The sequence below is a fragment of the Agriterribacter humi genome, assembly GCF_009192765.1.
Classification (GTDB): domain Bacteria; phylum Bacteroidota; class Bacteroidia; order Chitinophagales; family Chitinophagaceae; genus Agriterribacter; species Agriterribacter humi.
The window spans coordinates 57,672-115,342 of sequence record NZ_VOHQ01000002.1; the positions used below are offsets into that span (position 1 = coordinate 57,672).

The window sequence follows — 57,671 nt, forward strand, 5'->3', positions numbered from 1 at the left end:
ATAAACCACAAACAATAAACCACAAATATTATATTTATCTTTAAGCTTCAGCATTAACAGGCGCTGAATATTTTTCCAAAATCCTGTAACCTGTCCAATTTTTATGAAGAAAGCCTGGTTGATTGTTTTAACCGCTATAGTAACATCATGGGTGGTATTGTTTGCCCTGTCTACGTCTCCGTTAAAAAACACCAAAACCGCCCAACAGGGTTTGCTTGACCTGCGTAGTCAGGACTTCTCTTCTGCAAATATCAATCTATCGGGGCAATGGGAGTTTTACTGGTCTCAATTATTGCTTCCGGGAGAGGACGTGAGCCATCGCAGTTACGCATCCTTCCCTTCCTTATGGAATAAAATAGAGGTTGGCGGGAAACCACTTCCATCTGTGGGTTATGCTACGTATAAGCTGAAAATAATACTTCCCTCTTCCGATCCCTTGCTGGCATTGCGTATTCCGGATATATACAGCAGCTACCGGTTATATATAAACGATAGTTTGGCTGTGGAAAACGGGAAACCTGCTTCCAAAAAAGAAGAGGCTAAACCTTTCTGGTCGGAACGGATTGTATTGCTTCCCCAACATACAGATACCGTGAACCTGCTGCTGCATGTAGCTAATTTCTGGCACTCAAAAGGAGGCCCGCATAAACCTGTTGTGCTCGGTAATTTTGAGCAAATATCCCGGCAGAACAAAATAGACTGGGGACTGGATACTATTACAACCGGGTTTATACTGATGAGCAGTTTTCTTTTTTTTGGACTATACCTCTTTGCCAAAAATGATAAACCTATTCTTTATTTCGCATTATTCTGCTTTACCTATAGCTACCGTATTATCGGCACAGGCCCTTATTTATTCTATTCCCTGTTTCCCGGGATAAACTGGTTTGTAACGCTTAGAATAGAATATTTATCGCTGGTGCTGAGTTGCGCCTGCCTGTTTCAGTATATCCGCTATCTTTATCCGCAGGAAGCAGGCAAAGCAGTGGTAAGGATCTTACTCTGGGTAAGCGCACTGTATAGTATAATAATTCTAACAGCACCTGTACACTTTTTCAGTGGCATTATGCCCCTGTATCTTATTATTTTGTTTTTTTATTTGGGCTATGCTTTTTACATTTTTATAACAGCGTATATACATAAACGCAATGACTCTGATTTTGCGCTTTTGAGCGCCTGTATTGCTTTCATTCTGTTTTTATTCCTGAACCTGCATTATTTTAAGCTGGCGCCTGATATGAAGGCAATGATCTGCTCCGGCTATATTCTTTTCCTTTTTTTGCAGGCTATTATTCTTTCTTCGCGGTTTGCATATACGCTTAGCCACGCTGCCCTGCAGGCGCAACTGGGCGTAAAGGCTAAATCTGAATTTCTTTCTACCATGTCTCACGAAATACGAACACCGTTGAATGCCATTATTGGACTGGTTCATATTTTGCTTAAAGGAAAGCCTTCCTCATCTCAAAAAGATACACTTGAAGTGGTTTTGTTTTCGGCCAACAACCTGTTGGTGCTGGTTAATGATATTCTTGATTACAGTAAGCTGGAAGAGAATAAAATGAAGCTGGAGAAAATTGATATGGACCTGCGGGAAATTGGAAAAAATATTATCAAAGGTGCGCAGAGTTTTGCCGATTCCAAAAAAATAAAGCTGGAATATGAATTTGATAAGGACATACCCGAACAGGTGCTGGGCGATCCAACACGCATTACACAGGTTATCACTAACCTTGTGCACAATGCCATAAAGTTTACGGATGAAGGATGGGTAAGATTATCGCTTCAGGCAGAAAAGGTGGATACACAACATATAACAATTACCATAGCCGTTAAAGATTCTGGTATCGGGATATTACCCGATGAACAGCAAATAATTTTTAAAAGATTCACACAGGCTGATTCTTCCACCTCACGGAAATATGGCGGAACGGGACTCGGACTTGCCATCAGCAGAAAAATATTGGCGTTGTATAACGTGGAACTGCAGCTTAATAGCGAAGGGGGCAGGGGTTCCACTTTCTGGTTTACATTATCTTTTCCTATAGTGTACCGAAAAAAAATATTATCTACTGGTTCTTTAACAGGAATGGATAAGCCATTGCAGGATTATACTATTCTCCTTGCAGAAGATAATCCGCTGAATGCGATGATAGCAAAAACTATTCTTGAAGATTTTGGCGCAGGAGTTGAACTGGCAGGCAATGGCAGGGAAGCGGTTGAAAAGTTTAACGCTGCCGTTCATCATGTTATTATTATGGATTTAAATATGCCGGAAATGGATGGATTTGAAGCAACAAAGCAGTTAAGAAGTAAGGGAGTTACCGTTCCTGTTATTGCTTTAACCGCCACTTTACCTGCGGAAATTGCTGGAAAGATAAAGGCCGCGGGGTTTACAGATATTATAGTAAAGCCTTTTGATCCTGATGGATTGTGCAGAACCATCCTCAAATACAGGAAGGGGGTGTGAGGGGTGAGGTTTCAGGGTACAGGTTTCAGGTTCCAGGTTTCAGGGTACAGGGTGCAGGGCGTGCTCAACTGTATTCAGCAATTTGTCTGTAACCTATAGTTGAGGCTGCCTTGTAACATGTAACCTGCAACTTGTAACCATCCCATATTTTTCACATTTTCACGCTTCCGCATTTTCCACATTCATCAACGTCTCCAGCAATTGTTCATCTCTGATAAGATAAGCGCATTTGAAATGTCCTTCGGGGCATTGCCTGAACCCATGGAGTCCGCAGGGCCGGCAATACAGCGGATCCTGTATTTCAACGATGTATTTTTTATCAGATAATGGTCCATAACCAAATACGGGTATAGTAGAGCAATATACTGCTGTAACAGGCGCGTTCATGGCAGATGCAAAATGCATAGGCGCGGAATCATTTACATAATTCATGGTAGCATCCTTCATAAGCGCTGCAGACTGTAAAAAGTTCAACTGGCCTGCAAGCGATATAATGTTTTCCCTCTTCACTTTTTGCTGAATCTCTTCACAAAGTTTCGCTTCTCCCGGCGCTCCCAAAAGATAAACTATATAATGAGCAGGTAATTTATCAATAAAGCTTATCCATTTATCTGCAGGGTATTGTTTGGTAAACCAAACAGATGCAGGCGCAATGCAGATATACGGTAAAGATTTTAAAGGCTGTACAGCATCCCAGTCCTGCTGCGAAGGATACAGGCGGGGTTTATAAATAGTGTTATCCGTAAAAGATTGTATGAGACTAAGATTGCGTTCAATTTCATGGGGTGTTGCGGCTCCATTGCCCATACTGTGTTTTACGCTGATATCAAATGCAGGACTGAACGGATTTTTATCAAAACCAATCTTTTGCTTTGCGTTTGAAAAAGCGGTAAGCAATCCTGTTGCACCAAACCGTTGTACATTGATGACCTTATCGTATCTTTTTTTTCTGATCACCCGGAGCAGCCGCCATAAGGTTTTGTATTTTCCGTTTTTCTTATCCCATATCAATACTTCATTCAGGTAGGGATGCGCTTTCAATAAACCTTCATTGCCCTTTCTCAATAAAAAATCAATTTGTGCAGCCGGGAAAAAGGCATGCAGCTTTTCTATAAGGCAGGCAGACAGTACTACATCTCCAATAAAGGCGGTTTGTATGATGAGGATTTTTTTCATTTCCTAAGCACTGTTACTGTTCCATCGTCATTCCAGCGTATTACCGCCGAAGGTTGTGCGATACGGGTGTCGGTTTGCCGGTATTGTACTACATAATCTGCTGCCGTGGTTATTGCAGGATCAATGGTACTAAATAAGGCCGGCGCAGGTTGTCCTGAAATATTGGCTGAAGTAGATACCAGTGGTTTTCTCAATCGCTTAATGAGGTGCCTGCAAAATTCATCCCTCACAATTCTTATAGCGATGCTTCCATCGGGCGCTATTAAATTCGGCGCCATGCCTACAGCGTCCTTATAAATTACAGTAGTGGGTTTACTGGTTTCGTCAAGATAATCAAATATCCTTAAATCGGGTTGCGCCACATACTTTATCACATCCCTTTCTTCTGTTAATAAAACGATCATGGATTTGGTTTCTTCCCTTTGCTTGATCCGGTAAATTTTTTGCACCGCCAGGTGGTTTGTAGCATCGCAACCCAGCCCCCAAACAGTATCTGTTGGATACAGTATAACGCCTCCCGCCTGCAAAACCTGTAAACAATGCTCTACATCCGCTGTAAAATTCATGCTGCAAAAATAGTGAGGCTTTGCAAAAGCAAACTGATTAAGTTTGCAAAAAAAAGAACAGCATGACAGACTTACAAAATCTTATTGCACAAGCCTGGCAAAACAGGGAGTTATTAAAAGATGAAGTATACATTGAAGCAGTAAAATCGGTCATTGAAGATGTTGATAAGGGCAGGCTGCGCACTGCATCTCCTTCCGAAAACGGGTGGATAGTGAACGAATGGGTAAAGCAGGCCATCCTTATGTATTTTGCTATTCAATCCATGCAAACATGGTCTGTTGGCCCTTTAGAATTTCACGATAAAATGTTGCTGAAAAGTGGTTACAGGGAACTGGGCGTACGCGCTGTGCCGCATGCTGTAGCAAGGTATGGCGCATTCATTGCCCGTAATGTAGTGCTTATGCCTTCTTATGTAAATATCGGCGCTTATGTGGATGAAGGCACAATGGTGGATACCTGGGCTACGGTAGGCAGTTGCGCACAAATTGGCAAGGGCGTGCACCTGAGCGGGGGCGTGGGTATTGGTGGTGTGCTGGAACCTTTACAGGCCAGCCCGGTAATTGTGGAAGACGGTTCTTTTATTGGCAGCCGCTGTATTGTGGTAGAAGGGGTAATTGTTGAAAAGGAAGCGGTGCTGGGTGCTAACGTGGTATTAACCAAAAGCACTAAAATTATTGATGTAAGTGGCAGCGAGCCGGTTGAATACAAAGGAAGGATACCGGCACGGAGTGTGGTGATACCCGGAACTTATAATAAAAAATTTCCTGCAGGTGAATATGGAGTGAGCTGCGCCTTAATTATCGGCCAGCGCAAGGCCAGCACCGATCTTAAAACCAGTTTGAACGATGCATTGAGAGATTTTAATGTAAGCGTGTAAACAGTGACAGGAAAGAGGGGAGAGGTGAAAGAAAACTTGCAAACAAGCAGGGTTCCTCGTTTTCGCCTCTCATCTCTCTCTTCTTACCTTCATTTTTCACCTCTCACCTTTTTTCCATCTGTCTGGGCCAATGAGCAATGAACAGAAATACCGGGTAACGCTGGCAGGATTTATTATTACCTTTTCGGGAGCGATATTGTTTTCCACCAAAGCGATTATTGTAAAGCTGGCATTTAAGCATACCGATATGAATGCGTTATCGCTGCTGGCGCTGCGTATGCTTTTTTCACTTCCTTTTTATTTAGGCGCTGCATGGATGGCTGCCAGATCAAAGAATGCTGTATCACTTACAGGCAGGCAATGGACCGCTGTTATTTTCCTGGGTTTGTTTGGATATTATCTCAGCAGTTTATTTGATTTTGTGGGATTGCAATATGTAACTGCAGGACTGGAAAGGCTTATCCTTTTTTTATATCCCACTTTTGCTGTACTGATCAACGCGCTTATTTTTAAACAACCGGTTAGCCGGCTGCAGAAAATAGCTTTGCTGCTTACCTATGCCGGCGTTGCCTTTGCTTACTGGGGAGAGCTGCGTATAGATATGAATAATCCCTATTTTTTATGGGGCAGCTTTCTCATTTTTTTATGTTCCCTCACTTTTGCCGTGTATATAGCAGGCAGCGGGAAGGTTATTCCAAAAGTAGGTGCAGCAAGATTTACCGCCTATGCCATGCTGGCTTCCACCGGTGGTGTTTTTATTCATTTTGCACTGGCGGGCAATATATCCGCGGGAGGATTTTCGGGTATCCATTGGGGATATGGTTTATTGCTGGCCATTGTGGCAACGGTTTTACCCAGTTTTATGATATCCGGCGGCTTGAAAAGGATTGGTTCCAGTAATGTGGCCATCATATCAGCTATAGGGCCGGTTTCCACCATTGTGCAGGCCTATTTTATTTTAGATGAACCCCTGTTTGCTGAACAAATTGCAGGAACAGCACTGGTGATTGCGGGTGTACTGCTGATTGGCTGGCGGCAACCAAAAAATGCAGGTACAAAATAATTATTCCCCTTATATTTGCAGCCCAAAACCAATTTTGGTTTGAGGCTCGATGTTTGAAGCTATTTTCATTTTACAGGTATCAACTTCAAACATCAAACTTTTGAACTTCAAACTTTTCAGCCCGGGTGGCGAAACTGGTAGACGCACTGTCTTCAGGTGGCAGCGTTCGAAAGGATGTGCTGGTTCGAATCCAGTCCCGGGCACACAACCCCATTTTTGATGGGGTTTTTTTTATGCCATAAAGCCACTACCAGCAAAGCATTACAGCCAATTTCCTTTCTTTTCATTTCTTTTATTTTGACGTTATTTTCTCAATTTTTGTTACTATGTTGTTACTTGAGTAACAAAATTTCCATTAAAATTCATACCTTAGCGAAAGAAAAGGAAAAATAAATCATACCAATATGAGTGTAAAACTTCGCAAAAGAAAGAATGCAAACGGTACCACTTCTTTAATGCTGGATATTTATAACGATGGTGAAAGAAAGTATGAATTTTTGAAGCACCTGCAATTATCGAACGGAACCACCATTGCAGACAGGGAAGATAATAAGAAGCGTTTGAGACAAGCCGAAGCCATAGCCGTTGCCCGTGCTGCTGAACTACAGGCGAATGATTACAGCATGGTATCTGATGCAGGGAAGAAAACAATTATTACAGACTGGATGCAAAGCTATGTGGACAGGTATAATAAAAAAGATAAAAGAAATATGCAGGGTGCATTAAACCGGTTTGCTGATTTTTTGAAGGAAGATAAAAAAGCCGGGTTAACGTTCGGGCAGATTACCCCGTTAATCATTGAAGATTTTATTGAAAACCTTGAAAGCAAAAGTAAGGGTGAGGGCGCAAGCTCCTATTATAACCGGTTTAAGAAAATGATAAAGCACGCATACCGTAAACGCCTGATGAAAGAAAATGTATTGGACTTGGTAGAAAAGAAGGTTAATGGCAAGGCTGCAAAGAAAGATATTTTAACCCTGGATGAGTTAAAAGTACTGGCAGCCACACCAACAGAAAGCGGAGAAGTTAGGAGAGCGTTTTTATTTAGTTGTGTTACTGGTTTAAGATGGATTGATATAAAACCTTTGAAATGGGCAGGTATTAATCTGAAGGCAAAGAGTATGGTTGTAGGGCAAAGCAAGACTGGCGAACCCGTTTATGTACCCCTTAACGATACCGCTATAAAGCTATTGGGTAGCCCGGGCAGGCCCGAAGATATTGTATTTGCATTGCCTACAGCAAACGGCGCAAATAAGACGGTGAAGGCATGGGTAAAGCGTGCAAACATTGCAAAAAAAATAACATGGCATAATGCCCGCCATTCGTTCGGAACAAACCTCATATACAATGATGTTGATGTATTAACAGCATCCAAACTATTGGGGCATACGAGTATGAAGCATACACAACGGTATGTTAATGCAGCAAGAGAAATGAAATTAAAGGCTACTGATAAAGTAAATATTGAAATGTAAAAAGAAATGGATAGCTACAAGGAATTTATAAAAGAAGTACATGCCTTAGATGTAAGAACAATTGAACTGCAGGCCCAAAAAATAATAGTAGATGGAGTAACTTATACCGAGATACTCCCTTTATGGGAACTTGATCCCACAGAATATAAACCCGCAGACCGGAAGAGATTAAATGAAGAGGGAATCTTTTTTGTTCAATGTTGGGATCTATCACACTATTACGATGTACCTAATCAGAATATTTGGGAAAGCGGGTACCGTCAAAAGCTGAAGGGAATGCAACAAGCTGCCATTGTGGATGTTCCCAATAAGCAGCATGCGGAAGTGCTTTTGAATCAAGTTAACCAGTGGCTAATAGGGTTTAAAGCCTTTGACAAATTATGGAGTGTTGAAAAGATGCACAACTACTATGGACGAGATTTTTATAAAAGCACTCTTTATTATCAGGACGATTTGAAGATTAAGTTTCTTGCTTATTTCCACACAAAGGGCGTAGCTGAAAAGAAAGAAGGTTACAGCCCTTCATTTTTGTACATGCTTCACGATATTTATAATGTTAAGATGGCGCTGCTTGAAGGGTTAAAAACCCAACTTACTGCTATCACCGGTACCGAATTAAAGCGGGGAAGTACTAAATTTATTTTCGATGATGAAATGGGATGGCTGCAATACAACAATAATAGAGCTACGGAAAATAAAAACATTCTCCCAAAGCCATTTGAATTGGTTGATAAAAGAAATGTAGAGCCAATTAAAAGATTGCATAAAGCCTTAAAACATAAAAATTTCATTAATGCCTCACTTCCGGAATTTAAGGCATTATTTGGATTGAGTGAATTTACAAACCCTATTGTTTGGGTAAGCGCCGAGGCTACAGCTACGGAGTTGTTGTATTTCTATTATAAGCTGAAAGAAAGTAATAAACTAAAAAAACATATTCATCCTTATGTAACGCTAAAGAATTTTTTCATTAAACAAAATGGAGAACAAATTACAGAAAATTTAAAGCAAATAAATCAAACGATAAATACCGCCACACCGAAAAGAGCCAAAGAAATAGATACTTGTTTCAATTCTTGGTTTACCTCTTGAAAATATTTATAAAATAAATTCCTCCTTGCTTCCTGCTACAATGCAGTAAATAAGCGTATTCCAGCAGACTTTACCTTTACCCCATACCTTACCTTATCCCAAAGGTAAACCCGTTATTGTTCCTTTTCTTTCCAATTTCACACTGTCAAACACAGATAGCGCTATTTGTTTTTTCAATCATTTTTCAACATAAAAAAATGGATAAGAAGATATTAACCTTTCAGGAAGGATGCCAATATATTGGTTACAAGCCGTCCTATGTCTACAAGCTCACAATGTCGGGTATAATTCCTTTCAGTAAACCGAATGGTAAGAAAATATTCTTTGAACGGGAAAAGCTGGAAGCATGGATGCTAAGTAATGCCACACCCGGAAGCAATGAGCGGGAAAAGCAGGCAGCCACTTATATTTCTTCACATTAAAAAACCCCGTAATCATGCAGCAACATAACAACGGGGCAAGTGACTTAAACCAACAGCTCAAAGATACTCCAAATCCCGTATTTGAGGCGGAATTATTTTCAGGAATTAAAGCGGAAATAGAAACGATTTCCGGAGTTAATAAAGGATTGTTCACAGTTAAACCCGCCAGTGAATGGATAGAACAGGCGAAAACCCGGCCCATTCCACAAATGCTTTTTGGTGAATTTTGGTTTGAGGGTGAACTATGTATTTTGTTCGCAGATACCAACCTGGGCAAGTCTATTTTAGCCGTGCAAATTGGTAACAGCATAAGCAGGGGTGAACAGATACGGGGCTTTATATTAGAAGCATTAAAGCAACCAATTTTATACTTTGATTTTGAGCTTTCGGATAAACAATTTGAAAACCGATATTCTATAAAGTTTGAACAACATTACAGTTTTGATAACAACTTTATAAGGGTTGAAATAAACCCTGATGCTTCAATACCCGAAAACCAAACCTTTGAGGATTACCTCAACTATTCATTAGAACGAAGTATTACCGAAACCGGCGCAAAGATTTTAATTATAGATAATCTTACCTACCTAAAGAATGAAACGGAAAAAGCTAAAGATGCTTTGCCTCTTATGAAGCATTTGAAAGCGTTAAAAAGCAAATATGGCCTTTCAATCCTTGCATTGGCCCACACTCCGAAAAGGGATTTATCAAAACCCATTACCCGAAACGATTTACAAGGTAGTAAGATGCTCATAAACTTTTGTGATAGTTCCTTTTCAATTGGTGAAAGCCATAGCGACAAAAATTTACGATACCTCAAACAGATTAAGCAACGGAACACAGAGCAAATTTACGATGCAGATAATGTTTGTGTTTGCCAAATTGATAAGCCGTTTAATTTCCTGCAATTTGAGTTTGTCAATTTCGGTAAGGAATGGGAACACCTGAAACAGCATACAGAAAAGGACAAAGAAAGCCTGAACGAAAAGGTAAATGAACTAAAGCAGCAGGGGCGAAGCCTCCGGGAAATAGGTCAGGAATTGGGTATATCGCACATGAAAGTAAGCAGGATTTTAAAAGACTGTAACACCCTGTAACACCTGTAACACCCTGTTACAAGTGTTACACCTGTTACACTAAACTTCAGAGCAATGAGTAATGAACACAAATACATATTAGAACCATACAAGGGAATGAGCACCCGCCACCGTTGCCCCGTTTGCAATAAGGACAGGGTATTTAGTCTTTATATTGACACAGAAAAAGGCGAACACATAGCCGGGAATGTAGGCAGGTGCAACCGTGAAAGCAATTGCGGTTATCATTATACGCCAAAACAATACTTTCAGGATAATAATATTTCTTTTGATACTCCAAAAACTTTCATTAAAAAGAAAGCTGTTGCCTTGAAGCCGCTACCAGTATCCTATACCCCAAAGGGAACCTTATTGGAAACGCTGAAGGGGTACCATAACAATAGTTTCACGGAATTCCTGTATAGCCGGTTTGGGATCAATGCCGCAAATGAGTTAATAGGCAAATATTTCGTGGGCAGCTCAAACCACTGGCGGGGTGCAACGGTATTTTGGCAGATAGATGTATTAGGGAGGATAAGAGCCGGAAAGATCATGCTGTATAACCCTGGAACGGGCAAAAGAGTTAAGGAACCGTACAATCACATTACATGGGCGCACAAAGCGCTCAATACACCTGAATACAATCTTTCACAATGTTTATTTGGGGAACACCTATTGAGGAAGGATCCCGGCAAACCCGTTGCAGTGGTTGAGAGTGAAAAAACCGCAATAATATCATCCCTGTATCTGCCCCAATTCATCTGGCTTGCATGTGGAAGCATTGGTAACCTGAATGCAGAGAGATGCAGGGTATTAGCGGGAAGAAAAGTTATTCTTTACCCTGACCTTAACGGGTTTGAGAAATGGAGCGCAAAAGCAAAAGAATTAGCGCACATAACCACAGTAACAGTATCAACAGTATTGGAAAAGATCGTAACCAATGAAGCCGAAAGAAAAGCGGGTTTAGATATTGCGGATTATTTACTACGGTATAAACCCGAAGCGTTCAAGGAGCCGAAGGAAGAGCCACTACAGCCGGTAAACATTCTTATCAGTAACATTCTTTCATCTACAGAAACCATAACCGGGCAAGAGTTTAACAACATGCGGATTATGTATGTAAAAACCGATGACGGCAAAGCATACGACCTGTTATTTGATAACGGCGGCAACGCCATTGGACAGCATACCCAGGCAGTAGGTAAGCTGGCAGTATTCTTTTGCAAGGATTTTAAGCAAGGGACCATTGACGGTGAGCGGGTACTAATAAATGTTAACTGATGAACTGGAAACAAGAATTAAAAGAATTAAAGTATAGCCACATGGAAAGGACAGCGCCGGCATTCTTTGCGGCCAGTGGTGGAAGATCAATGAAATTGAAGCCGTACAAGGATACTACGGCAAACGGATTGACCAGATGCATAATTGATTTCATCACATTCTCCGGATGGCAGGCGGAGCGGATTAGTAACACAGGACGGATGATAGACCGCAGGCGCACGTATACGGACGTATTGGGACGTAAAAAGCAGATTGGCGGCATGGAGTGGGCAAAGGGAACCGGAACCGCAGGAACGGCAGATTTGAGTGCTACAATAGCCGGACGGTCCGTAAAGATTGAAGTGAAGACAGGTAGGGACCGGCAGAGCGAAGCGCAAAGCAGTTATCAAAAGAAAATTGAAGCATCCGGGGGCATATATTTCATTGCCACCAACATGCGGGACTTTATAAAATGGTATTATTTAAACTTTAAAATTGAAATATATGAACGAGAAACCGTTACCGAATGATTTGTTTAATGCTGGCTTTTTGCACGCTACGCAAAGGACGAGCTATGATTATCCATTATCCCATTCAGCAAAAATAACCGCTGTGGCAAAGTGGATAAGTTGTAATCTAAACAGGGGGGATGCTATCAACCCTGAATGGAATAGCTATTCCCTGAAATGTTTGTATCGAGATGCTACCGGGCAAGAATTATCTAATGGAGAATTTATTGCGGCGATGTTAGTTGCCGGCTTCACATACACCAGATCAGGGATGAATGCCCTTTTTGATGTATCCGGGGAATCGGTGAAACAGATAGAGGAAAAATCTTACATCACTCTAACGGTTAAGATGGCTAAAGGTGGAACTTTCCTGCCATCGGCAAATAAGTTTAACCAATGGTCCCTGGTATCCAGGCAAAGTATTATTGAACCCTTCGCAAAAGGAAAGGTAGCCGGCAAACCCTTCACCTATACATACCTGAAGGCTGATAATTTAACAATCCGGTTTATGATGGATGAAAAAGGAAAGGTTTTAGAAGCTGAAGCATCTACAAACAATATGTAAAGAACATTGTAAAACATATCCTATGGCACAAAAAAAAGGACAGACCGGTAACCCCAATGGCAGACCAAAGGGCAGCCCGAATAAAGCAACAAAAGATTTGAGGCAGTGGGTGAATGGATTCATACAAAGCCAAACCGAACAGATACAAAAGGACTGGAAGCAACTGGAACCCAAGGACAGGATTATTTTGTTTGAAAAGCTACTTAAATATTCCCTGCCTACACTACAGGCCACTTCCCTAACGACAGACTTGGAAAAATTATCTGATGAAGACCTGGATCGTATCGTAAATGAAATCTTAAATAAGCAGCAATGAAAACCCGGATTGAAAAATTAACCTTCCTATCTAAGATGAGAGAGGGAACGATCACAAAAAATGAATTGTTCTTTGCCTCTATGGAATTGGATAAATGCACGGCTGATGAATTAAACTGGCTACTGGAAATGAAAATCAAGTTGAACAGGGGAGAAGCACCGGCACAGGAGGATAAAGAACATTTTGAACAGTTTAAACGCAACTACAATGCACGTAACAAAAAGTAGGCAGCAAAAAATTGAATTTATACGCCGTATAAAACTGGGTGAAATATCAGCCGATCAGCTTTTTATTTCTACTCTTGACATGGACAGGTGTACTGTCGCAGAGTTGAATTTCCTGCATGATATGCTGGTAAAGTGTGAAACCGAAAAAATAGTTATTCCCGATGAGAACAGGAGCCAATTTGATCAATTAAAAAAAGATTATGCAACAAGACAAAATACCCAAAACACGGTGGGGGAAAATAAAGTTTCTCAATGACCTGAAGGCTGGAAAAATCACTATTGCGGATATTGCCGGCGATAGCTTCACCATCTGGGATAACGAGGGCGATAATTACACCAATACCGGAACAGGAGAAACGATAACCCGGAATGAGTTTGAGGCGCTAACGCTAAAAGGAACACATATTATACTGGTTTTTGCAGATGGGTGTGATCCCATAGAAGAAGATTTTGAATAAAAACTAACGATAAAGAAGTAGCTTTATACTATCTACGCTATAAGCGACAACACACACTCCAATCTTTTTTTACACTTCTCATTCAGACACTCCCACGCACTACACATCGTTGTATTCTCAATTGTTTAATTATTAAATAGGAAATATGGAAGAAGGTTTAAAAATCCGTGTTGGTGCGGATTTATCTGAAGTTGATAAAGGGTTCGATACACTCATTAGTAAGGCTAAAGAGTTGGGCAAGTCTGTTGGCTCGTCAATCAGCACATCCGGAATAGATAAGTTAAGCGAATCTCTTGAAACGGCAAGCGAAAATGCACAGGACATTGCAGCTGATCTATCTAAAATTGGCGGCAAGAGTGTTAAGCCTATTATTGTAGACGTAGACACACACGCGGCAGAAAAAGCAGTAGACGATTTAGAAAAAGATATTGACAAACTTGGCAGAAAGGCTCCAAGGAGCACCGGTGTCGGTGGTTTTGATGACTTTACGCAGAAGATAAAGGGTATAAAAAAACCTACCAACGATGCCACCCGTTCCCTTGTTGACCTATCCCGAATAGCACAAGATGCCCCTTTTGGATTTATAGGTATCGCTAACAATATTAACCCTGCATTAGAATCATTTCAACGTTTAAAAACAGAATCCGGAAGTACAGGCAAAGCGTTAAAATCACTTGTACTCGGTCTTGCCGGCCCCGCTGGTATAGGCGTTGCATTTAGTGTTATATCATCTGCATTAGTTGTTGCGGTGCAAAAATACGGATCAGTAAGCAACGCTATCAAAGCATTAACCGGTGATTTATCAGCAGCGCAACGGGTTCTTAATGATTTTAATAAGGCGTTTGCAACTTCTGGCGGTAATGCATTAGCTGAAAAATCAAATCTTGAAAGCCTTGTATCTATTGCCAGGAATGCAGCGCTATCAACTGAAGCAAGAAAAAACGCAATTGAAGAAATTAACAATAAATACCCGCTCTATTTAAAGAATCTCAATCTTGAAACATTAAACACAAATGAAACTTCGATTGCCATAGGTAAGCAAATAAAACTACTTGATCTACGGGCAAAGCAGGAGGCAATATCAACTGTACTTAAAAAGAAATATGTTGAATTAATTGAGAATGAAACAAAAAGCGTAGACGAGCAGCTTGGAGTGTGGGATCAGATTGTTGTAACGGCAAAAAAGCAATTTAATATTTCTGACGGATTAGTGGATGCGGCGGTACGTGGAACTAAAAACTATAAAAAACAGAACGATGAATTAAATAGAGGGGTAGGTATCTTGAAAAAACAGCAAGATGCTGTTAATACTGCAATAGCTGAAATAGGCGGCTTTACTGTTCAGCCAGATAAAACGAAAAGGGCTGCAAGTGAGGCAGCAAAACAGATTGAAAAAGCATTCAAACTTATTGCCCCAGAAATCGAAATCCCCGTTTCATTCGGCGGCAAACAAATCTTTAGCGAATCTGTTAAAGAGATGTACGATGCCTTTAAGAATTTCAAGACATACTTTGAGCAAAAGGATGATTTAAAAATTGAGGTGCCGCTTACTATTGACAAATCAAAACCCATTATCCCGCCCGAACATATACAGCAGGCAATAACACAGATGCAAGCCATGCAGTCAGAACTTGATGCAATGGCGCTCTTTGTAGGCGGTCCGCTTTCAGAGACTTTTGCCGGCTTATTTAGAACGATTGCCACAGACGGTAAATTATCCATGAAACAGGTGGGGCAGGCTGCAAAACAATTGGTGACCGATCTTATTGCCGCCGCCGTTAAAGCCGCTGTGCTGGCTGTGATATTTAAAGCATTTGGCGGGAAAGCGGGCGCAGTTGGATCATTTGGCAGCTTGTTCAAAGGCTTATTAACAGGGGGCAGCAAAATGGCAACAGGCGGCATAGTTCCCCCTGGCTTTGAGAACGACACCTTCCCGGCGAGATTATCATCCAGAGAAGCAGTTATTCCACTTGACAGATTAGAAAGCATGATAGGCGGCAGGCGTGAGGGTAGCGGTGAGATGGTTGCCCGGCTCCGGGGTGCCGGTCCCGATCTTATATTATTCCTTGAACGACAGAAACGCTCACAAAACAGGTCATTTTAACCACTCCGTATATTTCAGATTTAAAACTTACCCCTGGCTATTCTTAGCCGGGGTTTATTGATTCAGTTGTTTGTTATTCTTGATTTGATTTTCAACTGGCCTTATATAAAAAAACAGGGTCAATAATAAAAGCCATATTGATATTGCTAAAACTACATTCACGAGCAAATCAGAGGGATATTGTCCCTTTATGTTATATAGCATCCAACCTCCGTAACTGATTGGCAGAATAATACTTCCTAATAATGGGAGCCATAGAATAAATAAAAATATCGTGGTTAATATTGATCCTTTCATTGTAACAAGCCGGGAAAACTGGGTTATTATTGAAAATGGCAGTATTGCACTAAGAAATGAATTTATGTGGTTTAGATTGTAATATTTTTCTTCCGGTTGCTGGTTATACACTTCAAAAGCTAACGTTTTTGTTATTTGAAGTAATTCAGACTGATTTTTGGAAAGTAGTGCATATTCCATTAGCAGATAAGCAAATGCCAGCGGCATTAACTTCGCAATCAATGAAAAGTCTTTAAGCCCAAATGGACCCATACTTATTGACAGCAATCCATCGCTTGAAGAAATAAAATAAGTTAGTCCAACGATTAGCATGTACAGGGTAAGAGTATTAAGCCTCTTGTTGGTGGTGGTGAGCTTGGTGTACATTCTGCTATAAAAATCAAAAACCCTTTCTTCAGAATTTTCGTTTATGAAATCTTCTATTTCTGCCTTAGTCATTGAATATCGATTTGCAAAAAATTAATTATATCCTATGGAAGTTGAGTTAATCTACGTCAGGTGACCCGCTTGCGGGCGGAACTATAAATTCTTTATTTAAAGAATCTTTGCTTATTGGAGGAACAGACAATATAAATCTCTCGAATTTATTACGATTGTCGTACTCCTTATTGATAATAAAGTCACATGCTTCTTTGAAATCAAAATACATATCTTCTGCCTTCAAATTAAGCCTATTGCCATTCTCTACTAAATGAGGTAATTCATTCTTACTTGATAGCGTTATTTCATACTTAGGAACCGCAGCATGTAGTAACCCGCATCTAAATGAATGATAGAGGTCATACTTTTCTAAGTATTGGCTGTATTTCTGCAAGCTTGGTATGGATTTAATTGCGTGTTCGAAATCTGTTTTGGAAGCACCATTCGTATTCCATTGCTCAGATTTATTTAGGCATTTTCCCAAGAACTCAATCCCTACTGCCATTACCATAAAGGATATGTATGGATTGGTATTTACAATAACTCCCAATTCATCAATGAAAATCTGTTGGATAAACTGCTTAGTATTCAGGGTTGCCATGAAACTAATTTACTTATAATATTTCAAGAAGATATATTTCTGATTCAAACGGGCATAAAAAGCCCGGAATTAATCCCGGGCTATAAAAACATTAGCATCTAATTTAGGCGCTCCTTGCGCTGCGCATCTTTCAATGCAACATCGATTAGTGGCTGCTGGTGCGGGGAGTAAGAAGAAAGAAGCCGCTCTAATGATAAAGTGGGGCAAACGTGCCGCTTCAATGGGTAAGGAAAAGCATCGTAAGGACAATGCGACAGGCGATCACATTTTAAGCAGGTTGGGTTAATTTCACTTTTCATTGTAATTGATTGTAAGGTTAATAATTAAGCAGCTTTCTTTTGTTCCCGTTCCGCTTCTTCTTCCATTTCTTCTATTTCGGCAAATAGAAAAGCAACCTCAAACAATGCCGTGAAGTTTGCCATAAATTCGTTGTGATAGCGTTTGGAGATACCATATTCCGCGTTACCTAATGTATGAACTGAACATGCTCTTAACATTTGATGGTAATATTCTTCTACTCCGCCGTGTCTATGAATTTTTCTCATAGCCTCCCTCATTCCAGATTTGTCACAGCGCATCCACGGCCCGGTTATCTCTTTAAGTATAAGTCCCGTTGAGAAATGTAGTGAGCCGACGTCTACAAACCCATTTACCGGTTGGGGAGGTGCTTCCAATACGCGTATAGAGTATAGCACGTCAACTATAAAATCTACCAGATTGTCGGGTGTTTCAAAGCGGTTTACTAAAACATCTACAGCCTTTTCATACAGGCATGCAATTGAGTCTTTTACCTTTTTCATGATGATAGTTTTAAAAGTAAAGTAATGTGGTAGGGTTAAAATTGGCAGAGCCACGGTTACTACCGGGACCGCTTTTTACTTTTGGGTGTAGGCTTGTACTTAGCCACTTTTACGAACGGGGGGCGGTCCTGCTGCCCTGTCCAGGGCTTATAGCTTTTTTCAATTGGGTTGCTCATGGCAAACACCAGTTCTACGTAGCGGAGTCTTTGTTGAAGGTTTGAATGTGTCATGTCAACTGTTTTAATGTTTCATAAAGATAACCCGGTTAACTGAGATAACCAATGATGTTTGGTAAAAAGTTATCCACATTAACCAAGTTATTTCAGTTAACCACTTTTAATATTATCTTTGTTATAAATATTTAATATGGCTCCGGTAAAAAAATCAGTTACACCAGGACAGACAACCATACCCCAGGTGGGGGTTAAGAGAGTACCTGTTGCAGTATTAGACAAATTGCAGGCTATTGCTACGCTTGAAGGTGTACAATACAATGAAATATATAACTTGGCTTTTGTTAAGCTTATTGAAGCCTATGAAGTAAAGAACGGAAAAGTAAAGGTCCGCCCTAAGGGGAAAGGATTAGAGGGAATTTAATTGTTTAAATTAATGCCTCGTGGACAGAGGAACATCAGATGACTTCAAGCCATTAGGGGTGATGGTTTAAAAAAGCCATGCCGCCTGCCCAGGAAAGATACAATAACGAAAAAAAGCCAAAATGGATAATGCAAAAATATTAAAAGCAGTAAAAACCTCGATTGAGAACGAAAACAGGATAGATGATGAAGCAGCAGCTGAACTACTTGGTATAACTAAAAAGACGCTACAAAACAGAATACATCGTATACCGGCGCACCTGTATACAATAAGCCCGGTAAATGGGAAAAGATTTTGGTATAAAGATAAACTAATGGGTACATAACCGGTGGCCACATGGACAAACTAAAGGTTGTGAAGAAAGCAAGAAAATAGTATATTTAAATATGCTCACACCTGAAAAGGAGAGATTATTAAAAGAGCTTAACAAAAATTTGAGCCTGCAGAAAAAGATACTTACGCTACAAGAGGCGGCAGGCCTTCTAAATATATCAAAAAGCTATCTGTATAAAATGGTGCATTGGGGTATAGTGCCATATTCAAAGCCGAACGGTAAGCTGTTATATTTTGACAGGAAGCAGCTTGAAGAGTGGGCGCTATCAAGCCCCGACATGAAGAAGGGGTGCCGCAATCTACCATAGAAATTACGGGAGATGCAAATAAAGCCGCAGTACCTCTTTTAGATGTTTCGGCAGAACCAATAAAATTAATAAATCCAACAGACAATGGCAAAAGCAGCAAAGAAAGCCCCAAAGAAGAGGGCAGATAAATACGAAGAAAAGGAAGCTATCAAAGGCAGCTTCGAAGATGTTATTGGGGTGTCTGTTAAAAACTCAAATAAAAGCACAAAAAATATGTTAGTAGAATTTACAGATAACATTAGAGGAATCGATTATTCTTTTCAAAGGGTATTTTATGCAGATAAACTTAAGTATCATGTCACATATAACGATGCAGACAATACGCCTGTTACATTTAGAATGTCAAGAGAGGACGAGGGATATTTTAAAATTGAAGCACAATCCCTTCCAATTCAAGTATTAGACTCAGAGGGAGAACTGAGTAATAGAATCTTAGAAAATGAAGAGCAGTTTTAAAATAGTTAATAGGTAGCCTTTGAGCAACAGCCGCTCCGGTAGCAATGCCGGGCATTTTTTACGTTACTTGTCCCAACACGTATATAGTTGTCCGTTAGAATATATTGTACTTTTAGTACTCGGGTCTGTGGCAAATAAAAAGGAGTCATATAAAAAAACGAACCTATGATAGAATTTTATCCCCAATGCTTTAAAACTTCAAAATACAAGGTCGAAGTCCGAAGCCAACACCACGGAAATTATCACTTCATAGTGAAGGCTGATAATTCAGAAATTTACAGCTTCAACTGGTATGATAGCTCGTATACGGGCGAAAGAATTAAGTCAGCATTTATGCATAGTAATGTTGATCAAATAGAAAATGAGGTGCTAACCTATTTCACCGTTTACAAAATTTCAAACTGAAGCACTACCCGTTTTTTATTTTCTGATTACTACATTTGCGAGCTATTGAAGTCATGATACGCAGCGAGTGTTTTTGCTTTGTATATTGAGAAAAAAGCAAGTACAATGAATATTATACCTACTCATGAAGAGCTGCAGGAAGTAAAAAAGTTTAACCGCCATATTGAATGGCTGAAGCGAAAGGAGCTTAAAGAAGGTTACACCGCCTCGGCGGGCGAAATAATGAAAATTACCGGGTGGACAAAAGACCGGCTAAAAGGTGAGAGGGAACGCGGCACAATTAGATCAAAGAAGTACGGGACTCAATTTCGATACGATTTAAGCAGCCTTCCGGAAGTGTATAAGCAGAAGATTATCTATGCCCCAAATGAGAAAGAACAACAAATAAACTCCCCAATTTCTAATCCACACCATATGGAAGAACAATTTTCATCCGGGAATAAAAAGGGAACACTAAACCTTATCAATCCTGAATTCTTTAATATTTATTTTAAAACTGCATCTATCTCGTTTTAATAATAGCAAACCAAGCACCTCAAATATCTAAATATCTACAAGGTTATGACCCCGGAGCAAGAAAAAATATTGAAAGATTTCAACAATAACGCGCATTTGTTACGCGACTTCATCCGAAGTGTTGAGTGGTTGAAAAGAAAAGAGTTGAGCACTTCAACAAAATGGGTACGGGCATCCGTTATATTGGAGAAAACGGGATGGACCCGGGCAGAATTACAAACCGCCCGGCGTAACCGGTATATCATGTACAATGAAAAAACGCACCTGTACGACCCGGGCAGTATTAATCAGGATTATCTGGCAGTGACAAAGAAAGGGTAATGGTTCCATACTGCTAATGCGGTCTCGTGAATTCCTTTAATGGTCTGATATGACTTGCATATAATAAATCCTCGGGTGTATTTCGGTTGGGGCCCTGAATAAGGATTTGTTTTTACTGATATAGTCCATTAGTTTTTTTATTCTTTTAGCGCTCTTCTTGTTCGGTTCTTCTTGATTTGAAAGCCTCATTTGCGCCTCGACTTCAGCAATCTTTGTTTTTGCCAGAATATTATACCGGTCCCCGTATGCCATCGGGACCCTATCTGTTATTATAATGGAATTGCCGGCATGTAGTTCAAATGATTCCATTTTTACCCGCTGCCTGGTACTTAGCATGTCATGTAAGTATTTAAGGTTTGCATAGAATGTATCAACATTATTAACCTGTAGCGGAAAGTACCCTGTTCTTATCTGCTCAACTGTGATACTGTCTGTGTAAACGATAGGCTGTTTAAAACTGCGATGCAGTAGGGCGACCTTTTGCGCCGATGCTGGCAGGAAAAAAGCTATACATATTAAGGGTAAGATGATTTTCATTGAAAACAGGCATTAGGGTATAGTAATAAATATAATAAAATCTCCTACAGCGGCCTACTCCAAGTTTACTGATTATCAACAACGGCCTATAGCTTTTAAAGTGTTTGAATTCCAACCTTATCCCGGAATTTTGAATCCCCGTTCTAACAGTAACTCCCTGGCTGCGGCACAGGTTTCATAATCCTCTTTTTTCAGTGCTTGCAGGTAGAGATTCATTAAAGATAGATCAGTAGGGTTCAGATCTCTCAAGACAGGCACCCGGTCTTTCTCCGGTAGTTCACGTAATTTTTCCGACATGAACCGGGAAAGGTAGTTGTACTTTTCTTCCATCCGTCTTTCCTCCGAGGTATTTGATTGAAAGTTTTCGGTATCCATTTGCTTAATTTTTTATAACTTAGCTTAGTCTAACATTTTTATTTTATCAATAAAAATATTTTTTCATGAGGATACTGATTTTGATATTGGTGCTGGCTTCTGTAGGATGCGAGGGTCAGAATAAAGTCAAATTCGTTCCCGGAGCTATCATATCATACACATGTAATTTCAATTTCATTAACGATACGGCTACACAATTCAATACTAATTTTACTTTTGAAGATTTACAACCTAAGGGTAAACCAGACGATCCCCTAATCCCGTTGCTATCGGCACAGCGTTAATAAGCGCTTCCATTTTCGCTCTTTTGCTTTCACTTTGCGAAAGTATTTCTGATAATCCTTTCGGATTTCCTATTTCACACAGAAAGTATCCTTGAACTGCGAATGCCTCAAACTCCGTGTCCTGGGCTAAGTATTTTTTGTCGTATATACTCCCTCCCCTATAGAGTTTACTCTCTTCTACAAAAGAAGTCTGAAGATAATGCACACATTCGTGAATCAATACAGATTTTACTACAGCTTCGTCATATGCACTAAACACTCTTTTCCTACCCAGTACCGAATCAATTAGCGGCCCCACAGTTATTGTTGGATCTCCACACACCCTGTTGGCATCTATACTTCCGGATTTTTGATTGGAAGTCCCGAAAAAGGTTGCCTTTTTTCTTTCAAAACTACTATCAAGCTTGAAAACAAGCTTTGCGTCTTTCTTGAAATACTTCCTCATTGGAATATCAAGCGCATGCATTATTTGGATAGCTTTTGTAATGTACTCATCAGGGCTGTACGGTAAGGCTCCATCTTGATAGGATAGGTCATATATATATGTAATCGAATCCATTGAAGATACTGCAGCTTTTTGGTCACCCTCTGAACAAGCGACTAAAAACAAAAGTAATACAACTGCAATCTTTCTCATTTTTGTGCAAGATTTTTAAAGGTTTTAGGGGTCTCTGGTAGGATGTTGATTATCTAAAGTATATAATTTTATTTTAAAATATGAAAGTTTATACATAAATCAAATAAAAAAAGCCCGGAGTAAAAACCCCGGGCGGTTGCTAACCTATGAAAAACACCGTTACTAATTTAGTGTCTTATTTTTACAATTACAATGCCTTTATACAAATTCACCATCACGCTGCTATCAGGTAAGGTGCAGCCATAGGTGATTATGGGCAATTACATATGGGTCATGTTACCGAAATGAGCTTTATTAAATAATTTGAAAGTAACAAGGAAAGAAAATGCTAAGCAATGGGCGGGCTAATGAAAAGTGATTGATCCGTAAGGATGTTGAGGCGCTGGGATAATTACTCATATTTTGAACTACTATCTTTTGGGACGACATAGTCTCCCTCCTTCCAGTTTCTTTCCTCATGTAGCCACTCCAAAAGTGCTCCCATAAATGAAAATCTTATAGCCAATCCTGTTGCTTGTTCAAAGCACACTTGTCCAGGGGTTAGTTCCCTAATATATATTGACCTTTTGTAAATTGCTTGATTACCCTGTATTACATAGGTGGTTGTGCTGCCAATTTTTACAATTCCGCCTGGCGCCAAGCGCCCGCTATTTATTAATTGCTTTTCAATAAAATCTAAATCCACTGACGGATGGTAATTCTCTGGCATTTACTACGCTAATTGGGGGTCAAGGTTTACTTCTATATTCGGATTCGCGTAGTTGCTTCCGGTCTGAATAAGTCTTTCAAGGAAAGCATCAGTGTCTGAAATATTGTAACCAAGAATTGGCTCGCCGCTTTTTCCGTCAACGTTGATCCAACCTAATGACTGTAGTTCTTTAACTATCCCTTGCCCAAATTTATCAGCAACAACGCAAAATGCGGCTATTGCCTCCTCAATTGCTTTATCTGTATCCTCTTCGTTCTTTGCAACTGTTTCGATTCCAAGCATAGGTAAAGAAATCCCAATACTACAATGATCGGTTTGCTTAGTCCAGATCGGCATTGACACCGATACGGACATTAGTTTTCCGCCTTTTTGGAATAATCGGATATTTGCTTCCGCATGCATATTCTGTGTTTTTAGAAAATTGTTATAGGACTTTAACGTTTTTAAGCGAATTCTGTTGTATGAGCATTGGTACTCGTCATGGTATCTACATGCAATATATGTACTAATTATATACAAAAAACCACTCAATGTTACCGGCGGTTTTTAACGATATGCAAAACATTGATTATCAGGTAATTATTTTTAACCTTTTTTAAAATCACAAAAACGATCTTGTTAAAAAATGCAAATTTGTCAAAACAAATAAATTCCCAACCGTTATAGGAGGTCCCGAGCGGATTTGAACCGGTGTTATCCGGATTGGATCCGAACCAATGACCTGAACACAATGAACCAGGGTTCGACTCCCTGCAGCTCCACAAACTACCTGCATGCGAGATAAGGGTACGATTTCAAAACCGACCCTTCGCCATGATGGTAAGCAGCGGCTATTGCCTGGGTGTTAAAACTTCACACCCGTTCGTATTAAGTACGAACCCCGGTTTTTATTGACCGGGGGTTTTTATGGGCAAAAGCGAGTGTTATTACAATTTTTGTTACCCTGCTGTTACTTCATACCTAACAATATAATAAGAATATATTGATAATTAATTAGTTACAATCATAGGTATTGAACCAGTCCCGGGCACAAATTCCCCGCACGAAGTGCAGGGAATTTTTGTTTGGACGTGTTGCCAACTTGTTGGCATAAGCGTACAAATAAAAATTCCAATGACGCGAAGCAGCAGAGAATTTGGATAAGACCACCATTTTGATCAACACAGTTAATCCAGTCCCGGGCACAAAGTATTGTAAATCATTTATTTACAGTTCTTTTTTTGTTTCTGGTTGCTAACAACTTAAAATTCCCAAATATTGTACTTATTTTTGTACTTAAATAAGAACAATATGAGAATTGTAAATTATTCTGAGTTCCGTAATAACCTGTCTCAAAATTTGAATTCAGTAAATGACGATCGGGAAATTGTTATAGTGTCCAGAACACAAGGGAAAAATGTAGTTGTAATGGATTTGGATGAATACAACGCTATTCAGGAAACACTTCATTTAACAAGTACAAAGTCTAATCGCAAAAGGCTGGAAGAAGCCATCACAGAGATGAACAACAATAAATTTCTCAGGAATAAACTCATAGAGAAATAGAATGGAATTGGTGTGGCAAACAAATGCCTGGGAGGATTACCTCTATTGGCAGGAGCAGGATAAAAAAATGCTGCGGCGTATTAACGACTTAATTAAAGATACATTACGTTCTCCATTTAAGGGTATTGGCAAACCAGAACCGCTTAAGGGAGACTTGTCAGGTTATTGGAGCCGTCGTATCACAGATGAACACAGACTGGTATATGCAGTAAAGGAAAAAAGGGTGCACATCATCCAATGCCGGTTTCATTATCATTAAGTGATTAATCCATATACAACAGCATAACGATACAGTTCTCGTTTTGTGACAAAAAAGCTAGTTAATTCTACATTTCCTTTTATGTCTCCTATTTCACCATCAACGCATTTTGTGTCGAAATTAATTTGTATTCCCGACATCAAATTTAACTCATGTCGAAATAAGTGCCCTGATTGCAGGTTTGACATTGACATTGCTATACAAATCGCAGCTTCTCCTCTTCCAGGTCAAGGTACTGCAAATGCCGGCGGATGATGTCTTCATCCAGCGTTATTTCTGACTTGTTTTTGAGCAGCAGCCATTGTCTTTGCTGGTTCAGAATATCGAGATAAACAATCTTGCACTCTTCCGCCATCAATGCATGCTCAGTTGTGCTACTGTTTGTTTCCCACTTTTGAGCCATTTGTTGCAATACGGGATGTTTACTCAATTGTTCCTGGTGGTTTATTCTTAAATGTTGAAGGGCGTGTTCAGCCAGCTGTTTTCGTATCAGGCTGTCCACTTCTTCCTCTGCCGGTTCTGCGCTCATGCCCGGAGTAATTAATTTTTTTATTAAATACGGCAGTGTCAGTCCCTGTATCAATAGCGTTAAAAGGATAACAATAAATGTAATAAACAAAATAAGATTGCGTTGAGGGAATGCAGCGCCATCGCTAAGCTGCACGGGTATAGACAAGGCTGCTGCTAATGATACTACACCGCGCATTCCGGTCCAGCCCAGTACAAACGGAACTTTATAACCCGGATTCCGGGAGTCAGCCACGGTAATGAAATTGCGGGCGATCAGCGTAACAACTACCGCGCCATAAGCCGATAAAATTCTCCCCACAATCAATACCGCAGTAATCAGTATACCATAACCTATAGCTGAAGAAAGACTTACTCCACCGAGCCCTGCCGTAATTTCCGGCAGATCAAGTCCAATTAGCAAAAACACTACCCCGTTCAGTACAAAACAAAGACTCTCCCATACGTTATAACCACGCAAACGGGAACCACTCCTTAGAAAAACATACCGTTTATTCGATAACAATAAGCCACCGCTTACCACCGCCAGCACGCCGGAACTGTGCACCTGCTCAGCAGCAAGGTACATGATGTATGGCGCAAGAAAGGTCAAAACAATATCCATATTTGCATCTGTAGGGAGGTATTTATGTATTTTCATAAAAATGAATGCAACAAGCAAACCAATGCCTACCCCTCCTGTCAGCATCCAGCCAAAGCTTAATGCCGCTTCGTACCAGATAAACTGACCTGTGGCAACCGCAATCACAGCAAACCGGAAAATAAGCAATGAAGATGCATCATTTAACAAACTTTCCCCTTCTAATATAGACGACATTCGCTTAGGCACTTTTACAAATTTCAAAATGGCACCTGCACTAACCGCATCCGGTGGCGATACAATGCCGCCCAGCAAAAAGCCCAACGCCAGCGAAAATCCGGGTATGAAATAATTTGATACAAAGGCAACCGTCATGGCAGTAAGAAACACTACCACAAAAGCAAAACTACTGATGATGCGACGCCAGCGCCACAACTCTTTCCAGGAAATAGACCAGGCCGCCTCATACAACAATGGTGGCAGGAAGATAAAAAAAATAAGTTCAGGATCTATACGCATCACAGGAATGCCAGGTATAAAACTGATAACCAGACCTGCCAATACCAACAGCACAGGGTATGCTACTTTAATTTTATTGGCCAGCATTATTAGCAGTACAATGGCCATAACGAGGCCCAGGTAAAACGGAAGATTTTCAAGCATGTATTGTTTGCATTTAACGGTACTCAAAGATAGGAGTTGAAATACCCTGAAGTAACGCTACTGCAATAGTTTTTTGGCGGGGGAAGCTGCCTTTTGTTAGTTCTCCGCATCATGAAAAATTATACCGAGGCTATGCCTGTTGCCACTATGTACCGGGCTTACACCATGCTTCATATTAACCTTGTAATAACCTTTGCTTCCTTTAGCTGAACGGAAATTGGTGGCGAATACCACCATATCCCCCAGGTTGGGTTGCAATACATTGGCTTTTGATTGCGCCCTGGGAACCTGCTCTGTTATTACAAATTCTCCCCCGGTATAATCTTCACCTGCCTGGTCAAGCATAAAAACAACCTGTAAAGGAAAGTAGATTTCTCCATATAAATCCTGGTGGAGGGTATTGAATCCCTCTTCCCCATATTTTAGTATCAGCACAGTGGGTTTGGTTTGCCCATTCTGGTGGCAGATTTTTTTCATTTCCTGGTGAATCAGGGGAAAGCGTTTATCTGATTTCAGCTCTTCCATCCACTGATTGGCAACAGGGGCGATGTTTGGATAAACATTTTCACGCAACTCGGTAATGATACCTGGCAACGGATATTGAAAATATTTGTATTCACCTATGCCAAAACGGTAACGTTGCATGTTGATTATTTTGCGATACCTATTGTGTGCATTGTAATCTGCAATGAGTGTATCACATTCTTTTTTATTAAGCATATTTTTTACAATAACAAAACCTTGGTCATGTAACTGAGTATTGATGGTATTCCAGTTTTTATCTGCTATGCGCTCTTTGATCGTTTTCATTTACTGTATTTTGTAATATCAGATTGCGTGATGTGCTTTTGAAGCCTCCCATCCGATGATGGCGTTTTTACGGATGCTGCCCCAATGGTATTGGCCGATTTCGCCGGTAGATTTAATGACCCGGTGACAGGGGATAAGAAATGCTACCGGGTTATTTGCTACTGCAGTACCTACCGCCCGGGAAGCCCCTTCATAACCGGCTTTCGCAGCCAGATTACTGTAGGTGGTAAGACCGCCGGCCGGTATTTTCAACAATGTTTCCCAAACCTTAATCTGGAAATCAGTTCCCTTTAAATGTAATTTAATTTCATCCAGCTTACTCCAATCCTGGCTAAACACAAACAAGGCATTTTGCTGAATCAAGTCCACAACAGGATGATACTGTGCATTGGGAAAAACAGCTTTCAATTGAGCAAATGCTTTTTCCGGGCCCTCATCGGCAAAAGCCAAATAACATATTCCTTTTGCTGTTGAGGCTATAATCACGGAGCCAAAAGGCGTATCTGCAAATGCATAATTAATATGAAGTAAAGTGCCCCCATTTTTATATTCTCCCGGAGTCATACCTTCTACTTTAACAAACAGGTCATGTAATCTACCTGTGCCTGAAAGCCCTGTCTCAAAAGCGGCATCAAGCAGGGTAGCGCCTGTATTTAATATATTTTTGGCATGGGTGGCACTCAGGTATTGTAAAAACTGCTTGGGGCTTACGCCTGCCCATTCCCGGAACATCCGCTGAAAGTGAAACGGGCTGAGGTGAACATGTGCTGCTGCTTCCTCCAGGTTCGGTTGCGATTTGAAATTTTCTTTCAAGAAGGAAATTGCTTCTGCAATTCTTTTATAATCCAATGCTTGTTGTGTTTCCATGATGTTTCATTTTTAAATTATTGTTCTGAAAGTAATATTGATCCTTCCGCCGGTAATATGCGGTTCCTTCTGAATACTGTGAAACCATTTGTGTTGCGTTTCGCCTTTCATCAGCAAAAAACTACCAGGTGTGAGGAGTATTTTTTCCTTTATATGCTTTTGTTGATAGTGGCGGAAATGGAAGTAACGGGCGGCGCCAAAACTAACTGAGCCAATTACCGGGTTAATACCCAATGATTTTTCATTATCGCGGTGCCAGCCTATGCTATCATTTCCGTTGCGGTAACAATTAAGGAGTGCAGTGTTAAATACCTGCCCAGACAATTCTTCGATACGTTCTTTGATCAATAACAATTCCTTTGTCCACGGGTGCGGATGCATGGTGATGCCGGTATAACGATAAGATTTTCCTTCATCTCCATACCATGCTGTAAGCCTCGGTTGCATCACTTTTTTACTCATTATAACAACCGGTTCCTGTTTCCAGTGAATATTTTTCTGTAAGGCTTCCCACAACTGTTCGCTTTCTTCTTTTGAAAAGAATTCGGGAAAAAGATACGCTTCACCGTCAATGGGTAATATATTTTGACTTATTGCCACAATCAATATATTATAGATCATCATTAAAATTTACACCAGCTTTCCATCTTTTGTACTTATCCGGCAGGCAGGCCCCGCATGGACGATAACCTGCGCCAATAGCCTGTTGTTCATCTTTAAAAAATACCCTGTTCGCTGTTTTCATCCGCTTGCCGGATTTACAGGATAATAAACCATAAATTTTTGCTTTTTTATAGCCTCCCCAGTTAATTGTTTTACTGCGTATGAGGCTTGCCAATTTCTTTTTCCGTTCTTCATTATTTTTACCCAGCGCTATGTGCTCAATCATTGCTTTTGCTTTTTGATATACAAAACTACAGTTCAGTTGATATTGTTACAACCCGGTATTTGCTATGCTTCCCGGATTAATAAAAAATTGTGATGTTGTACTTTTTATTAAGTGAAGGAAAATGATTTTATGGCAGGATTGATGTATTTTTTTGTAAGAAACTTTATATACAACGTATATTAGCTCATCAACACAAGATTAATTTTTTTCTTATGGATCAGACCGTTTCAAAAGAACAAGGCGATATCAATACAGGTAGCTTAAGAGCTCAATATGTTGACAGCCTGAATGAAGAGACACGGCATTGGCTGGAAGAAGATGAAAAATATTTTTTGTATCAGGCATTGTCTACACCGGTGATGAATGTACTGGCAAAAACCGAAGGCGCATGGATTGAAGATATGCAGGGCAGACGTTATCTAGACCTCCACGGCAATGGGGTGCACAATGCCGGCTTCTCCAACCCGGAAGTGATAGCTGCGGTACAAAAGCAGTTAGAGGAAAAGCTGGCGTTTACCCCGCGCCGTTATACCAATATCCCGGCTATTGAGCTTGCAAAAAAACTGGTTGCCATAACCCCGCTGGAACTTACCCGTGTATTGTTTTGCCCCGGTGGTTCTGAAGCTATTGAAATGGCTGTTGCTTTAGCCAAACATGTAACCGGAAGGTGGAAAACAATTTCTTACTGGGATTCCTATCATGGCAATGGATTTCAGTCGTCCAGCATTGGTGGTGAAGAGCATTTCTCTACTGGTATGGGACCCATGATGCCCGGGGCATTTCATATTGAATTTCCAAACTATTACCGTAACCCGTGGGAACTGAAGGATGAGGAGGCTATTGACGAACAATACCTGCGTCAACTGAAGATCATCCTGCAAAGAAATCCTGACATAGCCGCTATTGTTGCCGAACCCATCTCTTCCACGCCGGTAATACCATCGCAAAGGTACTGGCAGCAGATCAGGGAAATTTGCGATGCGAATGGTATCTTCCTCATTTTCGATGAAATTATTGAAGGGCTGGGAAGAACGGGCAAATGGTTTGCCTGTGAGCATTATGTAACACCCGATGTGCTGGTGCTGGGCAAATCGCTTGGCGGAGGATTGCTGCCCCTTGCAGGTATTGTAACCGAAGAAAAGTATAATGTTTTGCAACACCGTTCCATCGGTCATTTTACGCACGAAAAGAATCCTTTGTCGGCCACGGCAGGGCTTGCAGCTATTCACTATATCGAATCGCATGAGCTGGTAAAAAATGCAGCAACGCTTGGCGATTATTTACTGGAACAGCTTCTTGAACTCAAAAAGCGCTTCCCTGTTATGGGCAATGTGGCCGGTAAAGGGATGCATCTCGGTATTGATCTTGTTAAAGACCCGGTTACCAAAGAGCGTGCAACTTTGTATGCAGAACAGATCATGTACGATTGTTTGGAACAGGGTGTTGCATTTAAAGTAATTGAGGGTAATATCTTAACCCTGCGCCCTTCGCTGATTATTACAAAAGATGATTGCGACTTCATCGTTCGCTCACTTGAAATTGCATTTGGGCGGAATAAAGTGTACTAACGTTAAATTAACCTAATATGCTGTATGTTCTTTGTGAGAGGGGAAAGGACAAAGGTGAGCATTTCTTTTATCCAAACTCAGGTCCGCATATAGCATACAGCTTACTGCTCGTTCCGCGAAAAGGATTTTCCGCTTTGTACATTCTTGTAAAATAACGTTGCGTGCTGAATCCAATAGCAGTTAATGAATGCATCAGTTCTTCTTTATCACACAACACATCCACAACAACCGGTTTGCCCGTAAGTTGGTTCAGCGCATGCAACATAAGTACATTCGCATCCGATTGCGTTTGTGCTATTACGGGTCCTATGTGATGGTATTTGCTTCCGTCTCTTCCCAGTGCAAACCCTGTAACATGATTATTTTGTAACAGTACCCATGCTTTATGAGGGTGGGTTCTTACCAGCATTTCAATTAGCGGCGTTCTGTTAACGCCAAAAACAATTTCATCCAGGACAATGATTTCCGGAATATGTTCTAACGGGATTGGTTCCGGCAATGCACCACTACCGGGAATGGCTATTTTTTGGGAGGCTGTATTCATCATTCTTGCAATGCGGTATTCGTCTTTAAATCCAAATTTTTTATACACCTGCTGCCCCTGGGCTGTGGCATCGAGCTTAACCGAAGGGAAGTGTTTCAATTTTCCAAAAACATGGTCAAGCAGTAATTTGCTTATTCCTCTTCCCCTGTACGCTTTATTTACCAGCACCATTCCAATCCAGGCAAGCCGGCCGGAATAATTAATGGCCATGGTTGTTGCAATGATTTCTTTTTCACATACAGCCGCAATACAAATATTCCGGGGATCTGCTATAAAAAAATTCCAGTCGTTTGCCGTTTGGTTCCAGCCTTCAGCAGCAGATAGTTTCATTGCAGCCGGGGTATCACCTGCCTGCATAGGTCTTACTATGATGGAGTTGGCTTCCATTGAGTGATGCTTTTAGCTTATCCTTCTTCTGTATAATTCATATCTTTTTTAAACGTTTCTTCAAGATAAAAAAGTGCAACTATCGCCAAAGCATAAGCGATCAATCCTACGATTAATGCACCGTAAATGATTCCTGCATAACTTTTCATCAATATAAAAAGAGCCGTTAGCGGTATAACGGTAGCCCTTACAAAATTGGGTATGGTGGTGGCAACTGTTGCCCTGAGATTGGATCCGAAAAGCTCCGCTGCAACGGTTATAAAAAGTGTCCAGTAACCACTTGAAAAACCCAGGCAGGCGCAGATCACATAGAACCATGTAGCAGTATGGAAAGGAGCCAGCAGGTAAATGATCACCAATGAAACGGAGATCAGTATAAACAGCAGGATGGCTTTTTTCCTGCTCTGCAAATACTGGCTTAAAAATCCGCTGACGAGGTTTCCTGCTACCTGTCCCGAAAAAGCAAGCATTACCGCTTTGCCGGCGTTGATGGGCTGATCGAGCCCGAGCGCCTGTCCGAATTCGGGAGAAAAGGTAATTAATATGCCCACCACAAACCATATAGGCATTCCAATAACAATTCCATTGATATATTTTAATAGCCTCTTTTTGTTGTTCAGCAGCATGAACACATTGCCCCGCTTGATTTTTTGCGCTTTCAGTTTTATAAAGATGCCCGACTCAAACACCCTGATGCGTAAAACCATCAGCAGCAGCCCTAATCCGCCTCCAATAAAATAGGATATCCGCCAATCGAAAAAATACGATACAAGATAGGCGAGCAATGCACCCATTACCCCCATAGTGGCTACTAACGTAGCGCCATAACCGCGGATTTTATTCGGTAAAATTTCCGACACTAATGTAATGCCTGCACCCAGTTCACCTGCAAGTCCGAAGCCGGCAATAAACCGCAATACTGCATAAGCACCCACAGAAGTCACAAATCCGTTGCCGATATTGGCTAAAGAATAAATTAAAATGGAACCGAACAATACAGACAACCTGCCTTTTCTGTCGCCCATAATGCCCCATACAATTCCGCCAATCAGCATGCCCGCCATTTGCAGGTTCAGTAACATGAGCCCGTCTTTCATGATACTTTCGCCGGAAAGGTTTAATGATTTTAAACTGGGCACACGAACAATGCTGAACAGAAATAAATCGTACATGTCTACCATATACCCAAGTGCCGCCACCAGCACAGGAAGCCGTAACAGGTGCTGAACAGTGGTTCTGGAATCTGCAGGTATGGCCGCAGTTGCCAAAGAATCCTTTATCATCATATTTAATGGTTGCTTTTAGAGAGGCTTCAGGTTTCAGGTTACAGGTCTCGGGTTACAGGTTTCAGCTCCTGAAACTTGCAACTTGTAACCTGCACTTCTCTAACTTATAAACCCAAAACTTCCAAACTATAAACTTCTCATCCCTTTGTTTGTTTTGCACTTGTCAGCTTATACAATTTTCCGTCTGCTTTGGTTAATATATACAATTCACCTTGCGCATCCCTGCCAAAATGCAGGTCAACCCGCTTGCTTCCGCAAGCTTCAACAAGTGTTGTGGAAGCTCCGTCAATCGCAATGCTCCATTCTTTAATGGAAGCTTGTTCTCCCTGTTTTATATCGGCGGCGTTGATGTAGAATAATCTTCCCGACGGGATATCACCAAAGAAATATTTTCCTTTCAACTGTGGAATCTCATGACCCCAATATTCCAGCCCTCCTGAAATAGCAGCACCCTCGTCATGATCAAATTCAGCAACGGGATAAGTGATCTTATACACACTATCGTTTGCAGGCAGCGGGTATACATCATTGATATCTCCGTTGAGGTCTATAACAAAACGGCCTTCCCTGGCAGGCCAGCCATAATTCTTACCGGGAACAATAAGATTTACGGATTCAATATGATGCTGACCGATATTACAGGCCAGCATTTTACCATCCGCGCTCCAGCTAATCCGGTGCGGGTTCCTGAAGCCATAAGCATAAATTTCTCCGGACGTTTTATTTTTAGAATTTTGAAACAATGGATTGCTTTTGGGAATACCGTAGTGACCGTTAGCGCTGTTCCTGCCCAGCGGATCTATGCGAAGAATGGTGCCCCATATTTTGTCTTTGTCTGCTGCTAAAAAAGGATAGCCATTTTCAACACTGCCGCCATCTCCTACACCAATATACAGGAGTCCATAATCTTCATTGCCGGGTTTCGCAAGCGGGTTAAAAGTAATTTCCTGTATGCCGTGAATGCCACCCACCATATCCGCTCTGAACAACTCGCGGCTGGTTCCTGCAAAGATATCAGCAGCAGGATCTTTTGCTTTCCATTCTGTTACTACCCATTGTACTGTTGATTTAATAGAATCGTTGTAGCTAAATTCGGCTTTTATTGTACGGGGCGGTTCGGTATGCGTGGTATAAAAGAGACCATTTTTTGCAAAGTTGGGATGAAAGGCGAAACTGCCCAGTCCTGTAGCCAATCCCGGCTGATGAATAAACGCAGGCTTCAGTTTGATGATATCCATATACAGCACAGGCTTTCCATCCTTTATTTTATATAGTTTTCCGTTAAGGTCATTTACAAATAAATTGCCGGTAGCGGGCTCAAAGTCGAGCTTGGTAATTCGCGCCAGCGGTTTTTTGCCCTCAGCCGAGGTGGCAGGGAATGTTGTAACCTCTTCAAGATTCACTACCAGTCCGCTAAATTTTATTCTTTCAGGAATAGGATCAGCCAGTCCTTTATCGCTTCCTTTCTTTTTCTTTCCCGATGAGTGCTCTACATTCATAAAAGCGATGAGTGCATTTACATCATTATCCTTGAGGCTGGCAAATGAGGGCATCATGGTTTTGTATTCCTTAAATAATTGGGTTGCCCGTTCATCGCCCGATGCAATGGTTTGTTCGGGATTAAGGATGAAGTGACGTAACCATTCTACAGAGACTTCAGTGGTTATACCTGCCAGCTTTGGTCCAATACCATTTTGCTGCATATTGTGGCAACTGGCGCAATATTGATTAAACAGGGTTTTGCCGGATGCAATGACCGTAGAATCTGCCGGGATCGTATCCTGGTGCGATGATGAACCCGAATGGCAGGAACAGAAAAAAAACAGCAAAGGAAGGAGCGCAATTTGAATGATCGGTATTCTTTTTTGCATTGTAGATAAATGTAGTAGTATATGATAGTTTGTATGTTTTCATAGGAGGATCATAAGGCACATAGGTTCACATAGGGTTTGGTATTCTAATGTTCTTTAAGTAAATCGTTTTTTCTCTTCTATTGTGTTCCTATGTTCCTACTGTGTCTATGTGTTAGTGTATTTTTTCAACACGTAGAAGGATCATAGACACATAGGCTTGGATTTCTGATATTTTTTAAATAAATGGTTTTTCTTTCTATTGTGTTTCTATGTTTCTACTGTGCCTATATGTTTGATGTTCTTTTTCCCACATAAGATCATAATTGGTTTTTCTATTCTCAATTATAATCTCGGGATGGTTAGTCCTCCGTCTACCATAATTACCTGCCCGGTTGAATACATGAAATCGCCTTTTGCAAGTACTGCCACCACCTTGCCCACATCTTCCGGCTGGCCCCAGCGCTGTTGTACGCATAATCCTTCCTCAATCATTTTGTCGTATTTTTCTTTCACACCTGCTGTCATATCGGTACGGATGATACCAGGTCTTACTTCAAAAACAGGGATATTAAATACTCCCAGTCTTACGGCAAACAACTGTGTTGCCATGCTAAGCCCGGCTTTTGACAGACAATATTCTCCCCGGTTTACAGATGCCACTGTGGCCGACATGGAAGAAATGTTGACGATGCATCCATTGAAAGTGCCATCTTTTTTCTTTTGCTCAATCATCCAGTTGGCGGCTTTCTGCATAAGAAAATAGCTGCCTTTTAAATTGGTGTTCATCACTTCATCATAACTTTCTTCCGTTGCTTCCAGTATATCGTTGCGCTGCCTTGGCGCCATCCCGGCATTGTTTACGAGTACGTCAAGTCTTTGATAGTATTTTTTTACTTCATTGATCATATTTTCCCTGTCTGCAGATGAAGCTATACTCCCGCGGCAATAGATTACATCGTTGCCATAGCTTTTTAATTGCTTTATCGCGTCTTCCACATCCTCCGCCGGGCGCATGCCATTAATAGCCAAATCAAAACCATTTTCCGCCAACTGTGTGGCAATGCCAAAACCAATGCCCCTGCTGCCACCTGTTACTAATGCTACCTTTTTCATTATAGTGGATAATTTAAAGTTCCGGGATAGTTACCCAGCATCTTTTGCTCCAGCTTTCCAATCCTTTTTCTGCGAGCTGCACGCCTTTCACACCTTCACGCAAATCCCAGGGAAAAGGTTCATCCTTTACAACATGTTTTAAAAACAGTTCCCACTGCACTTTAAAGGCATTATCGTAAACCTCCTGTTCGGGTACTTTCGACCAACCTTCAAAAAAATTAATCGGTTGTGCTATGTCCGGGTTCCATACCGGTTTGGGTGTATTGCCATAATGCTGGATATAACATTCGCGTAAACCCGCCACAGCAGAACCTTTTGTGCCATCTACCTGCAGCGTCAGCAGGTCATCACGTCTAACCCTAACCGCCCAGGAAGAATTGAATTGCGCAATAATGCCGTTTTCCAGTTCAAATGTAGCATAGGCGGCATCGTCTGCTGTGCATTTGTAGGTGTTACCCTGCTCATCAACTCTTTCGGGAATATGCGTGGCGCCCAGGCAGGATACCGCTTTCACTTTTCCAAACACATTGTCGAGCACATAACGCCAGTGACAAAGCATGTCAACAATAATACCACCGTCATCTTCTTTTCTGTAATTCCATGATGGTCTTTGTGCAGGAATAGAGTCGCCTTCAAATACCCAGTAACCAAATTCGCCGCGTACTGAAAGTATTTTACCAAAGAAGCCCTGCTGGATGAGACGCTTAAGCTTTACAATACCGGGCAGCCACAGTTTATCCTGCACTACACCATTTTTTACACCGGCATGTTTACACAACTCATATAATTCCATCGCTTCTTTTGTGTTCACCGCTATGGGCTTTTCGCAATAAATATGTTTCCCTTTTTTTACTGCTTTACGAACCGCGTCTGCACGACGTCCGGTAGTTTGAGCATCAAAGTAGATGATATTATGCGGATCTTCCAGCACCTCATCAAGATTGGTACTGCTTTTACTGATGCCGGTTAAAGCACAAAGTTTTTGTAATTTATTTTCATCACGGCCAACCAGCACAGGGTCGGGCGTAATGACCTCGCCGGCGCCAATTTTTACGCCGCCTTGTTTTATGATTTCGGCAATGGAGCGCAGCAAATGCTGGTTGGTGCCCATGCGCCCGGTAACGCCGTTCATGATGATGCCTATATTATGCGCTTTCATATTGTAATTTGTTATCGTTTTGTTTTCATCTTTCAGCTCACGTTTGCAGGTCACAAGTTTCAGGTTGCAGGGCAGAGCTTGCAGGTTTAAGGAGTTGGTTCAACTTTTTACCTTTCATCTTCTGAGCTATAAGCTTTCAGCCGTCAGCTATGAGGTAAATATTACCTAATGATCGGCTTGATACTCCTTTTCTTCACTTTTCACCTCTCACGTCTCTCTTCTCACTATTCACTACTCACTACTCACTTTAAGAGCGTTCCCTGTACGCTTTAATGATCTTCTTTAAAAATTCCGCCTGGTCTTCTTTCCAGAAAGTATTGGAAAAAATTTCCACTTCATTAAATCCGTTAAAACCCGCGGCTTCCACCCACGACCTGATTTGTTTAACAGGAATGCAGCCTTCGCCCATCAGGCCCCTGTCGAACAATAAATCCCTTGTTGGTGTTTTCCAGTCGCAAATATGAAAAGCCAGCAGGTGTTCATTGTTTCCGCAGCGTTTTATTTCCTGCTCAAGTTGCGGATCCCACCACAGGTGATACACATCAACCGCTACACCCACCCAGGCAGAATGCAACGCTTCCGCCATATCATTCGCCTGCGCCAATGTATTAATGGCCGAACGGGTATCTGCATACATGGGATGCAGCGGTTCTATGGCCAGCTTTACGCCGGCGGCTGATGCATCAGGAATTATTGCAGCAATGCCATCGTGGATCTGTTTTCTTGATTCTTCCAACGGCTGAGAAGGATCAGCGCCACAAACCAGCACGATCATGGGTGTTCCCAAGTCGGCGGCTTCTTCAATCGCTTTCCTGTTATCATCCATTGCCAGCTTTCTTTTGCCTGCATCTTTATCAGCAAAAAATCCTCCGCGGCAAAGAGATACGATGGTTAAATCATGCTCACGCAGCAGGTTGCCGGTTTGTTTTATATTTCTTCCTTCCAGTGCATCGCGCCAAACGGTAATACCTTTAACCCCGGCAGCAGCATAGTTTTTCGCAGCTTCTTCTATATTCCATGGTTTGGTAGTAATGGTGTGTATACACAACCGGGAAAGATCGGTATGTTCTTTTATCTTCATTGAATATTAAAAAAGGTATAGTACGGTTCATTATTGATTACCCTTTGTAAATAAAGAGCTGCCTCACGGGCATGATAATCGCCCCACATACTCGATTCTCCATAAGGAATTTTACTTCCGGGTGGTATATGATCCCAGCCGTTGGGACGGTGATAAATGGAATGCAGGATCAATCCCTGGTGATTTGGATTTGTGCTCAGGTAGGGCTCATCAAGCAGGGTATCCAGCACCGTTAGCCCTGCCTGCCAGTAGCGAATACCGTTTGCTGCATCTCCCTTGTCCTGCAGGTATTTGCCGAGCCTTAGCAATCCCTGTGCTGCAATGGCAGCGGCCGAGCTATCCACGGGTTCAAAATCATTAAAGGGATCGGCGGGTTTGTTTAAATAATCTCCTATTTTATTCAAACCAGGAGCCCCTGTATCCCAATACGGAATTCCATCAGAGGGAGTATGATCAATATAAAAATCGCAGGTTGCTTTCGCACCTTTAAGCAGGAGCGAAATAATATTTCCTTTTTTGGCATATAGGGCAATGTCATTTTCACTTATCGTGTCGAACCATTCGAGTTCTTCCGCAAATCCGCACATTGCCCATGCCAGCCCTCTTGTCCAGGTACTGAAACCGGTATAACCCTGCTGTGAATTGGGGCAGCGGAAATTGCCGTCTTTTACATTAAAGATGCTTTCATGCGCAGTGCGCCCCCAAACATCGTATATATCACGCCCTTCATTATAGAATATGGAATATTTGCCCGTGGCTGCCAGATGTTGAATGGCACGATCCAGCAGGCTGATCTTTTGATCGCCTTCAGCCTGCAAAAAATGACCGAGAGAATGACTTACTATTAGCGCCCGAACAGAACGGATGGTATCTACAAAAAGAGAGTGCGGACCATTGAACGAATAAATGTAGCCACCCTCTTTTATGCTTGTCCAGCGGCTTGCCTGCACGGCGCCGGAAATTTTCAGGGCCAGCGTATAAAAACTCTTTTCCCATTCACTATAAGGAATTTTGCCTTCGTGCATCAGGCGCAGTAAGTTGCCATAAGTGCTTACATTATTAAATCCATGATCGTGCACGCCTGTATGACTGATATGGGGCGCCATGGCAGCAACCGTTTTATTGCGGGCAAGTTCCAGTAACGGTTTTTCCCCGGTAGCATCATATTGTAAAATAGCGGAGCCATATTGAAAGCCCTGCGTCCATTCCGTCCATCCCCTTGTGGTATAATGGCCATTTATGGTAAAAACCGGAGAGCCTTTAGATGAATCATAATCTTTTTCAATAAGGGCAATTTTCTTTTCCGAGATATCCCAGAATTTTTTCAGTTTATTGTTGCAGCCGGATGCCTGTAAGTTTGTTTTTATTTTTATCATTAATGCCTGCTTAAAAAAATTATTTAATCCTTGTCATATTGGCGGGAGCATTTCACCTGCATACGTATTTTGGATGCAAAAGATATAATTTTTATGCCGTATAGAATAGAACTAATTCATTTTTTTAGAGCAATAATGAAAGTTGGGAAGGGAGCGATAACGGAATATTAACGCTCTGTTGCAGTATGGGTTGTTGTTTTTTGGGAATAGAATACAACGAAGATGCCTGACAATGATAAGATTGCGGAAATAAAGTAAAAGCAAAGGCTTACTGAAACAGCCATATCATTATTTAGCTGAAGTATGGAAGCCGCCCAAACGATGGCAATTTCACGGGCGCCTAACCCGCCTATACTGAAAGGAAAAAGCGTGGATAGTGATGATAAAAGAAATATGGTAAAATAAGCGAAATAAAATTCGTGGCAGCCCAAGGCTTTTAATATAAATGCAACGGAAACAAGCTGGCAGCTTTGTACCAGTAAAGCTAAAAAATGTGTTTTGAAGAACCGGGCACTATGTGTGTGGAAAAAGAAACGGATAACAAAGTAATATATAATGCTGCCTGCCACAAAACCGCCTGCTATCAGCCAGGTATAATTATTGAACAGCGGAACAAATAAAGATAATGATACAATAAGAAAGCACAGGGCCCATAATCCGCTCAGGCGGTCAAAAAAAACAGCACTGAAAATTTGTTTGGACGCTGTGTTGTATTGTTTGCGAAGGGTTAGTATTTTATACCCATCGCCTCCAATGCCCCCCGGTAAAAAAATATTATAAAACATTCCCTGTATGTACAATATAATATTGTGCTTAACAGATATGGGGAGCCGGATGTTTTTAAAAAAATTCAGCAGGCGAAAGGAAGAGATGAATTGCGAAAGCGCAAAGAAAAGCAATGCCGGTGCAAAAAGCCATACTATTGCATTGTTCCATATGCGGGATAAGGCATTAAGATCAACTTTAGTATAAACAATCCATAAAGTAAGGCCTGTAACAGCCAGCTTTAAAAATACTTTAATGATATTCCAGGCTCTTTTCCTGTCCATGTACAATACGTCTGATCTGGTATGTTTTTTTATTCCCGGCTTCAAAGTAAATGCGGATGCTGATCTCTGCCAAAAATCCCAGGGTAATTAATTGTATACCACCCAGCAAAAGCAACAATCCCAGAATCAGTAAAGGCTTTCCCCATATATCATGTCCCATCATTTTTAAAACAAGGAGGTATATATTCGTGATCAACCCTATACTGAACATAATAAAGCCAAGCGTGCCAAACAGGTGCATGGGCTTTTGTATATATTTTCTGAAGAATATCATGGTAATGAGATCCGACATTACCCTGAACGTTCGGCCGAGCCCGTATTTTGATTGTCCGTATTTGCGTGGATGATGTTTTACATCTACCTGCACAATACTGGCGCCCTGTAGTTTGGCCAGCACCGGGATAAAGCGGTGCATTTCGCCATATAATCCAAGGTCATCCGCAATTTCTTTTTTGAAGATCTTCAAAGTACAGCCATAGTCTTTAATATGCACACCTGTAAATTTCCTTATAAAGTAGTTCGCCACCCTGCTGGGTATTTTGCGTAAAATAAACCCATCCTGCCTGTCTTTACGGTTGCCTGCCACTACATCCCAGTCTTCCGACTTTAATTTATCAAGCATAAACGGGATATCGCTGCTGTCGTTCTGAAGGTCGCCATCCAGTAATGCCACATACCTGCCTGTTGCATGATGAATACCGGCTGTCATGGCCGTGCTTTGCCCGTAATTTTTTCTCAGCTCAATCAGGGTGATCCTTTCATCAGCTATTTTCCGGATTGCTCTTGGCGTGCCATCTGTTGATCCGTCGTCTACAAAAATTACTTCGTAGTCAATGCCCGACAGATCATATTTTAATTTTCTTACGAGGGGGCTGATGTTTTCCCGTTCATTTAAAACAGTTATTATAATAGATAGTTCCGGAGTCATAAAAAATGTTTTTAAGGTGAAATTTTCAGAAGGTACAATCTGTCGAGCGTTTTCGGCCGGGTAGCCGGATTTAAGAAGGCAAGTTTCAACCGGGTAATATGAAAATGTTCGCTTTCGATCGTTTCCGCAACCGGTACCTGGCTCTGTTTTAAGGAGTCCAGTCCTGGTGCATCGGTAAGAAGCCAGTATGCCCTACCGGACTTGTTTATAATTTCCTCAAGAGAGAACGTTGGTGCAAGATGTTCGGTATCGAAATCAAATGCAAAATTATAGGTATTATAATAATAAACATCGGCCGGGTCAATTTGTTTTTCCCGCGAAAGCTTAGCCAGGTTCAAACCACCCTCATAACGCAGTAATTGAGGGTAAAAAAAGCCATTCAGTATAATATTTACCAATGCAATACCGGTAACGCTTACAGCAGTGATCTTAGAGAGTGGCTTTTGCCTGCTAAAGGTGCACCAGCATATAAACAAAAGTGCTGCTAATGCGAGTGTGCAGACCAAAGCAATATGAACAGGGAAAAACCATATATACAATACCGCAATAAGTATTACCATTAGCAGGGAAATACTTATCTGGAGCCTTGAAATTACATTTAGTATTTTCCTGTAACCATGTTGATCATCCAGCTCTACCAATTTTGCAGCGGTTAAAACAGCAAGAAAAGGGAAAATAATATTGAGGTAATGCGGAAGCTGAAACCGGGAAGCTGAAATTAAAATGAAAACAAATACAATGGTACCGATAGTAAACGCTTCTGCGTTTTTTGCAAAAGCAAATTTCGTTACCCACAAATTTTTTATGCGGCTCGCCGCTGCATAATAAGCCAGCAGTGCCCAGGGCAGAAATGCCCATAGCAGCGTATGGAAATAAAAAAAATAATCCTTTTTACCTCCGCCCCAGTTTTCCCCTTCCAGCCTTTCTATGTTCTGTCCCCATAAAATGAATTGTATACCCGAAATATGGTTCATTCCCCTGATCTCTTTTTCAGGATGAAGATCAAACTGGAGGTAATAACAGTATAATACCGGAAGCATAAAAACAATGGTGCACAATGCAACGATTACCCATTTGATATGGAAAAGCTGCGAAAAATCGCGTTTATACAGCAGGTAGAAGAACAAGGCTCCACAGGGAATAGCGATGCCTGCCATGCCTTTGGTAGAAAAGCCTAACGCCATAAACAAGGCTGCTGCTATTGCGTTATACCATTTTTTTGCGATGGTGGCTTCAAGCAATTGCCAGGAGGCTAAAATAATGCAGGCTGTAAGAATGGCGTCCATACGTACATCCATGCAGGCGAGTATGAAGGCCTGGGAAGAGACCAATATTAATGCGGCCAGCTTGCCTGTTTCTGCATTATACAGCCGTTTCCCTGTTTTATACGTTGCCCATGCGCCGGCGATGCTAAAAAGCAATGAAGGCAATTTATACGCAAAGGGAGTAACTCCAAATATGTGGTAGCTTGCTGCGGCCAGCCAAAATAATAAATGAGGCTTGTCTAAATAATCTTTTCCACGATCAATTAAATCTACATAATTATGGTGTTGATACATGTGAAGGGCGATGTTGGCATGATGAGAAGCATCGCCATTCATCAGGGGCAGAAATAATCCCAGCAGGTAACATATGCTAACAATAAAAAGTAAAAGGATGTACTGCCTTTTACCTGAGAAAGGAAACATAACAGTAATGTATAAGGTTTAATGCCCAATCTTTGCTGATGCGGCCGAACAGTTGCTTTTTGACTGGCAAAATTACCTTATTTATAGAACAGCAATACAAATGCAAAACGTAATCCGACCGTTTATCACAAACTATACCGGAAGTAGTTGAATAGGTGCGCCAGGGAGCCCTTTAATTTACTACGAGTTCACTTAAAAACACCCAGCCTGGTTTTCCTTTATTATTATGCCATGCGGGAAGCGCAGAAATGGGTTTTATTATAATCTTCAGGCACAACACTTCTGCCGTTGTTAAGCTAACGCTTTCCTGTAAAGATGCGGCAGGCTTGTTTTTTTCGGGTATGACAGGGGTTAGTTTACCCAGTAGTTTTAATTGTGCTTTATCTATTCCTCCCCATACTTCTATTTTCGCGGGCGGGAAAATGTGTCCGCCTGTATTTTGCAGCATTTGGAACAGAACATTTTTCGGACTTACCGCTTTATTGAAAAATAAATAATATGCGGCTTCATTTTTTTGGTAGCCCAGCCATTCTCCATTAGAAAAATTGGCAAAATCGCCCAATGTTCCATCGGTAAGCAGGGCAGGGGTTTCCGCACTGTATTTTGGATCGGGCCTGGTAATGAAGGATATAGAATCGGGCACAAATCCCTGCTTAATAAAAGCAGCCTGCACCGGTGTGCTTCCATACCATCCTTTTTTGTAAGCCTTCGCTATTAGCGTAACGCTTTGGTCAACAGCAATAGGTTCGGTATACAGCTTTCCACTCAGACTGTCGGGTTGTGTTCCATCTAAAGTATACCGTATATCCACACCTTTAAAGGGATGCTTGATTTCCAGCGTGGTAGTCTTATTAAAAATGCCCTGTGGTGTTTTTATAATAGGAGGGCTCAGCGCTATGATCACATCTCCCTTATCAATATAACCTGTTTCGATATAAACATTTGAAAATTTTTTCTTAAGCGGTTGTAATTGCAGACTGTCTATTTTGGTATCCCATACAAATACAGATTCCAGTTCGGGCAGGGGTAGAATTTTTGCTAATGCAGCAGCGGTAACTGCAGTACCGGAAAGCGTTATTTCGCGCAGCTTTTGCAATGTATTTAACTGTTCTACTCCTTTAGCTGTAACGTCGGTATAATTGAGGTTCAGCTTTTGCAGGTTAACCAATTGCTGAATCACTTTCATATCTTCATCCTTAACAGGCAGGCGCGACAGGTTCAATTCTACGATCTGTTGTTTTACGGGCAGAAGCTCTTCCAGCGCTTTGGTGGAAAATATATTGCGGCCATATAAATTAACCGAAAGCGCCGGTGAATTTTTCCCCAGCGGTACTACCATGCGGTAATTATTATTTAAAGCGAGCACTTTCTTTTCATCGGCCGCTTCAAAATCATACACGGGCTCAGCGGTATTTTCATCAGCCTGTAAATAATTGGTAGCCAGCAAGCGGAATGAATCCTGCTCCGGCAGGCTGAATAATTTACTTTCTGTTACCGCGCCTGATTTAATCCATGCGTACAACAATGCAGATTCAGCTTCTGTTAATTGCGGCTTGGCGGCAGGTGGCATATGCTTTTTGTCGTCTACCGGTAAGTGCAGGCGCCGGATCATTAAACTCGTATCTGGCTGCCCGGGAATAAATAAAGGCCCGGATTTACCACCTGCCAGAACACCCTTGAGGTTTTCGAGCAGCAGTTCCCCTTTCAGTTTCGACGCACTGTGGCAGCCGGTGCATTTGCTTTCAAGAATGGGTTGTATTACATCGGCAAATACAACTGCTTTTTCAGGAGGCACAAATTCTTTCTGTTGATTTAAAACAGGGGCCAGCACATAATCTACTCCATGGGTTAAATTGGCGCCCCAATGCCCTGTTATTATAATGGCAAACGTGGCGGCGACAGTAAAAAATTTCGTGAATACAATATGTTTAACCAAAAAGTCGTGATAAGAATAGAAGAGAAATCCCAGTATGGCAATGCTAACTCCGCCCCATTTATGCCAGAGCAATAAATCGCCTCCGCTCACATCTTCCAGGGATAACAGCATGCCCAGGATAGCGGTAATTACTGCCGATAAAGCCGCTGTAAGCCGCAACAAGGACAGCCATTCATTTTCTGCGCCTTTACTAACGGGGATCCACATTGTAAAAAAAGAGATCAGCAGTAATACGATAGGAAAATGAAGAAACATAGGGTGCAGCCTGCCTGCCACGGCAAGCCAACTGGGTATGTGCAGGAAGCTTTCAAATACAACCAAAAAAAGAAGAAAGACCATGCTGCCGAATAATACCCCGCCACCGATTCTTTTAACTGTTTGCATGTATATCGCTATAATTTTAAAATCGTTGTATATATCTGTTTGCTTAGCCCGTTTAAATTATCAGTACTGTGTTTGTACTAAAATATCGCCGGTATCCGGTAATGTCATGAAAAGCAACCTGCTTCTCTCACCTCTCCCTTCTCACCTCTCTCATCACACTATTCACTACTCACCTCTTACACCCTGCTAAACTTATAGGGGTATACTTTGTTTGATGCCCATTGTGCCACATAAATACTTCCTTCGTCATCTATGCACACATCGTGCGGATGAACAAATATCTTTTCCGTTTGCGACATCGGCTGAAGTTTGCCGTCTTTATAAACCGGTTCTGATCCGCCGATATTGGAAACCACTTTATTGTTTTTATCTAATATGGTTACAAAACCTGTTCCCGGGGAGTTTAAATCAGGTGAACGCAACACCGCTGCATACAGGTGATCGCCATGTATAACCGGCCGGCAAACGCAGGCTCCCGGTAATTCAATTACCTCTATCAGCTTTCCATCCATTGAAAATCTTTTGAAACAATTGCGTGTACGGTCGGTGATCAGCAAAGAAGGCGTTCCCTGTCTCCTGTCAACTGTTATACCATGCGCATTGTCAAGATTGGCTGTAGTATCTCCTTTGCCTCCAAAAAAATGTTTCAATTTTCCTTTTTCATCGTAATGCATAATGTATTGCGAACCATAGCCATCGGCAATATAAAAATCGCCGTTGTCTAAAACCGTTGTTTCTGTAGGAACGAATGCCTCCTTCTTTTCATACACACCTGTTTCCTTTGGATAATCTATCGTTAGTAAAATCTTGCCGTCCATCGTGGTTTTATATACCTGGTGCTTGTTGGTATCGGTAATAAATAGATATTCTTCTCCCCCGGCACGATGCAATGTAAGCCCGTGTGCACCCGGGAATTCATGACCCCAGCTTCCTTTTAGCTTACCCGATTTATTGTAAATAAGAATATTGTTTTTAGTTTCATTTGTTAGCAAAATGATGCGTCCTTTTTTATCCTGTATCATTTCGTGGCAATCCTTTACAGGATATTTTTCCGGGTTTAAGGCGCCCCATTTTACATTCATGCGGTAACGCATATCATTGTGCCCGTATATGGGGTCATTTTTTCCGGCAAACATATCTTTTGTAATGGCTACAGCACCTGCTGCTAATCCTGCGTTTTTTAAAAATTTCCTTCTGTTCATAAAGAATCGTTGTAGTAAGATTAATTGTAGAGAAATAAATTATTATGTAATGATATCTTTTACTACCGTGCCTGAAACATCTGTTAGCCTGTACCTTCTTCCCTGGAAGCGATAGGTAAGCCTTTCATGATCAAAGCCCAGTTGATTTAATATAGTAGCATGAAAATCGTTTATATGTACAGGGTTTTTAACGATATTATATCCGAATTCATCCGTTTCACCATACACCATTCCGGGTTTTATGCCACCGCCTGCCATCCAAATGGTAAAGCAGCGCGGATGGTGATCCCTGCCGTAATTATCCTCACTCATAGCGCCCTGGCAATAATTGGTTCTTCCAAATTCGCCGCCCCATATAACTAAAGTTTCATCTAATAATCCTCTTTGCTTAAGATCTGTGATCAATGCGGCGGATGGCTGGTCAACATCCCTCCCCTGTCCTCTCATTTCATTAGGCAGGTTGCCATGCTGATCCCATCCCTGGTGATACAGTTGTATAAAACGAACACCATTTTCCGACAGTTTGCGCGCCAGCAGGCAATTAGCGGCATAAGTGCCTGGCACCAGGCATTCCGATCCGTAGAGTTTCACTATATCATCCGACTCCTTTGATACATCCATGATTTCCGGTACGGCGGTTTGCATCCTGTACGCCATCTCATACTGTTGAATCTTGGTAGCAATTTCGGGGTCGCCAAAATTTTTGAGCTGTATTTCATTGAGCGCCGCAACCTTGTCTAACATTTTACGACGGGCTTCCCTGTCCATTCCATCGGGATCCTGTAAATATAAAATGGGGTTTTCACCACTGCTGAACTGTACGCCCTGGTGAATGGAATCCAAAAATCCGTTCGACCATAATTTTGAGTATACACCCTGCCCGTTTCCTTTACCGCGGGATAGTAATACGCAAAATGCAGGCAGGTTCTTATTTTCCGTACCCAATCCATAGCTCACCCACGAACCCATGCTGGGGCGGTTCCCCTGCTGGGCGCCTGTTTGAAAAAAGGTTAAGGCCGGATCGTGGTTAATGGCTTCAGTATGCATTGATCTTACAATGCAAAGATCATCTACGATCTTCGCCATATGCGGGAATATTTCGCTTACCCACGCACCGGATTGCCCATGCTGGTTAAATTTATAGTAAGACCCCACCAGCGGAAATGATTTCTGTCCCGAAGTCATGCCTGTTAAGCGCTGACCCTGCCGTATGGATTCAGGAAGATCCTGTCCCATCATTTTATTGAGCGTAGGCTTATAATCAAATGTTTCTAATTGCGATGGTGCGCCATTTTGAAACAGGTAAATGACTCTTTTTGCCTTCGGGGCAAAATGAGGGATACCAGGTATAAATCCCGCCTCCTCTTCCGCGGATCCTTCAAAGAGCCCAGGAATAAGCAACGAACCTAAGGCTGCACTGCCCAGCCCGATGCTCATGCGCGATAAAAATTTGCGGCGGTTAATATTTAACCCGTGTTGTAATAATTCTTTATCCATCACATCCTATGTTTTTGTAATTGCTTCTTCCATATTGTATATTACCTGCACCAGCCGTGCAAGAGCGGCTACTTCAGGGCCAGGAGCACTCTTCATTTTGTATTCTCCCACTTTTGTAACCTTTGCTATATTTTCCGGGTTGGCTTTAAACCAGGCATCCTGCTCATTGAAATATTGTATTAAAATATCCTGCTCCTGTTTATCCGGATGCCGGTTAATGATGCGTAAAAAAGCCTCAGTAACGGCCGCTTCAGTTTTTTCTTTCCTTTGCGTTAAGTGATCGGCCAGCGCCACCGATGCTTCTAATATAGTGGGATCATTCATCATGATCAGCGCCTGCAAAGGAGTATTGGTCCTTGATCTTTTTACTTCGCACTGATCGCGGTTGCTGGCATCAAAGATCATCATGGAAGGCGGTGGAACAGTGCGTTTAATAAAAGTATATAAGCCTCTCCTGTATAGTTTATCGCCGTGATCCTGCTTATAGGTTGCCAGTGAGCCCCTGCCCGATGTTGCCAGTTCCCACAAACCCGGTGGTTGATAAGGTTTAACACTGGGCCCGCCTATAACAGGTTGTAATAATCCACTGCTTGCCAGTGCCATATCCCGTATCATTTCGGCATTCATACGAATGCGCGGCGCGTAGGATAAATAAATATTCTGGGGGTCGGCTTTTAATTTTTCGGGTGAGATGACCGATGATTGCCGGTAAGTAGCCGACATATATATTTGCTTTACCAGTCTTTTAATATTCCACCCGTTTTCCCGGAAATCTACTGCCAGCCAGTCTAATAATTTAGGATTGGTAGGTAAGTCACCCTGCATGCCAAAATCGTTGGCAGATTTTACAATGCCTCTTCCAAAAATCTCCTGCCATACCCTGTTTACAAAAACCCTGGCGGTAAGCGGGTGTTTGGCATCAAAAAGCCATTCCGACAAACCCAGACGATTTTTAGGAAGATCGTCAGGGAAAGCCATAATAGATTTGGGTGTACCGGGTTGTACTTCCTCCGCATGCTGATCGTATACTCCACGCGAAAGGATATACGTTTTTCTTGCCGTATCCATGTCCTTCATTACCGATACCTGCAGTCCTGCAGTATCTGTACTGGTAATAAAGTTCAATACGCCCTGTAAATCTTCCCGTGTAATATCCATCCGTGGATTTTTGGCGTAAGTATCGCTTCCGCCAACTGTAGATTCTAATCCTACTTCTTTAATACTGTTGAAGAAAGCGGAAAGCTGGTAAAAATTTTTTTGTGAAATGGGGTCATATTTATGATCGTGACATTTGGCGCATTCAATGGTCATGCCCAGTATTGCCGTGCCCAGCGTATTGGTTCTGTCTACCACGTATTCCACGCGGTATTCTTCATCAATAACACCACCTTCTTCCGTAATTTTATGATTACGGTTAAAGCCGGTTGCCAGTATCTGCTCTTTTGTAGCGTCCGGAATTAAATCACCTGCCAACTGCCAGGTAATGAACTTATCGTATGATAGATTTTCATTAAAAGCATGAATCACCCAGTCGCGCCAGGGCCATTGCGACCTGTAATTATCATCCTGGTAACCATGCGAATCGGCATACCTTGCTGCATCTAACCACGGGATAGCCATTCTTTCTCCATAGGCAGGTTGCTGTAATAAGGCATCAATCATTTTTTCATATGCGTTGGGATCCGTGCTTTTTGCGAAGCTGTCTATCATGCCGGGAGTTGGCGGAAGCCCTGTAATATCTAATGCAATACGTCTCAGCAATCTTTCTTTGTCTGCTTCTTCATTGGGTGTAAGCCCATGCTCCTCCATCTTGCTTAAAACGAAATGATCAATTTCATTTTTCGGCCACGTTTTATTCTTTACTTTAGGAAGTGGTGCTTTTTGCGGAGGTACAAAGGCCCAGTGGGGTTCATATTTTGCGCCTTCTTCAATCCATTTTTTTATAATAACAACTTCGGCTTCGGTAAGGGTGGGCAAATTGCTTGAAGCAGGCGGCATCATAATAGCGGTATCGGTAGTTGATACGCGGATATAAAGCTCAGATAAGCCGGGCTTTCCGGGTACAATAGCATGTGCTTTGGGATTATCTTTTAATGCCTTGTAAGCTTCTTTCTCAATATCCAGCCGCAGGCCGGCTTCGCGTTTATTGGCATCCGGTCCATGGCAGGCGTAGCATTTGTCGGAAAGGATAGGGCGTACCTGGAAATTATAACTGATGGTTTCTGCACCAGCATCTTTATTTGTCTTTTCGCCTGAAAAGTAGACGAAAGTGAATATCACTGCTGCCCCAATCAAACAAATTAAAGCAACTATATAAAACTTCTTCATAATGCAAGTTTAACAACCGGGTTTTCCAAAGTTGTTTAAAGGATTACCTTAATTACCTGGTATTCCTTATAAGATTGTTTAAGGATGAAAATTATTATGGTAACAATAGTGCTTTACTAAGTGTGCCCTAAAGTTAAAGAATCTTTACAGTATCATTGCGATTTTTAAATAACTTATGATTATTTGGCGATTGCATTGTAATAATTAGTTATGTATCACTCATGTTTTTGTAATAGCTTCTGCCATATTGTATATTACCTGCACCAGCCGTGTTAATGCGGCTGTTTCCGGGCCTGCTTTGTTCTTCATTTTATATTCTCCGGCTTTTGTAACTTTTTCTATATTGGCGGGGTTGGTCTTAAAGTAAACTTCCTGTTCTTTATAATATTGCATTAAAATATCAAGTTCCTGCTTGCCGGGCTCCCGGTTAATGATGCGTTTAAAAGCATTGGTAACAGCCGCCTGCGCAGCGATTTTCTTTCCTGCCAGGCCATCGGCAAGGGCAACAGATGCTTCCAGTACTGTGGGGTCATTCATCATAATTAAAGCCTGTAAAGGTGTATTGGTTCTGGATCGTTTAACCTCACACTGATCGCGGTTGCTGGCGTCAAAAATCAGCATAGCGGGTGGAGGCACTGTTCGCTTAATAAAAGTATACATTCCTCTCCGGTATAGCTGCTCGCCATGATCCTGTTTGTATATCGTTAACGTTCCCCTGCCTGCCGTAGCCAGTTCCCACAAACCCGGTGGCTGGTAAGGTTTAACGCTGGGTCCGCCTATTATGGGTTGTAATAATCCGCTGCTCGCCAGTACCAGGTCGCGGATCATTTCTGCATTCATGCGAATACGAGGAGCGTAGGATAAATAAATATTCTGGGGGTCGGCTTTTAACTTTTCTGGTGGTATGGCTGAAGATTGCCGGTAAGTAGCCGACATATATATTTGCTTTACCAGTCTTTTAATATTCCACCTGTTTTCCCGGAAATCTACTGCCAGCCAGTCTAATAATTTAGGATTGGTAGGCAATTCGCCCTGCATGCCAAAATCGTTGGCAGATTTTACAATGCCTCTTCCAAAAATCTCCTGCCATATTCTGTTTACAAAAACCCTGGCGGTAAGCGGGTGTTTGGCATCAAAAAGCCATTCCGACAAACCCAGACGGTTTTTAGGAAGATCGTCAGGAAAAGCCATAATGGATTTGGGTGTACCGGGTTGTACTTCCTCCGCATGCTGATCATATGCGCCTCTTGAAAGGATGTAGGTTTTTCTTGCCGTATCCAGATCCTTCATTACAGACACCTGTAATCCTGCCGTATCTCTTGAAGTGGTAATAAAGCTCAGCACGCCATTCAGATCCTCCCGGGTAATATCCATGCGAGGGTTTTTGGCAGGGGCAATAGCATCCAATCCCACCTCTTTAATACTGTTGAAGAAAGCGGAAAGCTGGTAAAAATTTTTTTGTGAAATGGGGTCATATTTATGATCGTGGCATCTGGCGCATTCAATGGTCATGCCCAGTATTGCCGTGCCCAGTGTATTGGTTCTGTCTACCACGTATTCCACACGGTATTCTTCATCAATAACACCACCTTCATCGGTAATTTTATGATTACGGTTAAAGCCGGTTGCCAGTATCTGCTCTTTTGTAGCGTCCGGAATTAAATCACCTGCCAACTGCCAGGTAATGAACTTATCATATGGTAAGTTTTCATTAAAAGCATGAATCACCCAGTCGCGCCAGGGCCATTGCGACCTGTAAAAATCATCTGTGTAGCCACCCGAATCGGCAAACCTTGCTGCATCTAACCACGGGATAGCCATTCTTTCTCCATAGGCAGGTTGCTGTAATAAGGCATCAATCATTTTTTCATATGCGTTGGGATCCGTGCTTTTTGCGAAGCTGTCTATCATGCCGGGAGTTGGCGGAAGCCCTGTAATATCTAATGCAATGCGTCTCAGCAATCTTTCTTTGTCTGCTTCTTCATTGGGTGTAAGCCCATGCTCCTCCATCTTGCTTAAAACGAAATGATCAATTTCATTTTTCGGCCACGTTTTATTCTTTACTTTAGGAAGTGGTGCTTTTTGCGGAGGTACAAAGGCCCAGTGGGGTTCATATTTTGCGCCTTCTTCAATCCATTTTTTTATAATAACAACTTCGGCTTCGGTAAGGGTGGGCAAATTGCTTGAAGCAGGTGGCATCATAATAGCGGTATCGGTAGTTGACACGCGGATATAAAGCTCAGATAAGCCGGGCTTTCCGGGTACAATAGCATGTGCTTTGGGATTATCTTTTAATGCCTTGTAAGCCTCTTTCTCAATATCCAGCCTCAGGCCGGCTTCGCGTTTATTGGCATCCGGTCCATGGCAGGCGTAGCATTTGTCGGAAAGGATAGGGCGTACCTGGAAATTATAACTGATGGCATCCGGCTTATTGATGTTACTGGATTTTTTACCGGAAAAGCATATGAAAGTAAACAAAGCTATCCCACCAATTAAACAAAATAGTATTACTATATATTTTTTTTTCATAATGCAGTTTAACAACCGTTAACAGAGTTGTTTAAGAATATTATATGTTGATTGTTGGTGTGAGGTGAAATATTCTGTACTTATTGGCTTTGAAACTGAATTTAAAGTTAAAGAAATCTTTGCACTATGCTCCGGCGTTTTAAAGCGTTATATAATGATTGTGACAAATAATAAAAATGTAATCTTTTGCTTTTGATGCAACACTCTCTTATTGCAGGCTGTCAGGAAGAATGCAATACTATTTTTCAGCATATAAATAAAAAGCAAAAATTTATACCATGATAGTCACACCGGCACCATGGAACAGTAATTGATACGAAAAAAATTAAGCAAGCCCTGTTTACACTGCCATAGGGTTGTCACCAGCCCGTTTTAAGTTTGCATAGTATAATTTCATAATGCAAATTAACTGTATAACAAACCCCGGGAATGTTTTTGCCTGATTTAAAAAAATACTAAAACAATGGAACAGTTGGTAGAAGTATTCAAGACAAATGTTGAACAGGAAACACAGGCGGCCAAACTACTGGCCGCATTGGTTGATTATTTTCCGGCGTATAAGATTAATTTCGATCTGCAGGATTGCGATAAGATTTTGCGTGTAGAAAGTCGTAATGGCGCTATAGACAATAACCGGATAATAGAAGCAATTGGTGATTTCGGATATGCCATCGAAGAATTGCCGGATTAGAAGAATTTGAGATTTATGATTTAGGATTTGAGATTGAATTCCGCTTCGGATTTGAAATTTGACTCTGCCCCGGCGGGCAGGTTTTATTTGGTTTTTGTTTTTTGGTTCTTATTTTTTCTTCGAATTTAAAAATTAGGTTTCGGAATTCATTTTACTATATGTCTTACAGAAAGGTAATCTTATATATCGCTATGAGCCTCGATGGCTATATTGCAAAAGATGAGGATAATATTGATTTCCTTTCGGTTGTGGAGACGCCCGGGGAAGATTATGGTTATGCTGCTTTTCAGCAAACAGTTGATACGCTGATCTGGGGCAGAAAAACATATGATAAGGTTTTGTCTTTCGGTATTGATTTCCCGCACAAAAACAAAAAATGTTATGTGTTGTCCAGGTCTAAAACCGGTCATGATGAAAATGTAGAATATTACAACGGGGATATTAAGAATTTGATAGAGCAAATAAGAAAGAAAGACGGGAAGAATATTTATTGCGATGGGGGAGGAGAGCTGCTGTATGAACTGCTGAAGCATTCGCTGATTGACCAGATGATTATTTCTGTAATACCGCATTTAGTGGGTAATGGCATAAGGCTGTTCAAAGATAAACTACCAGAGCAGGCGTTGAAATTAACCCAAAGTGTAACATTTCCATCAGGGCTGGTGCAGCTTTGGTATGAGAAAGACTGAATTGACACGAAGCCCTTTTTTATTTATTATAAGGCGAATCCTGATCGTACCTCCGCATTTTATAATCAAATCCAAATTCACTCCTCATACTGCTGCAATGCACTATGGTACCGGTTTTAAATGCAATTAACCGCAAGGCGCTGTAGCCTGGGTAAATGATCAGCATGACCATGTCGATAGTCCAATGCCTGTTGTGGTTCATTATGCTTATTAATATTTAACAATAGAAATTTATTCTTAATCAATTATTATTGTTTGATTATTTTTAATTCTAAAACTCAGGGGAAAGAATGTATAACCCATCACCATATGATGAGAAAGCCGTTCTTTTAGCGGTGGCAAAAGGCGATGAGGAAGCTTTTACAAAAATTTATCACCATTATCGCAACAAAATCTTTACTGTTGCCTTTAAACTTATAGAATCGGAACAGGCGGCAGAAGAAATCGTTCAGGATGTATTTCTGAAAGTATGGCTTAAACGCAGCCATCTAAAGGAGGTAGAGCGGTTTGACTCCTGGCTTTTTATCATTGCACGCAATATGGTGTATTCTTTTCTCAGAAGTGGCGCCAATAATGTGAAAACGCTAACGCCGGAAAATGTTGATCCGGGATTTAGGGATTTATCCCAGGCAGATGCAGACCGGCTGGATGAAAAGGAGTTACGGCAGGTATTGGAACAGGCCGTTTGCAGGTTGCCTCCTCAACAAAGACTGGTATACCTGCTCAGCAAAGAAGAAGGATTAAAGCAAAAGGATATCTCAGAAAAAATGCAGATCGCCCCTGAAACTGTGAAGAAGCACCTCCAATATGCTATGCGAAGCATCCGGGCCTATATTCTTTCCAGGACGGATATCAGCCTTGCTATCTTTATTTTATGGGGATTTTGCAATATTTAAAATTCTCTTACCCCCTCCATAGTTTTTACGCGTCTTTAAGTACAGCGCCCTTTGCACTTAAGGACTAATTCGATCGTTATGGCTGTATCAGCACTGGCATATCTATTCAAAAAAAAACTGGCAAAAACAGCATCTGCTGAGGAAAAAGCTGCCCTGAAGCAATTGCTTCAGGATCCGCGGAATGAACCGGAGTTTAAAAGGTTACTGGATGAGGCATTTCGGGAAACAGGAGAAGAGCTTAAGATGAATGAAGTAGCTGCTGACCAGGTATTGGAAATAATTTTCAATGCTGAAAATAAGACCGATGGCAGCGGAAAGGTTGTGCGGATGGCTTCCCGGAAACGCAGAAACATCGTTGCCGCTGCAATAGCATGCATTCTCATCGTTAGCAGTCTTTGGATTATGCGGGAAATCAGGCAAGGCCGGAATACGGAACTGGTGCAAAATACAATACAGCATGATCTTGCTCCACCCGCATCACCAAAGGCGGTGCTTACGCTTTCTTCAGGAGCTAAAATCTTCCTGGATAGTGCCGGTTCGGGATCAATCGCAAAAGAAGGGAATGTAAACGTGGTGAAAATGCCCGATGGCCAGATCGTGTATAAAGGACAGGGAAAAGAAATCAGCTACCATACCATCAGTCTCCCAAGAGGTAGCAGACCAATGCAGCTTACGCTCTCTGATGGCAGTCATATCTGGCTTAATGCGGCATCTTCCATAACCTATCCTGCAGCATTTTCCGGAGCGAAAAGAAATGTAACCATTCAGGGAGAAGTTTATTTTGAAGTTGCTAAAAACCCTTCAGCCCCTTTCACGGTGCAAACCGGTCAAACAACCGTGGAGGTACTCGGCACTCACTTTAATGTTAATAGCTATGAAGATGAGTCGGGTGTAAGCATAACCTTGCTGGAAGGAAGTGTAAAGGTAGAAAAAACAGGTGCCGGTAAGGTATCACGTATGCTCACACCTGGTCAGCAGGCAATTGTTACACAATCAATAACCCTGGTAGATAAAGCCGATACAGAAGCTGTAATGGCCTGGAAAAACGGTTATTTTTCTTTAAAAGGAGCAGACCTTACCTCCATTATGCGGCAGGTTTCGAGGTGGTATGATGTAGAAGTAAGCTATAAAGGGGAAATAACCGATAAAAGGTTTGTAGGTATTATAAGCAGGGACGTCAGTTTGTCTGATCTGCTTAAATCGCTGCATGAATTTGGTATCAGGGGACAACTGGATAATCAAAAGCTGACTATAGAGAGCAAATGATTTTCGGGTTGCTGAAAGAAAACAGGGAAGTGTTTGCATCACTCCCCTGCGCTTGATTCGGTTAACCTTCTAAATACAGGTCGTGGACGACTGCTTTATTTATTAACCAAAACCATAACAAAGTTATGTTAAATGCTCTTTGTTCCTGCACCCATATTCACTGGGGCGCCGGATTTACCAAAACACTGCGAATTATGAGAATTACGGTGCTGCTATTATTTGTCGCCTGTATGCAGGTGAGTGCCACTGGATTTACGCAGAGCATTACACTTTCGCTGAAAAACGTCTCACTGGAAAAAGTATTCAATGAGATCAAAAATCAAACAGGTTATTCTTTCCTGATTGATCAAAAAGACATCAGGAAAACCAATGCCGTTGATATAGACATCAAAGATGCTTCGCTGCCTGAAGTATTAGATGCCTGTTTAAAAAACCAGCATTTAAACTATAAGATAATAGGCAAACTTATCGTTATCACCCCCTTGCGGGGTGGTCCGGAACCTCCGCCGGTAATGGAGCCGCCGGTTGAAGTAAACGGCAGGATAACGAATGAGAAAAATGAACCGCTTGAAGGAGCGAGTATCATTGTTAAAGGCACAGGCACAGGAGCCAATACCGATGATAAAGGCATGTTCATGCTGAAAAATATTGACGGGAATGCCGTATTGGTGATCAGTATGGTGGATTACCAGTCGCAGGAAATAGCGCTTAATAACAGAACTACCATCAATATCAGTTTGAAACCTTCACTGAAAGGGCTGGATGAAGTGGTTGTAGTTGGATATGGTACACAAAAAAAGGTGAATCTCACCGGAGCAGTTGAAACAATA

At 41.5% G+C, this 57,671-nt stretch carries 60 protein-coding genes and 1 tRNA gene (1 of these 61 only partly in view); 30 read left to right on the plus strand and 31 right to left on the minus strand.

Annotated features, from left to right (window positions below; all coding sequences use genetic code 11):
• The first annotated feature begins 103 nt into the window (after positions 1-103).
• On the plus strand, positions 104-2,467 hold the full coding sequence (locus FRX45_RS03400; RefSeq protein ID WP_152267006.1) for an ATP-binding protein: 2,364 nt from the start codon (positions 104-106) through the stop codon (positions 2,465-2,467).
• Between the two features lie 159 nt (positions 2,468-2,626).
• Here the strand turns inward: FRX45_RS03400 and FRX45_RS03405 are convergent, their stop codons facing one another.
• Together FRX45_RS03405 and FRX45_RS03410 are read right to left on the minus strand one after the other, a co-directional pair.
• Positions 2,627-3,643 (minus strand): glycosyltransferase family 9 protein, encoded by a 1,017-nt coding sequence (locus FRX45_RS03405; RefSeq protein WP_152267007.1) that lies wholly within the window; start codon positions 3,641-3,643, stop codon positions 2,627-2,629.
• Positions 3,640-4,209: an L-threonylcarbamoyladenylate synthase gene (locus FRX45_RS03410; RefSeq protein ID WP_152267008.1), complete on the minus strand. Its 570-nt coding sequence runs from the start codon at positions 4,207-4,209 to the stop codon at positions 3,640-3,642. The genes FRX45_RS03405 and FRX45_RS03410 overlap by 4 nt, the downstream gene beginning before the upstream one ends.
• A gap of 62 nt (positions 4,210-4,271) precedes the next feature.
• Between FRX45_RS03410 and FRX45_RS03415 the strand changes: the two genes are divergently transcribed.
• The 14 genes from FRX45_RS03415 to FRX45_RS03480 all read left to right on the plus strand — a co-directional run bounded on the left by FRX45_RS03415 (position 4,272) and on the right by FRX45_RS03480 (position 15,654).
• A complete protein-coding gene (locus tag FRX45_RS03415) occupies positions 4,272-5,087 on the plus strand; it encodes a 2,3,4,5-tetrahydropyridine-2,6-dicarboxylate N-succinyltransferase (protein WP_152267009.1) in 816 nt (271 codons plus the stop codon).
• A gap of 130 nt (positions 5,088-5,217) precedes the next feature.
• A complete protein-coding gene (locus tag FRX45_RS03420) occupies positions 5,218-6,150 on the plus strand; it encodes a DMT family transporter (protein WP_152267010.1) in 933 nt (310 codons plus the stop codon).
• Positions 6,151-6,269: 119 nt separating this feature from the next.
• Positions 6,270-6,353: transfer RNA gene (locus FRX45_RS03425), tRNA-Leu, on the plus strand.
• A gap of 201 nt (positions 6,354-6,554) precedes the next feature.
• The gene (locus FRX45_RS03430) at positions 6,555-7,625 is read left to right on the plus strand and encodes a site-specific integrase (RefSeq protein WP_152267011.1); all 1,071 of its coding nucleotides are present in this window, start codon (positions 6,555-6,557) and stop codon (positions 7,623-7,625) included.
• A gap of 6 nt (positions 7,626-7,631) precedes the next feature.
• Positions 7,632-8,717 carry a hypothetical protein gene (locus FRX45_RS03435; RefSeq protein ID WP_152267012.1) on the plus strand — a complete coding sequence of 362 codons (1,086 nt, stop codon included), beginning with the start codon at positions 7,632-7,634 and terminating at the stop codon, positions 8,715-8,717.
• Positions 8,718-8,914: 197 nt separating this feature from the next.
• Complete coding sequence (locus tag FRX45_RS03440; RefSeq protein WP_152267013.1) at positions 8,915-9,139, plus strand: helix-turn-helix domain-containing protein; 225 nt, start codon at positions 8,915-8,917, stop codon at positions 9,137-9,139.
• 14 nt (positions 9,140-9,153) lie between these two features.
• A complete protein-coding gene (locus tag FRX45_RS03445; RefSeq protein WP_152267014.1) occupies positions 9,154-10,236 on the plus strand; it encodes an AAA family ATPase in 1,083 nt (360 codons plus the stop codon).
• 54 nt (positions 10,237-10,290) lie between these two features.
• Positions 10,291-11,496, plus strand: coding sequence for a DUF6371 domain-containing protein (locus FRX45_RS03450; protein ID WP_152267015.1), 1,206 nt, complete (start codon positions 10,291-10,293; stop codon positions 11,494-11,496).
• Positions 11,496-12,005, plus strand: coding sequence for a hypothetical protein (locus FRX45_RS03455; protein WP_152267016.1), 510 nt, complete (start codon positions 11,496-11,498; stop codon positions 12,003-12,005). The genes FRX45_RS03450 and FRX45_RS03455 overlap by 1 nt, the downstream gene beginning before the upstream one ends.
• Positions 11,971-12,549, plus strand: a complete 579-nt coding sequence (locus FRX45_RS03460; protein ID WP_152267017.1) for a hypothetical protein — start codon at positions 11,971-11,973, stop codon at positions 12,547-12,549. Before FRX45_RS03455 ends, FRX45_RS03460 begins: the two co-directional genes overlap by 35 nt.
• 22 nt (positions 12,550-12,571) lie before the next feature.
• On the plus strand, positions 12,572-12,865 hold the full coding sequence (locus FRX45_RS03465) for a DUF5681 domain-containing protein (RefSeq protein ID WP_152267018.1): 294 nt from the start codon (positions 12,572-12,574) through the stop codon (positions 12,863-12,865).
• Complete coding sequence (locus tag FRX45_RS03470) at positions 12,862-13,092, plus strand: hypothetical protein (protein WP_152267019.1); 231 nt, start codon at positions 12,862-12,864, stop codon at positions 13,090-13,092. Before FRX45_RS03465 ends, FRX45_RS03470 begins: the two co-directional genes overlap by 4 nt.
• Positions 13,093-13,292: 200 nt before the next feature.
• Complete coding sequence (locus FRX45_RS03475; protein WP_152267020.1) at positions 13,293-13,550, plus strand: hypothetical protein; 258 nt, start codon at positions 13,293-13,295, stop codon at positions 13,548-13,550.
• A gap of 145 nt (positions 13,551-13,695) precedes the next feature.
• Entirely contained in the window at positions 13,696-15,654 is a 1,959-nt protein-coding gene (locus FRX45_RS03480) for a hypothetical protein (RefSeq protein ID WP_152267021.1), read from the plus strand.
• A 54-nt stretch (positions 15,655-15,708) separates the two neighbouring features.
• Here FRX45_RS03480 and FRX45_RS03485 read toward each other — a convergent pair whose 3' ends face one another.
• Both FRX45_RS03485 and FRX45_RS03490 read right to left on the minus strand, forming a co-directional pair.
• Complete coding sequence (locus FRX45_RS03485; protein WP_152267022.1) at positions 15,709-16,389, minus strand: hypothetical protein; 681 nt, start codon at positions 16,387-16,389, stop codon at positions 15,709-15,711.
• A gap of 46 nt (positions 16,390-16,435) precedes the next feature.
• Positions 16,436-16,972, minus strand: a complete 537-nt coding sequence (locus tag FRX45_RS03490) for a hypothetical protein (protein WP_152267023.1) — start codon at positions 16,970-16,972, stop codon at positions 16,436-16,438.
• 133 nt (positions 16,973-17,105) lie between these two features.
• Between FRX45_RS03490 and FRX45_RS23140 the strand changes: the two genes are divergently transcribed.
• Positions 17,106-17,258 carry a hypothetical protein gene (locus FRX45_RS23140; protein ID WP_193311569.1) on the plus strand — a complete coding sequence of 51 codons (153 nt, stop codon included), beginning with the start codon at positions 17,106-17,108 and terminating at the stop codon, positions 17,256-17,258.
• 37 nt (positions 17,259-17,295) lie between these two features.
• On the opposite strand, the gene FRX45_RS03495 is transcribed toward FRX45_RS23140, so the two are convergent.
• Positions 17,296-17,772 carry a hypothetical protein gene (locus FRX45_RS03495; protein ID WP_152267024.1) on the minus strand — a complete coding sequence of 159 codons (477 nt, stop codon included), beginning with the start codon at positions 17,770-17,772 and terminating at the stop codon, positions 17,296-17,298.
• 59 nt (positions 17,773-17,831) lie between these two features.
• On the minus strand, positions 17,832-18,002 hold the full coding sequence (locus FRX45_RS23145; RefSeq protein WP_193311570.1) for a hypothetical protein: 171 nt from the start codon (positions 18,000-18,002) through the stop codon (positions 17,832-17,834).
• A gap of 136 nt (positions 18,003-18,138) precedes the next feature.
• On the opposite strand from FRX45_RS23145, the gene FRX45_RS03500 reads away from it, so the two are divergent.
• The 6 genes from FRX45_RS03500 to FRX45_RS03525 all read left to right on the plus strand — a co-directional run bounded on the left by FRX45_RS03500 (position 18,139) and on the right by FRX45_RS03525 (position 20,708).
• Entirely contained in the window at positions 18,139-18,369 is a 231-nt protein-coding gene (locus FRX45_RS03500) for a hypothetical protein (RefSeq protein ID WP_152267025.1), read from the plus strand.
• Between the two features lie 121 nt (positions 18,370-18,490).
• A complete protein-coding gene (locus FRX45_RS03505) occupies positions 18,491-18,694 on the plus strand; it encodes a hypothetical protein (RefSeq protein WP_152267026.1) in 204 nt (67 codons plus the stop codon).
• 61 nt (positions 18,695-18,755) lie between these two features.
• Positions 18,756-19,010 carry a helix-turn-helix domain-containing protein gene (locus tag FRX45_RS03510; protein ID WP_152267027.1) on the plus strand — a complete coding sequence of 85 codons (255 nt, stop codon included), beginning with the start codon at positions 18,756-18,758 and terminating at the stop codon, positions 19,008-19,010.
• An 84-nt stretch (positions 19,011-19,094) separates the two neighbouring features.
• Positions 19,095-19,466 carry a hypothetical protein gene (locus FRX45_RS03515; RefSeq protein WP_152267028.1) on the plus strand — a complete coding sequence of 124 codons (372 nt, stop codon included), beginning with the start codon at positions 19,095-19,097 and terminating at the stop codon, positions 19,464-19,466.
• A 510-nt stretch (positions 19,467-19,976) separates the two neighbouring features.
• Complete coding sequence (locus FRX45_RS03520; protein WP_152267029.1) at positions 19,977-20,387, plus strand: hypothetical protein; 411 nt, start codon at positions 19,977-19,979, stop codon at positions 20,385-20,387.
• Between the two features lie 45 nt (positions 20,388-20,432).
• Positions 20,433-20,708: a hypothetical protein gene (locus tag FRX45_RS03525; protein WP_152267030.1), complete on the plus strand. Its 276-nt coding sequence runs from the start codon at positions 20,433-20,435 to the stop codon at positions 20,706-20,708.
• A gap of 36 nt (positions 20,709-20,744) precedes the next feature.
• Here the strand turns inward: FRX45_RS03525 and FRX45_RS03530 are convergent, their stop codons facing one another.
• The 5 genes from FRX45_RS03530 to FRX45_RS03550 form a co-directional block, all read right to left on the minus strand.
• Entirely contained in the window at positions 20,745-21,245 is a 501-nt protein-coding gene (locus tag FRX45_RS03530) for a hypothetical protein (RefSeq protein ID WP_152267031.1), read from the minus strand.
• Positions 21,246-21,362: 117 nt separating this feature from the next.
• On the minus strand, positions 21,363-21,620 hold the full coding sequence (locus tag FRX45_RS03535) for a hypothetical protein (protein ID WP_152267032.1): 258 nt from the start codon (positions 21,618-21,620) through the stop codon (positions 21,363-21,365).
• A gap of 231 nt (positions 21,621-21,851) precedes the next feature.
• Positions 21,852-22,541: a hypothetical protein gene (locus tag FRX45_RS03540; RefSeq protein WP_152267033.1), complete on the minus strand. Its 690-nt coding sequence runs from the start codon at positions 22,539-22,541 to the stop codon at positions 21,852-21,854.
• A 391-nt stretch (positions 22,542-22,932) separates the two neighbouring features.
• Entirely contained in the window at positions 22,933-23,250 is a 318-nt protein-coding gene (locus tag FRX45_RS03545) for a hypothetical protein (RefSeq protein WP_152267034.1), read from the minus strand.
• Between the two features lie 3 nt (positions 23,251-23,253).
• Positions 23,254-23,652 (minus strand): hypothetical protein, encoded by a 399-nt coding sequence (locus FRX45_RS03550; RefSeq protein ID WP_152267035.1) that lies wholly within the window; start codon positions 23,650-23,652, stop codon positions 23,254-23,256.
• A gap of 888 nt (positions 23,653-24,540) precedes the next feature.
• On the opposite strand from FRX45_RS03550, the gene FRX45_RS03555 reads away from it, so the two are divergent.
• Positions 24,541-24,795 carry a type II toxin-antitoxin system Phd/YefM family antitoxin gene (locus tag FRX45_RS03555; protein WP_152267036.1) on the plus strand — a complete coding sequence of 85 codons (255 nt, stop codon included), beginning with the start codon at positions 24,541-24,543 and terminating at the stop codon, positions 24,793-24,795.
• Position 24,796: 1 nt separating this feature from the next.
• Positions 24,797-25,054 (plus strand): Txe/YoeB family addiction module toxin, encoded by a 258-nt coding sequence (locus FRX45_RS03560; protein WP_152267037.1) that lies wholly within the window; start codon positions 24,797-24,799, stop codon positions 25,052-25,054.
• 196 nt (positions 25,055-25,250) lie between these two features.
• Here the strand turns inward: FRX45_RS03560 and FRX45_RS03565 are convergent, their stop codons facing one another.
• From FRX45_RS03565 to FRX45_RS03585, 5 genes are all read right to left on the minus strand, one after another.
• Complete coding sequence (locus FRX45_RS03565; protein WP_152267038.1) at positions 25,251-26,825, minus strand: Na+/H+ antiporter; 1,575 nt, start codon at positions 26,823-26,825, stop codon at positions 25,251-25,253.
• A gap of 96 nt (positions 26,826-26,921) precedes the next feature.
• Positions 26,922-27,635, minus strand: coding sequence for a 2OG-Fe(II) oxygenase (locus tag FRX45_RS03570; protein WP_152267039.1), 714 nt, complete (start codon positions 27,633-27,635; stop codon positions 26,922-26,924).
• 18 nt (positions 27,636-27,653) lie between these two features.
• A complete protein-coding gene (locus FRX45_RS03575; protein ID WP_152267040.1) occupies positions 27,654-28,502 on the minus strand; it encodes a methylated-DNA--[protein]-cysteine S-methyltransferase in 849 nt (282 codons plus the stop codon).
• Positions 28,503-28,514: 12 nt separating this feature from the next.
• Positions 28,515-29,126, minus strand: coding sequence for an alpha-ketoglutarate-dependent dioxygenase AlkB family protein (locus tag FRX45_RS03580; protein ID WP_226804924.1), 612 nt, complete (start codon positions 29,124-29,126; stop codon positions 28,515-28,517).
• Entirely contained in the window at positions 29,113-29,391 is a 279-nt protein-coding gene (locus FRX45_RS03585) for an Ada metal-binding domain-containing protein (protein ID WP_152267041.1), read from the minus strand. The genes FRX45_RS03580 and FRX45_RS03585 overlap by 14 nt, the downstream gene beginning before the upstream one ends.
• Before the next feature lie 212 nt (positions 29,392-29,603).
• Here FRX45_RS03585 and pbfA point away from each other — a divergent pair, with 212 nt between their 5' ends.
• Positions 29,604-30,959 carry a (R)-1-hydroxy-2-aminoethylphosphonate ammonia-lyase gene (pbfA, locus tag FRX45_RS03590; RefSeq protein ID WP_152267042.1) on the plus strand — a complete coding sequence of 452 codons (1,356 nt, stop codon included), beginning with the start codon at positions 29,604-29,606 and terminating at the stop codon, positions 30,957-30,959.
• Positions 30,960-31,026: 67 nt separating this feature from the next.
• Here pbfA and FRX45_RS03595 read toward each other — a convergent pair whose 3' ends face one another.
• From FRX45_RS03595 to FRX45_RS03665, 15 genes are all read right to left on the minus strand, one after another.
• Positions 31,027-31,890, minus strand: coding sequence for a GNAT family N-acetyltransferase (locus tag FRX45_RS03595; protein ID WP_152267043.1), 864 nt, complete (start codon positions 31,888-31,890; stop codon positions 31,027-31,029).
• A 17-nt stretch (positions 31,891-31,907) separates the two neighbouring features.
• Positions 31,908-33,176 (minus strand): MFS transporter, encoded by a 1,269-nt coding sequence (locus FRX45_RS03600; protein ID WP_226804926.1) that lies wholly within the window; start codon positions 33,174-33,176, stop codon positions 31,908-31,910.
• Between the two features lie 137 nt (positions 33,177-33,313).
• Entirely contained in the window at positions 33,314-35,047 is a 1,734-nt protein-coding gene (locus FRX45_RS03605) for a PQQ-dependent sugar dehydrogenase (RefSeq protein ID WP_152267044.1), read from the minus strand.
• Between the two features lie 324 nt (positions 35,048-35,371).
• Complete coding sequence (locus FRX45_RS03610; RefSeq protein ID WP_152267045.1) at positions 35,372-36,142, minus strand: 3-ketoacyl-ACP reductase; 771 nt, start codon at positions 36,140-36,142, stop codon at positions 35,372-35,374.
• Between the two features lie 13 nt (positions 36,143-36,155).
• Positions 36,156-37,301 (minus strand): Gfo/Idh/MocA family protein, encoded by a 1,146-nt coding sequence (locus tag FRX45_RS03615; protein WP_152267046.1) that lies wholly within the window; start codon positions 37,299-37,301, stop codon positions 36,156-36,158.
• A 247-nt stretch (positions 37,302-37,548) separates the two neighbouring features.
• On the minus strand, positions 37,549-38,382 hold the full coding sequence (locus FRX45_RS03620) for a sugar phosphate isomerase/epimerase family protein (protein ID WP_152267047.1): 834 nt from the start codon (positions 38,380-38,382) through the stop codon (positions 37,549-37,551).
• Positions 38,379-39,758, minus strand: coding sequence for a glycoside hydrolase family 88 protein (locus FRX45_RS03625; RefSeq protein ID WP_152267048.1), 1,380 nt, complete (start codon positions 39,756-39,758; stop codon positions 38,379-38,381). The genes FRX45_RS03620 and FRX45_RS03625 overlap by 4 nt, the downstream gene beginning before the upstream one ends.
• 167 nt (positions 39,759-39,925) lie before the next feature.
• Entirely contained in the window at positions 39,926-40,807 is an 882-nt protein-coding gene (locus FRX45_RS03630; protein ID WP_152267049.1) for a lysylphosphatidylglycerol synthase transmembrane domain-containing protein, read from the minus strand.
• The gene (locus FRX45_RS03635) at positions 40,776-41,735 is read right to left on the minus strand and encodes a glycosyltransferase family 2 protein (protein ID WP_152267050.1); all 960 of its coding nucleotides are present in this window, start codon (positions 41,733-41,735) and stop codon (positions 40,776-40,778) included. The genes FRX45_RS03630 and FRX45_RS03635 overlap by 32 nt, the downstream gene beginning before the upstream one ends.
• Positions 41,736-41,746: 11 nt before the next feature.
• Positions 41,747-43,423 carry an ArnT family glycosyltransferase gene (locus FRX45_RS03640; RefSeq protein WP_152267051.1) on the minus strand — a complete coding sequence of 559 codons (1,677 nt, stop codon included), beginning with the start codon at positions 43,421-43,423 and terminating at the stop codon, positions 41,747-41,749.
• 172 nt (positions 43,424-43,595) lie between these two features.
• Positions 43,596-45,743: a chitobiase/beta-hexosaminidase C-terminal domain-containing protein gene (locus FRX45_RS03645; RefSeq protein ID WP_152267052.1), complete on the minus strand. Its 2,148-nt coding sequence runs from the start codon at positions 45,741-45,743 to the stop codon at positions 43,596-43,598.
• 176 nt (positions 45,744-45,919) lie between these two features.
• Positions 45,920-46,945 carry a twin-arginine translocation signal domain-containing protein gene (locus tag FRX45_RS03650; RefSeq protein ID WP_152267053.1) on the minus strand — a complete coding sequence of 342 codons (1,026 nt, stop codon included), beginning with the start codon at positions 46,943-46,945 and terminating at the stop codon, positions 45,920-45,922.
• Between the two features lie 42 nt (positions 46,946-46,987).
• Positions 46,988-48,442, minus strand: a complete 1,455-nt coding sequence (locus FRX45_RS03655; RefSeq protein WP_152267054.1) for a DUF1501 domain-containing protein — start codon at positions 48,440-48,442, stop codon at positions 46,988-46,990.
• A 6-nt stretch (positions 48,443-48,448) separates the two neighbouring features.
• Positions 48,449-50,770: a PSD1 and planctomycete cytochrome C domain-containing protein gene (locus tag FRX45_RS03660; protein ID WP_152267055.1), complete on the minus strand. Its 2,322-nt coding sequence runs from the start codon at positions 50,768-50,770 to the stop codon at positions 48,449-48,451.
• A gap of 219 nt (positions 50,771-50,989) precedes the next feature.
• A complete protein-coding gene (locus FRX45_RS03665; RefSeq protein WP_152267056.1) occupies positions 50,990-53,299 on the minus strand; it encodes a PSD1 and planctomycete cytochrome C domain-containing protein in 2,310 nt (769 codons plus the stop codon).
• Between the two features lie 463 nt (positions 53,300-53,762).
• On the opposite strand from FRX45_RS03665, the gene FRX45_RS03670 reads away from it, so the two are divergent.
• From FRX45_RS03670 to FRX45_RS03690, 5 genes are all read left to right on the plus strand, one after another.
• Positions 53,763-53,990, plus strand: coding sequence for a hypothetical protein (locus FRX45_RS03670; RefSeq protein ID WP_226804928.1), 228 nt, complete (start codon positions 53,763-53,765; stop codon positions 53,988-53,990).
• 158 nt (positions 53,991-54,148) lie between these two features.
• Entirely contained in the window at positions 54,149-54,679 is a 531-nt protein-coding gene (locus tag FRX45_RS03675) for a dihydrofolate reductase family protein (RefSeq protein ID WP_152267057.1), read from the plus strand.
• 290 nt (positions 54,680-54,969) lie between these two features.
• Positions 54,970-55,575 (plus strand): RNA polymerase sigma factor, encoded by a 606-nt coding sequence (locus tag FRX45_RS03680; protein ID WP_152267058.1) that lies wholly within the window; start codon positions 54,970-54,972, stop codon positions 55,573-55,575.
• Positions 55,576-55,653: 78 nt separating this feature from the next.
• Positions 55,654-56,841 carry a FecR domain-containing protein gene (locus FRX45_RS03685; protein WP_152267059.1) on the plus strand — a complete coding sequence of 396 codons (1,188 nt, stop codon included), beginning with the start codon at positions 55,654-55,656 and terminating at the stop codon, positions 56,839-56,841.
• A 194-nt stretch (positions 56,842-57,035) separates the two neighbouring features.
• On the plus strand, positions 57,036-57,671 hold the 5' portion of the coding sequence (locus FRX45_RS03690) for a TonB-dependent receptor (protein ID WP_193311571.1). 2,715 nt of this gene lie beyond the right edge of the window; 636 of the gene's 3,351 nt are visible here — the first part of the coding sequence; it begins with the start codon at positions 57,036-57,038; the stop codon falls past the right edge of the window.

Coding starts and splice junctions, on each gene's coding strand:
- FRX45_RS03400 (WP_152267006.1), top strand. CDS start 104: ATGAAGAAAGCCTGGTTGATTGTTTTAACCGCTATAGTAACATCATGG.
- FRX45_RS03405 (WP_152267007.1), bottom strand. CDS start 3,643: ATGAAAAAAATCCTCATCATACAAACCGCCTTTATTGGAGATGTAGTA.
- FRX45_RS03410 (WP_152267008.1), bottom strand. CDS start 4,209: ATGAATTTTACAGCGGATGTAGAGCATTGTTTACAGGTTTTGCAGGCG.
- FRX45_RS03415 (WP_152267009.1), top strand. CDS start 4,272: ATGACAGACTTACAAAATCTTATTGCACAAGCCTGGCAAAACAGGGAG.
- FRX45_RS03420 (WP_152267010.1), top strand. CDS start 5,218: ATGAGCAATGAACAGAAATACCGGGTAACGCTGGCAGGATTTATTATT.
- FRX45_RS03430 (WP_152267011.1), top strand. CDS start 6,555: ATGAGTGTAAAACTTCGCAAAAGAAAGAATGCAAACGGTACCACTTCT.
- FRX45_RS03435 (WP_152267012.1), top strand. CDS start 7,632: ATGGATAGCTACAAGGAATTTATAAAAGAAGTACATGCCTTAGATGTA.
- FRX45_RS03440 (WP_152267013.1), top strand. CDS start 8,915: ATGGATAAGAAGATATTAACCTTTCAGGAAGGATGCCAATATATTGGT.
- FRX45_RS03445 (WP_152267014.1), top strand. CDS start 9,154: ATGCAGCAACATAACAACGGGGCAAGTGACTTAAACCAACAGCTCAAA.
- FRX45_RS03450 (WP_152267015.1), top strand. CDS start 10,291: ATGAGTAATGAACACAAATACATATTAGAACCATACAAGGGAATGAGC.
- FRX45_RS03455 (WP_152267016.1), top strand. CDS start 11,496: ATGAACTGGAAACAAGAATTAAAAGAATTAAAGTATAGCCACATGGAA.
- FRX45_RS03465 (WP_152267018.1), top strand. CDS start 12,572: ATGGCACAAAAAAAAGGACAGACCGGTAACCCCAATGGCAGACCAAAG.
- FRX45_RS03470 (WP_152267019.1), top strand. CDS start 12,862: ATGAAAACCCGGATTGAAAAATTAACCTTCCTATCTAAGATGAGAGAG.
- FRX45_RS03475 (WP_152267020.1), top strand. CDS start 13,293: ATGCAACAAGACAAAATACCCAAAACACGGTGGGGGAAAATAAAGTTT.
- FRX45_RS03480 (WP_152267021.1), top strand. CDS start 13,696: ATGGAAGAAGGTTTAAAAATCCGTGTTGGTGCGGATTTATCTGAAGTT.
- FRX45_RS03485 (WP_152267022.1), bottom strand. CDS start 16,389: ATGACTAAGGCAGAAATAGAAGATTTCATAAACGAAAATTCTGAAGAA.
- FRX45_RS03490 (WP_152267023.1), bottom strand. CDS start 16,972: ATGGCAACCCTGAATACTAAGCAGTTTATCCAACAGATTTTCATTGAT.
- FRX45_RS23140 (WP_193311569.1), top strand. CDS start 17,106: ATGCAACATCGATTAGTGGCTGCTGGTGCGGGGAGTAAGAAGAAAGAA.
- FRX45_RS03495 (WP_152267024.1), bottom strand. CDS start 17,772: ATGAAAAAGGTAAAAGACTCAATTGCATGCCTGTATGAAAAGGCTGTA.
- FRX45_RS23145 (WP_193311570.1), bottom strand. CDS start 18,002: ATGACACATTCAAACCTTCAACAAAGACTCCGCTACGTAGAACTGGTG.
- FRX45_RS03500 (WP_152267025.1), top strand. CDS start 18,139: ATGGCTCCGGTAAAAAAATCAGTTACACCAGGACAGACAACCATACCC.
- FRX45_RS03505 (WP_152267026.1), top strand. CDS start 18,491: ATGGATAATGCAAAAATATTAAAAGCAGTAAAAACCTCGATTGAGAAC.
- FRX45_RS03510 (WP_152267027.1), top strand. CDS start 18,756: ATGCTCACACCTGAAAAGGAGAGATTATTAAAAGAGCTTAACAAAAAT.
- FRX45_RS03515 (WP_152267028.1), top strand. CDS start 19,095: ATGGCAAAAGCAGCAAAGAAAGCCCCAAAGAAGAGGGCAGATAAATAC.
- FRX45_RS03520 (WP_152267029.1), top strand. CDS start 19,977: ATGAATATTATACCTACTCATGAAGAGCTGCAGGAAGTAAAAAAGTTT.
- FRX45_RS03525 (WP_152267030.1), top strand. CDS start 20,433: ATGACCCCGGAGCAAGAAAAAATATTGAAAGATTTCAACAATAACGCG.
- FRX45_RS03530 (WP_152267031.1), bottom strand. CDS start 21,245: ATGAAAATCATCTTACCCTTAATATGTATAGCTTTTTTCCTGCCAGCA.
- FRX45_RS03535 (WP_152267032.1), bottom strand. CDS start 21,620: ATGGATACCGAAAACTTTCAATCAAATACCTCGGAGGAAAGACGGATG.
- FRX45_RS03540 (WP_152267033.1), bottom strand. CDS start 22,541: ATGAGAAAGATTGCAGTTGTATTACTTTTGTTTTTAGTCGCTTGTTCA.
- FRX45_RS03545 (WP_152267034.1), bottom strand. CDS start 23,250: ATGCCAGAGAATTACCATCCGTCAGTGGATTTAGATTTTATTGAAAAG.
- FRX45_RS03550 (WP_152267035.1), bottom strand. CDS start 23,652: ATGCATGCGGAAGCAAATATCCGATTATTCCAAAAAGGCGGAAAACTA.
- FRX45_RS03555 (WP_152267036.1), top strand. CDS start 24,541: ATGAGAATTGTAAATTATTCTGAGTTCCGTAATAACCTGTCTCAAAAT.
- FRX45_RS03560 (WP_152267037.1), top strand. CDS start 24,797: ATGGAATTGGTGTGGCAAACAAATGCCTGGGAGGATTACCTCTATTGG.
- FRX45_RS03565 (WP_152267038.1), bottom strand. CDS start 26,825: ATGCTTGAAAATCTTCCGTTTTACCTGGGCCTCGTTATGGCCATTGTA.
- FRX45_RS03570 (WP_152267039.1), bottom strand. CDS start 27,635: ATGAAAACGATCAAAGAGCGCATAGCAGATAAAAACTGGAATACCATC.
- FRX45_RS03575 (WP_152267040.1), bottom strand. CDS start 28,502: ATGGAAACACAACAAGCATTGGATTATAAAAGAATTGCAGAAGCAATT.
- FRX45_RS03580 (WP_226804924.1), bottom strand. CDS start 29,126: ATGATGATCTATAATATATTGATTGTGGCAATAAGTCAAAATATATTA.
- FRX45_RS03585 (WP_152267041.1), bottom strand. CDS start 29,391: ATGATTGAGCACATAGCGCTGGGTAAAAATAATGAAGAACGGAAAAAG.
- pbfA (WP_152267042.1), top strand. CDS start 29,604: ATGGATCAGACCGTTTCAAAAGAACAAGGCGATATCAATACAGGTAGC.
- FRX45_RS03595 (WP_152267043.1), bottom strand. CDS start 31,890: ATGGAAGCCAACTCCATCATAGTAAGACCTATGCAGGCAGGTGATACC.
- FRX45_RS03600 (WP_226804926.1), bottom strand. CDS start 33,176: ATGATGATAAAGGATTCTTTGGCAACTGCGGCCATACCTGCAGATTCC.
- FRX45_RS03605 (WP_152267044.1), bottom strand. CDS start 35,047: ATGCAAAAAAGAATACCGATCATTCAAATTGCGCTCCTTCCTTTGCTG.
- FRX45_RS03610 (WP_152267045.1), bottom strand. CDS start 36,142: ATGAAAAAGGTAGCATTAGTAACAGGTGGCAGCAGGGGCATTGGTTTT.
- FRX45_RS03615 (WP_152267046.1), bottom strand. CDS start 37,301: ATGAAAGCGCATAATATAGGCATCATCATGAACGGCGTTACCGGGCGC.
- FRX45_RS03620 (WP_152267047.1), bottom strand. CDS start 38,382: ATGAAGATAAAAGAACATACCGATCTTTCCCGGTTGTGTATACACACC.
- FRX45_RS03625 (WP_152267048.1), bottom strand. CDS start 39,758: ATGATAAAAATAAAAACAAACTTACAGGCATCCGGCTGCAACAATAAA.
- FRX45_RS03630 (WP_152267049.1), bottom strand. CDS start 40,807: ATGGACAGGAAAAGAGCCTGGAATATCATTAAAGTATTTTTAAAGCTG.
- FRX45_RS03635 (WP_152267050.1), bottom strand. CDS start 41,735: ATGACTCCGGAACTATCTATTATAATAACTGTTTTAAATGAACGGGAA.
- FRX45_RS03640 (WP_152267051.1), bottom strand. CDS start 43,423: ATGTTTCCTTTCTCAGGTAAAAGGCAGTACATCCTTTTACTTTTTATT.
- FRX45_RS03645 (WP_152267052.1), bottom strand. CDS start 45,743: ATGCAAACAGTTAAAAGAATCGGTGGCGGGGTATTATTCGGCAGCATG.
- FRX45_RS03650 (WP_152267053.1), bottom strand. CDS start 46,945: ATGAACAGAAGGAAATTTTTAAAAAACGCAGGATTAGCAGCAGGTGCT.
- FRX45_RS03655 (WP_152267054.1), bottom strand. CDS start 48,442: ATGGATAAAGAATTATTACAACACGGGTTAAATATTAACCGCCGCAAA.
- FRX45_RS03660 (WP_152267055.1), bottom strand. CDS start 50,770: ATGAAGAAGTTTTATATAGTTGCTTTAATTTGTTTGATTGGGGCAGCA.
- FRX45_RS03665 (WP_152267056.1), bottom strand. CDS start 53,299: ATGAAAAAAAAATATATAGTAATACTATTTTGTTTAATTGGTGGGATA.
- FRX45_RS03670 (WP_226804928.1), top strand. CDS start 53,763: ATGGAACAGTTGGTAGAAGTATTCAAGACAAATGTTGAACAGGAAACA.
- FRX45_RS03675 (WP_152267057.1), top strand. CDS start 54,149: ATGTCTTACAGAAAGGTAATCTTATATATCGCTATGAGCCTCGATGGC.
- FRX45_RS03680 (WP_152267058.1), top strand. CDS start 54,970: ATGTATAACCCATCACCATATGATGAGAAAGCCGTTCTTTTAGCGGTG.
- FRX45_RS03685 (WP_152267059.1), top strand. CDS start 55,654: ATGGCTGTATCAGCACTGGCATATCTATTCAAAAAAAAACTGGCAAAA.